At 68.1% G+C, this 54,747-nt stretch carries 39 protein-coding genes; 15 read left to right on the forward strand and 24 right to left on the reverse strand.

Annotated elements, in window-relative coordinates; genetic code table 11:
• Positions 1-40: 40 nt before the first annotated feature.
• Positions 41-694, reverse strand: coding sequence for a hypothetical protein (locus tag GO986_RS18380; protein ID WP_232337887.1), 654 nt, complete (start codon positions 692-694; stop codon positions 41-43).
• Positions 695-724: 30 nt separating this feature from the next.
• Between GO986_RS18380 and GO986_RS18385 the strand changes: the two genes are divergently transcribed.
• On the forward strand, positions 725-1,843 hold the full coding sequence (locus GO986_RS18385) for an alpha/beta hydrolase family protein (protein ID WP_157460766.1): 1,119 nt from the start codon (positions 725-727) through the stop codon (positions 1,841-1,843).
• Between the two features lie 560 nt (positions 1,844-2,403).
• Here GO986_RS18385 and GO986_RS23095 read toward each other — a convergent pair.
• On the reverse strand, positions 2,404-3,558 hold the full coding sequence (locus GO986_RS23095) for a S1 family serine peptidase (protein WP_157460767.1): 1,155 nt from the start codon (positions 3,556-3,558) through the stop codon (positions 2,404-2,406).
• Positions 3,559-4,291: 733 nt separating this feature from the next.
• Here GO986_RS23095 and GO986_RS18395 point away from each other — a divergent pair.
• Positions 4,292-5,665 carry an MATE family efflux transporter gene (locus GO986_RS18395; protein WP_369409462.1) on the forward strand — a complete coding sequence of 458 codons (1,374 nt, stop codon included), beginning with the start codon at positions 4,292-4,294 and terminating at the stop codon, positions 5,663-5,665.
• Between the two features lie 201 nt (positions 5,666-5,866).
• Here the strand turns inward: GO986_RS18395 and GO986_RS18400 are convergent, their stop codons facing one another.
• The 8 genes from GO986_RS18400 to GO986_RS18435 all read right to left on the reverse strand — a co-directional run bounded on the left by GO986_RS18400 (position 5,867) and on the right by GO986_RS18435 (position 14,749).
• Complete coding sequence (locus tag GO986_RS18400) at positions 5,867-7,378, reverse strand: FGGY-family carbohydrate kinase (RefSeq protein ID WP_157460769.1); 1,512 nt, start codon at positions 7,376-7,378, stop codon at positions 5,867-5,869.
• Entirely contained in the window at positions 7,365-8,450 is a 1,086-nt protein-coding gene (locus GO986_RS18405; RefSeq protein WP_157460772.1) for an NAD(P)-dependent alcohol dehydrogenase, read from the reverse strand. The genes GO986_RS18400 and GO986_RS18405 overlap by 14 nt, the downstream gene beginning before the upstream one ends.
• Complete coding sequence (locus tag GO986_RS18410) at positions 8,437-9,201, reverse strand: glucose 1-dehydrogenase (RefSeq protein ID WP_157460774.1); 765 nt, start codon at positions 9,199-9,201, stop codon at positions 8,437-8,439. The genes GO986_RS18405 and GO986_RS18410 overlap by 14 nt, the downstream gene beginning before the upstream one ends.
• The gene (locus GO986_RS18415) at positions 9,198-10,700 is read right to left on the reverse strand and encodes a mannitol dehydrogenase family protein (protein ID WP_157460775.1); all 1,503 of its coding nucleotides are present in this window, start codon (positions 10,698-10,700) and stop codon (positions 9,198-9,200) included. The genes GO986_RS18410 and GO986_RS18415 overlap by 4 nt, the downstream gene beginning before the upstream one ends.
• A gap of 131 nt (positions 10,701-10,831) precedes the next feature.
• A complete protein-coding gene (locus GO986_RS18420; RefSeq protein WP_157460777.1) occupies positions 10,832-11,476 on the reverse strand; it encodes a nucleoside/nucleotide kinase family protein in 645 nt (214 codons plus the stop codon).
• 12 nt (positions 11,477-11,488) lie between these two features.
• Positions 11,489-12,340 carry a carbohydrate ABC transporter permease gene (locus GO986_RS18425; RefSeq protein ID WP_157460778.1) on the reverse strand — a complete coding sequence of 284 codons (852 nt, stop codon included), beginning with the start codon at positions 12,338-12,340 and terminating at the stop codon, positions 11,489-11,491.
• A 1-nt stretch (position 12,341) separates the two neighbouring features.
• On the reverse strand, positions 12,342-13,268 hold the full coding sequence (locus GO986_RS18430; RefSeq protein ID WP_157460780.1) for a carbohydrate ABC transporter permease: 927 nt from the start codon (positions 13,266-13,268) through the stop codon (positions 12,342-12,344).
• 146 nt (positions 13,269-13,414) lie between these two features.
• Complete coding sequence (locus tag GO986_RS18435) at positions 13,415-14,749, reverse strand: ABC transporter substrate-binding protein (RefSeq protein WP_157460782.1); 1,335 nt, start codon at positions 14,747-14,749, stop codon at positions 13,415-13,417.
• Between the two features lie 260 nt (positions 14,750-15,009).
• Here GO986_RS18435 and GO986_RS18440 point away from each other — a divergent pair, with 260 nt between their 5' ends.
• Complete coding sequence (locus tag GO986_RS18440; RefSeq protein WP_369409463.1) at positions 15,010-16,029, forward strand: LacI family DNA-binding transcriptional regulator; 1,020 nt, start codon at positions 15,010-15,012, stop codon at positions 16,027-16,029.
• Positions 16,030-16,238: 209 nt separating this feature from the next.
• On the opposite strand, the gene GO986_RS18445 is transcribed toward GO986_RS18440, so the two are convergent.
• Entirely contained in the window at positions 16,239-18,398 is a 2,160-nt protein-coding gene (locus GO986_RS18445; protein WP_232337888.1) for a heavy metal translocating P-type ATPase, read from the reverse strand.
• Positions 18,399-18,473: 75 nt separating this feature from the next.
• Between GO986_RS18445 and GO986_RS18450 the strand changes: the two genes are divergently transcribed.
• Positions 18,474-18,848 (forward strand): ArsR/SmtB family transcription factor, encoded by a 375-nt coding sequence (locus GO986_RS18450; protein WP_157460786.1) that lies wholly within the window; start codon positions 18,474-18,476, stop codon positions 18,846-18,848.
• A gap of 732 nt (positions 18,849-19,580) precedes the next feature.
• Here GO986_RS18450 and GO986_RS18455 read toward each other — a convergent pair.
• Positions 19,581-20,336: an SDR family oxidoreductase gene (locus GO986_RS18455; protein ID WP_157460788.1), complete on the reverse strand. Its 756-nt coding sequence runs from the start codon at positions 20,334-20,336 to the stop codon at positions 19,581-19,583.
• A 417-nt stretch (positions 20,337-20,753) separates the two neighbouring features.
• Between GO986_RS18455 and GO986_RS18460 the strand changes: the two genes are divergently transcribed.
• Entirely contained in the window at positions 20,754-21,293 is a 540-nt protein-coding gene (locus GO986_RS18460; RefSeq protein ID WP_157460790.1) for a hypothetical protein, read from the forward strand.
• Between the two features lie 114 nt (positions 21,294-21,407).
• Here GO986_RS18460 and GO986_RS18465 read toward each other — a convergent pair whose 3' ends face one another.
• Positions 21,408-22,373 carry an alpha/beta hydrolase family protein gene (locus GO986_RS18465; RefSeq protein WP_157460792.1) on the reverse strand — a complete coding sequence of 322 codons (966 nt, stop codon included), beginning with the start codon at positions 22,371-22,373 and terminating at the stop codon, positions 21,408-21,410.
• A gap of 201 nt (positions 22,374-22,574) precedes the next feature.
• Here GO986_RS18465 and GO986_RS18470 point away from each other — a divergent pair, with 201 nt between their 5' ends.
• The 7 genes from GO986_RS18470 (at position 22,575) to guaD (ending at position 30,772) form a co-directional block, all read left to right on the forward strand.
• The gene (locus GO986_RS18470; protein ID WP_369409464.1) at positions 22,575-23,150 is read left to right on the forward strand and encodes a TetR/AcrR family transcriptional regulator; all 576 of its coding nucleotides are present in this window, start codon (positions 22,575-22,577) and stop codon (positions 23,148-23,150) included.
• A gap of 94 nt (positions 23,151-23,244) precedes the next feature.
• The gene (locus tag GO986_RS18475) at positions 23,245-24,462 is read left to right on the forward strand and encodes a glucose-1-phosphate adenylyltransferase family protein (RefSeq protein WP_157460794.1); all 1,218 of its coding nucleotides are present in this window, start codon (positions 23,245-23,247) and stop codon (positions 24,460-24,462) included.
• A 208-nt stretch (positions 24,463-24,670) separates the two neighbouring features.
• Positions 24,671-26,086 carry a xanthine dehydrogenase small subunit gene (locus GO986_RS18480; protein WP_157460796.1) on the forward strand — a complete coding sequence of 472 codons (1,416 nt, stop codon included), beginning with the start codon at positions 24,671-24,673 and terminating at the stop codon, positions 26,084-26,086.
• Positions 26,076-28,421 carry a xanthine dehydrogenase molybdopterin binding subunit gene (xdhB, locus tag GO986_RS18485; protein WP_157460797.1) on the forward strand — a complete coding sequence of 782 codons (2,346 nt, stop codon included), beginning with the start codon at positions 26,076-26,078 and terminating at the stop codon, positions 28,419-28,421. The genes GO986_RS18480 and xdhB overlap by 11 nt, the downstream gene beginning before the upstream one ends.
• Positions 28,418-28,606 (forward strand): hypothetical protein, encoded by a 189-nt coding sequence (locus GO986_RS18490; RefSeq protein WP_157460799.1) that lies wholly within the window; start codon positions 28,418-28,420, stop codon positions 28,604-28,606. Before xdhB ends, GO986_RS18490 begins: the two co-directional genes overlap by 4 nt.
• A 31-nt stretch (positions 28,607-28,637) precedes the next feature.
• Positions 28,638-29,471 (forward strand): xanthine dehydrogenase accessory protein XdhC, encoded by an 834-nt coding sequence (xdhC, locus tag GO986_RS18495; protein WP_157460801.1) that lies wholly within the window; start codon positions 28,638-28,640, stop codon positions 29,469-29,471.
• Entirely contained in the window at positions 29,468-30,772 is a 1,305-nt protein-coding gene (gene guaD / locus GO986_RS18500; RefSeq protein ID WP_157460803.1) for a guanine deaminase, read from the forward strand. Before xdhC ends, guaD begins: the two co-directional genes overlap by 4 nt.
• Positions 30,773-30,829: 57 nt before the next feature.
• Here the strand turns inward: guaD and GO986_RS18505 are convergent, their stop codons facing one another.
• The 4 genes from GO986_RS18505 to GO986_RS23290 all read right to left on the reverse strand — a co-directional run bounded on the left by GO986_RS18505 (position 30,830) and on the right by GO986_RS23290 (position 40,828).
• On the reverse strand, positions 30,830-33,634 hold the full coding sequence (locus GO986_RS18505; protein ID WP_157460805.1) for a Tad domain-containing protein: 2,805 nt from the start codon (positions 33,632-33,634) through the stop codon (positions 30,830-30,832).
• Positions 33,634-37,503, reverse strand: coding sequence for an SdrD B-like domain-containing protein (locus tag GO986_RS18510; RefSeq protein ID WP_198170811.1), 3,870 nt, complete (start codon positions 37,501-37,503; stop codon positions 33,634-33,636). Before GO986_RS18510 ends, GO986_RS18505 begins: the two co-directional genes overlap by 1 nt.
• A gap of 151 nt (positions 37,504-37,654) precedes the next feature.
• A complete protein-coding gene (locus tag GO986_RS18515) occupies positions 37,655-40,327 on the reverse strand; it encodes a DUF11 domain-containing protein (protein WP_157460808.1) in 2,673 nt (890 codons plus the stop codon).
• A gap of 369 nt (positions 40,328-40,696) precedes the next feature.
• Positions 40,697-40,828: a hypothetical protein gene (locus GO986_RS23290; RefSeq protein ID WP_255449421.1), complete on the reverse strand. Its 132-nt coding sequence runs from the start codon at positions 40,826-40,828 to the stop codon at positions 40,697-40,699.
• Positions 40,829-40,972: 144 nt separating this feature from the next.
• On the opposite strand from GO986_RS23290, the gene GO986_RS18520 reads away from it, so the two are divergent.
• Positions 40,973-42,889 (forward strand): AfsR/SARP family transcriptional regulator, encoded by a 1,917-nt coding sequence (locus GO986_RS18520; protein ID WP_232337889.1) that lies wholly within the window; start codon positions 40,973-40,975, stop codon positions 42,887-42,889.
• A 476-nt stretch (positions 42,890-43,365) separates the two neighbouring features.
• Here GO986_RS18520 and GO986_RS18525 read toward each other — a convergent pair whose 3' ends face one another.
• From GO986_RS18525 to GO986_RS18555, 7 genes are all read right to left on the reverse strand, one after another.
• Positions 43,366-44,433, reverse strand: coding sequence for a 3-deoxy-7-phosphoheptulonate synthase (locus GO986_RS18525; protein WP_232337890.1), 1,068 nt, complete (start codon positions 44,431-44,433; stop codon positions 43,366-43,368).
• Positions 44,423-45,184 carry a 2,3-dihydro-2,3-dihydroxybenzoate dehydrogenase gene (gene dhbA, locus GO986_RS18530; RefSeq protein ID WP_157460811.1) on the reverse strand — a complete coding sequence of 254 codons (762 nt, stop codon included), beginning with the start codon at positions 45,182-45,184 and terminating at the stop codon, positions 44,423-44,425. The genes GO986_RS18525 and dhbA overlap by 11 nt, the downstream gene beginning before the upstream one ends.
• A complete protein-coding gene (locus tag GO986_RS18535) occupies positions 45,181-46,476 on the reverse strand; it encodes a condensation domain-containing protein (protein WP_157460813.1) in 1,296 nt (431 codons plus the stop codon). The genes dhbA and GO986_RS18535 overlap by 4 nt, the downstream gene beginning before the upstream one ends.
• The gene (locus GO986_RS18540; protein WP_157460815.1) at positions 46,473-47,363 is read right to left on the reverse strand and encodes an isochorismatase family protein; all 891 of its coding nucleotides are present in this window, start codon (positions 47,361-47,363) and stop codon (positions 46,473-46,475) included. The genes GO986_RS18535 and GO986_RS18540 overlap by 4 nt, the downstream gene beginning before the upstream one ends.
• 191 nt (positions 47,364-47,554) lie before the next feature.
• Entirely contained in the window at positions 47,555-49,174 is a 1,620-nt protein-coding gene (locus tag GO986_RS18545; RefSeq protein WP_369409465.1) for a (2,3-dihydroxybenzoyl)adenylate synthase, read from the reverse strand.
• Positions 49,171-50,337 carry an isochorismate synthase gene (locus GO986_RS18550; protein WP_157460816.1) on the reverse strand — a complete coding sequence of 389 codons (1,167 nt, stop codon included), beginning with the start codon at positions 50,335-50,337 and terminating at the stop codon, positions 49,171-49,173. The genes GO986_RS18545 and GO986_RS18550 overlap by 4 nt, the downstream gene beginning before the upstream one ends.
• A complete protein-coding gene (locus GO986_RS18555; RefSeq protein ID WP_157460818.1) occupies positions 50,334-51,005 on the reverse strand; it encodes a 4'-phosphopantetheinyl transferase family protein in 672 nt (223 codons plus the stop codon). The genes GO986_RS18550 and GO986_RS18555 overlap by 4 nt, the downstream gene beginning before the upstream one ends.
• A 285-nt stretch (positions 51,006-51,290) precedes the next feature.
• Here GO986_RS18555 and GO986_RS18560 point away from each other — a divergent pair, with 285 nt between their 5' ends.
• Together GO986_RS18560 and GO986_RS18565 are read left to right on the forward strand one after the other, a co-directional pair.
• Positions 51,291-52,298, forward strand: a complete 1,008-nt coding sequence (locus tag GO986_RS18560) for an imelysin family protein (RefSeq protein WP_157460820.1) — start codon at positions 51,291-51,293, stop codon at positions 52,296-52,298.
• Positions 52,295-54,565, forward strand: coding sequence for a 4-helix bundle domain-containing protein (locus tag GO986_RS18565; protein ID WP_369409466.1), 2,271 nt, complete (start codon positions 52,295-52,297; stop codon positions 54,563-54,565). Before GO986_RS18560 ends, GO986_RS18565 begins: the two co-directional genes overlap by 4 nt.
• The last annotated feature ends 182 nt before the right edge of the window (positions 54,566-54,747 follow it).

Genomic DNA, 54,747 nt, shown 5'->3' on the forward strand with positions numbered 1-54,747 from the left:
TTGGCCTGCAAAGCGGGGATGGCGTTTTGACCAGGGGGAATCATTGCACCCGCTCTGGTGACAGAAACACCCCTAACTGATAGGTCTCCCCTTGTTCTGGCCGGTTGAAGTAGGGGCGAACCAGGGCTAACAGTTGCTGCTGAAGCGTCTGGGCCTCCGCCGATGTCAGCGACACCCGGTTCCAGCCCGCCAGGATGCGGGGCGAGTCATCAGCCTGTGGCTGAAAGATCCTGCCGTCCTGGGAAACAAACTCGTAATACCAGTCGCCCGCAGGCGTGGCGCAGGTCAGGGTGCCCCACTGCGTCCAGGCGCGCGTATTCATGGCCCGCTGCAAATTCTGTTCAAACTCGTGCAACTGAGCGGCGCGGTTGAGCCGTCCCATCTCCTCAAAAGGCCGCACGCTGAACGGCACGTAGAAAGCCGGGGGCGCCTGGTAGAACCGCAGGGCTCGTCCCGCCCGCTCCTCACAGTGACTTTCCCACACCAGGCCCAGACGGACGTACCGCTGAACCAGTTTGTAGGTGGCCGTCACGCCCAGCCCCAGCGCGGTGGCCGCCTGCGTCACGGTGCAGGCACGCCCCATAAAGGGGCCCAGGCGGCGCAGCTCTGCCCGGGTGGTGATCACAGCCGCCTGCGCCTCGTCCCACACAGTGACCGTACCTTCCGGCAAGCTACTTCCCTGCAGGGCTGTCATGGCAAGTAGCCTACGGCCTAGCGTAGAGGCATGAAGCCCACCCTGGCCTTGACCCTGGCACTCGCTCTCTGCACGGCGTGGGCAGAGGCTTCAGGCGCTGTCCGTTCGCAACCCCTCACACTCAATTTCGGGGGGACGCTCAGCGGCGCCGAACTGCTCCATCCTGATGACGGCAAGGCCGCGCCTCTGGTCCTGCTGATTCAAGGCACAGGCCCTGAAGACCGCAACGGGAGTTTTCTGACGCCGGGCGGAATGGTGCAGGGGTCAATGGGCGACCTGGCGCAGGCCCTGGCACGTCAGGGGTTTGCGGTCATGCGCTACGACAAGCGTCACGCCGCGCAGGCCCTTAACCCGGCCACCTTTCAGGCTGCCCAGGAGGCCTACGCCAGCCTCCGAATGACCGATCTCCTGGCCGACGCCCGAACAGCCTTGCAAGTGGCCCTGAAGCAGCCGGGGATTAACGGGCGGCAGGTGTTCGTGTACGGCTGGAGCGAAGGCAGCGTGGTGGCGGCTGCCCTCGCCCAGGAAATTGGCGCCCAGGGCCTGATTGTTCAGGGCCCAGTGGTTGACAGCTTTGCGGCCACGTTTGCCAACCAGTTCAGCACGGTCGGTCTGGCGTACCTCACCCCCTATGCGACACAGGGCCTCATTGATCTGGGTGGGGTACTGAAGGCCCTGATGGGACCTGGCAGCGCCCTGGCCAGGACACAGGCCGCCCTCCTGCTGGACCGGACAAGCACCCCGGCGCAGCCCAAGCTGGCGACTCTGCTGGACTCGAATCAAGATGGCCAGTTGGACCTGAAGCGGGAGGTCGAACCGCAACTTCTGGGCTTCTATGAGGCTTTTATGGCAGCGTTTCCGATGTATGCCCCTGAGACGACCTTGCCGACCTTGGGCACTTTGGCCCCCAAACTCCGGATGCCTTTTCTGATTGTGCAAGGTGAACACGACGGCAATGTGAGTGCCCACTTTGCACGGCAGCTGAACGAGGCCCTTCGGGCAGCCCAGGGTCAGCCGACGCTCAAACTGTACCCAGGCCTGGGCCACAGTCTGGGCCCAGCCTCCGGAATCACCCAGGACAATTTTGCTCCGATGGCCCTGGAAGCCATGAACGACATCGCCACCTGGCTCAAAGCGCAGCTGCGCTAAGCACTCATGGGGGAGAGGGGGGCGAGTTTGGTTCGCGCGTGTCAAGTTTGGAGAGCCAGTTCAGCACCTGCATGTTTGAGGTTCGCGTCCATATTTCGCGCTATGCAAACGAACAGGACAGATGCACAAAGCTAGAGACTGTTGAGCGCAGAGAGGGGCAGAACCTCTGTTGGCCTGTAACAAGGGCTGACGGAAGCATCGGAGACGCGCTGGAGGCAACTCATGACAACGGTGCGTCGCGTCAATGTGAGCTAGCGGCCCAGCCTGTTGATCTGACCAGCTCCAGGCCTGGACGTGATACGCACACGCCTACGCGCTTCTCCCGCTGTCAAAGACCTCTAAAACGGGAGAGGGTGCAAAGTCACGTCCTGCGGACAGGCCCAAGAGGAGGCAAGGCGCCACACCTGAAGATGGGTGCAGCGCCTCGTCTGATTTGGTTCAGGCCTGAGTGGCTGGTCAGGCCAGCTGAACCTGAGCAGGTGGCGTGCGCTTCAGCGCGGCAAGGTCTAAGTGAGACAAGCCCAGGCGCACAGAAACGCAGAAGCGTCAGCGAGCGAAGATTACTTGGTTTCCGTGAGGGTGTAGCTGCCAGAGCCGCTGTAGCCGTACACCTGCCAGCGGTACGTGCCACTGGCCGCCGTGTAGTTCAGGTTCTCTGTGCTGGTGCTGCCTTCACTGGCCGCCACATCTGTCCAGCTGCTGCCCGACAGCTTTTGCAGGTACAGGTCGAAATCCGTTCCCGAGGGACCCGTCAGCGCCCCTGTGATCGCCCCGCCGCCAAAGGTGAAGCCAGCGGTGCCTGGCTGGTAACTGGATGCGCCCTGGCCCACGCTGCCGGTGTAGGTCTTGCTGTTTGGCGGCGGCGTGGTGCTGTCGCCCTGAGGCTGCACGCCGGTATTGGTCGTAATCCAGGGCTGATACTCGCTTACGCGCGCAAACGCTGTGGCCTTGTTGCAGACACTGGGCGTGCCCCAGCTCACGACGCCAAAGACGAAGTACTTCCCGTTCCGGACGCTGGCGAAGGGGCCACCGCTGTCTCCGTGGCAGCCGGTTTGACCCTGCGAGTTTTTGTCGCCACAAATCATGCCGTTCGGAATCGTCTGCCCCAGCTGACTGCCGCAGCTGCCATTGCTGATAACTGGCAGGTTGGCTTCGCGCAGGACTGTCGAGGCGCTGCCTGAGTTGCCACCCACAGTCATGCCCCAGCCGCTGATCGTCTGAATCGTGCCCACTGCAGCGGCGGACGCCGCAAAGGCCGGGGTTGGAAGGGCCGCAGGACTGACTGTGCTGCCGAGGGTAAAGGGCGAGGCGACGCGCAGGACCGCCACGTCATAGCCACGGGTCACGTCCGTATAGCTGGGGTGCACGCGGCCACTGGCAACAGTCTTCAGTTGTCCACCCGAGGTCGCTGAAAGGCTGCCGGCCCGCACACTGATGCTGGTTACAGAGGTTCCAGACACGCAGTGCGCAGCGGTCAGGACCCATTGGTCGCTGATGAGCGTGCCGCCACAGAATTGCCGGCCACCGGATAGAAGCGCCACTTGATAGGGCCGGGCGCCCGTGGCACTCGGCGTTCCACCGATGACTTGCGGTGTGAGCGCAGCGGTTTTCTGACCGCGAACAGGCTCATCAGTCACGGCAACTGGTGTGACCTGATTACAGGCACCGAGCAGCAAAACAGCGGACAAAGCACCAAAAGCAAAACGTAGACGCATCCCAGACCCCCTTGAGGTGGACGAAAAAAACAGAATTGTGTGAGTCGTGACCGATTGAACACGATTCGGTGAGGCGTTGATAGCCCGTTGAATAATTTCGTCCTTGAATAGGGGACACTGGCACTTGCCACCACGCTAATGCCTGCCGCTTTAGAGAAGGCAAAAGATTGTGCCAGAAGTATAATTTCAACGATTCACAGGGAGAAAATTTACATAGCTTAGGTATTCGCCGACGCGTTTTCTGTTGGTTGTTGGCCATGTGCTCAGCTAGACCGGCATTCCCCACGTTTTCTTAGGCAGGAGAGCTCAGGGAGCCTGGCTCAAGCACGGCTCAAAGCAGCTCACCCCTGCATGGGTGGACTGGACCAAGTGCAGGTGGGCTCTGGGTTGTAGAGCGTTTTTCCTTCTGATTCCGAGACGATGCGGGCCGACTTGAGACCACTGAGGAGAAAGTTTTTCCTCGCCAGCATCCGCTTCATGTGTCGTCGCTTTGAACCCACTTGAGCTTGCCACCTATGCTCTTAGGGGAAAGCGGTGGCACAGCCGCATGGCGTACCCGTTGATGCTCATCAGGAAACAGTGACGATAGGGCCTGGCCACGTTCAAGGATGGTCAGACTTCAAGGCAATTTCCTCTGTGTGCTGCAAGTGCTATCGCTCTAGAGCGACTTGCTTGGAGCTGCTCCCGGAGAAGTCCTGGATGCTCTGCTGAGGGCGCCCGCTACACTGGCGCGGTGCTGACTCCTCCGCTGCCCCAAGCCGCCCTGTCATGGCGGGCCGAAACCGCCACGCTGCTGCGGCTGGCAGCGCCGGTGATCGTCTCGCAGTTCAGCGTGAATGCCCTGGGCCTGATTGGCACAGCGGTGATTGGCCGGCTGGGGGCTAGAGAACTCGCGGCAGCGGCCTACGGAAACGCCGCGTATTACCTTGGGTTCATTGTGCTGCTGGGCGTCATGCTGTCGGTGGCGCCGCGTGTGGCGGCGGCGCACGGCGCAGGTGACCCGGCCGGCGTGGCACGTGCGGCCCGGGCAGGGTTGTGGCTGGCCGGGGGGCTGGCCGCAGCCTTTGTGCCGATGGCCCTTCTGGCGGCAGAACTGCTGGTCCGCACGGCGCCAGCTGGGCTGGACAGCTCGCTGGCCGCCACTTACCTGCGCCTGTACGCGCTGGGCATGCCCGCCACTCTGGCGTTTGCCGCGCTGCGTGGCGCTCTGGAAGGCACCGGCCAGCCACGGCCTGTGACCGCCGTGGCCCTGGTCAGCGTGGCGCTGGCGGCGGTGCTGGGCCCAGCCCTGGCGTTTGGCTGGGGGCCGCTGCCTGCGCTGGGCGTGCCAGGCGCTGCTCTGGGGACAGTGGCGGCCCACTGGCTCAATGCGGCAGGCCTGGTCTGGGTGGCCCGGCGCCGCTTGCCCCAGCTGCCGGTGCCGCCCCAGGAGGTCCGCGCCGAACTGGGCCGCCTGGCCCGGCTGGGCTGGCCGATTGGCCTGACCCTGGGGGCCGAGGGTGCGCTGTTTACCATCTCCTCGCTGCTCATGGCACGGTTTGGGCCGCAGGTGCTGGCGGCGCACAACGTTGCTTTGCAGGTCATTACCGCCGTCTTCATGGTACCGCTGGGGCTGGCCACCGCCGCCAGCATTCGCGTGGGCCACCACTTTGGGGCCGGGCATCCCCAGGCCGCGCGGCGGGCCGGGCTGTTGGGCGCCGGCCTGGCCGTGACGGTCATGCTGGTTGTCAGTGCGCTGTATATCCTGACGCCAGGGGTCGTCATTGGTGTGTTTATCAATGTGGCTGACCCCAACAACGCCGGTCTGGTCGCCACCGCCGCCAGCTTTCTGCTGATCGCCGCTCTGTTTCAGGCGTTCGATGGCCTGCAAGTCACGGCGAACGCGGCGCTGCGCGGGCTACAAGACACTCGCTGGCCGCTGCTGATCTCGCTGTTGGCGTACTGGCCGGTGGGCCTGGGCGGCGGGTCGCTGTTGGCGTTTGGCCTTGGGCTGGGCCCGCGCGGCCTGTGGTTTGGCCTGACAGCGGGGCTGTTCCTAGCCGGTGGGCTGCTGCTGTGGCGTTTCCTGCGGCGCACGGGACCAGGGCGGGCAAAGGCGCCTGTTTAAGGGCGTGCAGAGGCTGTTTTGTCCCCCTGCGCCCATTCACCAAGCTGAAGTGCCTCATCCAGACTCCGGGTCAATCGTCTTTGTCGATGATTGCATCCGAGCGGACTTAAAAAGTTGCGCCACAGGGCGAAGTGGAGCAAGACGGGTTTCGAGTGTGGCGGGCTTTCTCCCAGTTTGTGAGTGAAACAGCTGGGAGCCGGATCAGCCTTTCTGCCCCAGCCCGTGCACCACGCTTTTGGTCTGCGTGTACAGCTCGCGGTAAAGGGCGTACAGGCGGTCGTATTCAGGCTTCACCGCCGGATTGGGCACCACCGGGTCGCCAGGTTTCACCCAGCGGTCAAGGTCATCTCGCGTCAACACCCCCGCAGCCAGGCCCGCCAGGAAGGCGTCGCCGTAGCTGGCGCCCACCGTGACCTGCGGCACCTCCTGCGGTTGACCCGTAATGTCGGAGACGAGTTGCAGCCAGGTCCGGCCCCTGGTGCCTCCACCCACCGCCACCAGGCGGCGTACATCGGCGCCCAGGTCGCGTAGGGCTTCCAGATTGTGCCGGATGCCGTAGCCCACGCCCTCCAGCGCCGCGCGGAACAGGTGGGCGCGGGTGTGCGAGAGGGTGAGGCCCGCCAGGACGCCGCGCGCCTGCGGGTCGTTGATCGGCGTGCGCTCGCCACTGAAATACGGCAGCAGCAGCAGGCCGTCGGCGCCCGGCGGCAGAGCCGCGGCCTGGGCAAACAGCTCGGCGTAGGCCTCGTCTATGGGCAGTTCGCGGGCTGTTTCGTCGGCCAGCCAGCGGGTGAGGCTCCCGGTGGTGCTCATGCCCGCCGCCAGATTGACCTGCCCCGCAAAGGCGCCGCCCACCGACCACACGCGCGGGTCGGGGGTGGGAGCTGTCTGGGTCAGAATAAAAAAGGTACTCGACCCGTACATAACCATCAGGTCACCGGGCTGAACCGCGCCCACGCTCAGGCCCTCGGCCAGCGCGTCCACCGTGCCCACAGCGACCGGGGTGCTAGGGCGCAGGCCCGTTTCGGCAGCGGCCTCGGCGGTGACGTGTCCGGCCCGTTCGTCACTCCAGGCGAGGCGCGGCAGTCGGTCCAGATTCCGGTCGCCCAGCACGGCTTCCGCGTAGGTGTCTGTCCAGGCCTGCGTGCGCGGGTCGTACAGCGGCATGGCGTGGGCGCCCGTGTGATGGTCCAGCACGTGCTGCCCAGTCAGGCGGTACACCAGATACGCACTGGCGGTCGTCAGCGTGCGCGTCTGGGCCCAGACCTCCGGCTCCTGCTCGCGCAGCCAGCGAATCTTGGGCCCGGTGGCCTGACTGGTCAGGGCCATGTGGCTGTGGGCCAGGATAGCGTCCGGTCCCAGTTCGGCGTTCAGGGCGTCAATTTGCGCCTGGGCACGGGTGTCTACGCCGTACAGGATGCCGGGCCGCAGAGGCCGCCCCGCCACGTCCAGCGGCAGCACCGTCGGGCCAATAGCGCTGCAGGCCACGCCAGCGACCCGTTCCGTGACGCCCACCGTCAACTCGCGCAGAATGCTGGCCGTATCGGCCCACCACACCCCGTCGGCGTCCTGTTCGACGTGGCCGTGCTGCGGCACTTGGATGCCGTGGGGCCGCGTGGCCTGGCGCAGGACCTCGCCCTCCAGCGTCACCAAGACGCCCTTACTGGAATAGGTGCCGACATCCACCCCGATCAGGAGGTCAGGCGACGACATCAATCATCACTTTCATGCTGGCGCGCTTCTCCTGATCGGCAAACGCGAAAGCTTCGGGGGTCTGCTTAAAGGCGTAGCGGTGGGTGACCAGCGCGTCCAGCTGGACGGCGCCGCTGGCGGCCAGCGCCACGGCTGCCGGGTAGCAGCCGGCGTAGCGGAAGACACCGCGCAGCGTCACCTCGCGGCTGGCGGCCGACACGATATCCAGGCTCACCTCCGGGTCAGGGGGCAGGCCCACCAGCACGGCCACGCCGCCCGGTTTGGGGGCCGCCAGGGTGAGGCGGGTGGTGGGCAGGCTCCCAGCGGTCTCGAACGCGGCGTCCACCCCACCGTGCGACAGGGGCAGGTGGTCGCGCGCTGCGCCCAGCTCACGGATAAGGGTCAGGGCGTCCTCGCGCCGCGCATTGACGGTGTGGGTGGCTCCCACCTGCCGGGCCAGGTCCAGCCGAAAGTCTTCCAGGTCTACCGCGATGATGGTCGTCGCGCCGGCCGCCCTGGCCGCCATGACGGTTGTGCAGCCGATGGGCCCGGCACCCAGCACCGCCACCGAGGAACCAGGCCGGACCTCGCCCTTGCGCGCCGCCCACAGGCCCACGGCCAGGGGTTCCAGCAGCGCGGCGGCGTCCAGCGACACTGTCTCTGGCACGGGATACACGTAGTCGTCGGGCCACACGACGTATTCGCTGAGTGCCCCGTCCACCGGGGGGGTCGCCATAAAGGTCATCTCGGGGCAGAGATTGTAGGCGCCGCTCTGACAGTAGGTGCAGCGGCGGCAGGGCACGCCGGGTTCCAGCGCCACGCGGTCGCCGGGGCGGACGCGGGTAACGCCTGCGCCCACAGCCTCCACCACCCCGCTGACCTCGTGGCCCAGGACCAGCGGGCCGTCCACCACGAACGGCCCGATGCGCCCATGCGCGTAATAGTGCACGTCGCTGCCGCACACCCCAATGCGGCGGACCCGCACCCGCACCTCACGCGGACCGGGAGCCGGCACCGAGCGGGTGGTCCAGCCCAGCGTGCGGGGACCGCTTAGGACTGCTGTGCGCGAGGCAAGAACCTCACCAGCAGACATAGCCGCCGTCCACCACCAGTGTGTGCCCCGTGACAAAACTGGCTGCGTCCGAGGCCAGGTACAGGGCCGCCGGGGCAATCTCGTGGGGCTCGGCCAGGCGGCCCATCGGGGTTTCTTTCAGCCAGGTCTCGCGCCACTCAGGCGTGTCCAGGCCGCGTTTGGTCAGGGGCGTGGCGGTGTACCCCGGCGCAATGGCATTGACGCGCACGCCGCGCCCCGCCCACTCGCCGGCCAGCGAGCGGGTGAGGTGAATGACCCCCGCCTTGCTGGCGTTGTAGGCCGCCTGCGGCTGGGGGTGGTTGCTGATGAGGCCCGACATGCTGGCTGTCGAAACAATGCTGCCCCGGCCGCGCGCCAGCATCCCCTGCCCAAAGGCCCGGCAGCACCAGAACACGCCGTCCAGATTGACGCGCATCACGGCCAACCAGTCCTCATCTGGGGTGGCCTCGGCGGGCGTGTTGCGCACGATGCCGGCGTTGTTGACCAGAATCTCTGTCTCGGGCAGCCCAGCGGCCAGCGCAGTGACGGCGGTGGGGTCGCTGACATCCAACTTCTCAAAGGTGCCGCCCAGTTGCCGGGCGGCGTCCAAGCCAGTGTCTGGATTCAGGTCGGCCAGAGTGACCAGCGCGCCCGCTTCTGCTAGGGCCCGCGCGATTTCAAAGCCGATGCCCTGGGCACCGCCGGTGACGACGGCGCGGCGGCCGTCCAGCTTAAACAGGTCGAGAAAAGAAGAAGGGGGAGGCAGGGTCATAGCGGTCCTTGAGCGAGTGAGAGAGGCTTCATGGCGTCGTTGACGGCCTGCGCGGCCCCCTGGGGACCAAGGCGCCGCAGGCTGGCCTGGGCCGAGAGGTATTCGGTGCGCAGGCGCCTGTGCTGGCCCAGATCGCCAAACACGGCGGGCACGTCCAGGAAGGCAGCAGGCGTGTGGTCTTCGCGCTGCGCGGCGGTCAGCAGCAGTGGGGCGTGGACGTCGGTGATGGCCTGGTCTTGGGCCTCGGCGTCCCGCAGGTAGGCGCTCCAGGCCGCCAGCACCAGCGCCGCATGCCGAATCTCGCCGCCGCGTGACAGCTGCTCGCGCACCACCGGCAGCAGAAACTTAGGAATCCGCTCGGAGGCGTCCACCACCAGCCGCGCTAGCGTGTCCTGAATGGCGCGGCTGCCAAAACGGGCCATGAGCTCCTGACGGTAGGCCCCCAGGTCAATGCCCGGCACCGGGCGCAGGGTGGGCGTGGCCTCGGCGGTCATGTAGCCCAGCACAAAGGTGCCCAGAGCCGGGTCCTCGCAAACCTCGTGAACATAGCGCCAGCCCGCTAGGAGTCCCAGACAGCCCATCGCCTGGTGCGAGGCGTTCAGGAGGCGCAGTTTCATCAGCTCGTAGGGTTCGACATCGGTCACCAGCTGCACGCCCACCTGCTCCAGCGCAGGGCGGCCCAGCGTGAAGTGGTCTTCCAGCACCCACTGGGTAAAACTCTCGGCCAGGACCGGCCACGCATCGTCCAGGCCTGTGGCGGCCGTGACGTCCTGCTGGTTCTGGTCGGTGGTCACCGGCGTAATCCGGTCCACCATCGAATTGGGAAAGGCCACGTGGGTCGCCAGCCACTCGCCCAGCTCAGGGTCTTTCAGGCGGGCGAACGAGGTTAGGGCCAGGCGGGTCACGTCGCCGTTGCCCTGCATGTTGTCGCACGACACGACCGTGAAAGGCGCCAGGCCGCGTGCTCGCCGCCGCCGCAGCCCTTCGGTGATGAAGCCGAACACGGTTCTGGGCACGGCACCAGGGGTCAGGTCGTGCTGAAGGTCCGGGCCAGACGGGTCAAACCGGCCAGTTCCGTTGTCAATGGCGTAGCCGCCCTCGGTCACGGTCAGGGACACGATGCGGGTGGCGGGGTCCGCCAGTTGCTCTAGCACCGCTTCGGGGTCGTCGGGGGCGAACAGAAACTTGCAGATGGCGCCGATGACGCGCGCCTCGGTGTGGCCGTCCGGTGAGGTCGTCAGTAGGGTATAGAGGTGGTCCTGGGCGGTCAGCACGTCGCGCATCCGGGCGTCGGAGGGCAGCACGCCGACCCCGCAAATCCCCCAGTCGTGGTGTTCCCCCAGGTTCAGCAGCCGGTCCAGATACATGGCCTCGTGCGAGCGGTGAAAGCCGCCGACACCGAAATGCACGATGCCGCAGGTCAGGCTGAGGGGGTCGTAGGTTGGTGTCTGGACAGAGGGTGCGGCAGCGGCAAGTGCGGCGAGATTGAGCTTGACCATAGAGAACTCCGGACAGGGCGGTCCTGGGTGGGGAGGGAAAGCGTGAGCAGATGGGTCGAAAAGGGTGCAAGAAGACAGCCTGAGCCGCTGGGCCAGCCAGCTCAGCCCGGCAGAGAACGGGTGTGAAACGCTCAGGCCTGCCAGGTCACGACCAGGTCGGCGTGGGGCCGGGTGGCAGCAATCAAGGCGGCGTTGGGGCCGTCCACCTCGGCGGCCCACTGGCGGGCCTGGGCCGGCGTCTTGCCGTGGGCTTCATGGCGGGCCACCAGGCGGTCCAGGCGCACCGCTTCGGGCACCTCGACAAACCAGGCGGCGTCCAGCAGCGCCCGCACCTCGGACCAGCGCCCGGCCTCCAGCAGCAGATAATTGCCCTCGGTCAGCAGGAGTGGGGTACCAGCAGCAATAGGGACGGCGCTGCCCAGAGATTCCTCCAGCTCACGGCTGAAGACCGGGGCGTAGATCGTCTGCTGCGGCTCGGTGCGCAGGCGGCGCAGCAGGGCCAGGTAACCGTCTGTATCGAAGGTGTCGGGCGCGCCTTTGCGGTGACGGCGGCCCAGCCGCTCTAGCTCGGCGTTCGCCAGGTGAAAGCCGTCCATGCCCACCAGGGCGGCGTCCTCGCCCAGGGCCCCGGCCAGCGCCGTGCAGAAGGTCGACTTACCCGCGCCGGGCGCCCCGGTGATGCCCAGCACCCGCCGCTCGCCGGGCACGATCAGGCGGCGGGCCAGGGCCACGAGGTCGGCCAGAGAAGCCGTGAGAGCAACGGGGGACAGGGTCATAGGCCACGCTCTTTACTTCACGGCCCCGAAGCTCAGGCCGCGTACCAGCTGGCGCTGGGCAATCCAGCCGAAAATCAGCACCGGCAGCACGGTCAGGGTGGCGGCGGCGCTCAGCTGCGCCCAGAACAGGCCCTGGCTGGTCTTAAATTCCCCGATAAAGACGCTCAGCGGCGCCGCCTGAGAACTCGTCAGGTTCAGGGCAAAAAAGACCTCGTTCCAGGCGAAGATCAGGCACAGCAGCGCCGTGGCGAAGATGCCGGGCATAGACAGCGGCAGGGCGATGGTAAAGAACTCGTGGACAACAGAGGCCCCGTCCACCTTGGCCGCCTCGTAGATGGCCGCCGGAATCTCGGTCATGTAGCTGTGCATCATCCACACCACCAGCGGCAGGTTCATGGTCGTGTACATCAGAATCAGGCCCGGCAGTGTGTCCAGCAGGTGCAGGTTGCGGTAGATCAGAAACAGCGGCACAATCACGCCCACAGCGGGCATGAACTTGGTGCTCAGCATCCACGTCAGCACACCCTGAGCGCGCCGGGTGGGGTAGACCGCCAGAGCAAAGGCCGCCGGCAGACCCAGCACGAAGGCCAGCAGCGTGGACCCCAGGGCGGCGGCCAGGCTGTTTCTCAGGGCCGGAAAGTAGCCGCCCAGCGCCCGCTCAAAGTTTTCCAGGGTTGGCGTAAAGAAAAAGATGGGGGGCGTGGCAAACGCCTGCGCCTCGGTCTTGAACGCCGCCAGCACCATCCAGACCAGCGGAAACAGAAACGCCAGCGCAATCAGGTAGGTCAGCAGGGTCAGCAGGGCGCCCCGGATGCGGTGCCGATTGGCAGGTCTGGGGGCCGAAACAGGAGTGAGGGTGGTCATGTCAGCCTCCCAGACTGGACTTGCTGCGGCTCATGAAGCGCAGCAGATAGATGGCCAGGATGTTGGTCAGCACGACCGTCAGCACCCCGGCGGCGCTGGCCAGGCCGATGTTGTACTCGGCAAAGGCCTTCTGGTAAATGAAGTACGGCAGGTTGGTGGTGGCCAGGCCCGGCCCGCCCGAAGTGGAGCCGTAGATCTCGCCGTAGACCTGTAGCAGCGCAATGGTTTCCATCAGCACCACCACCTGTATGGCCTGCGACCAGTGCGGCAACACGATGTGCTGAAACTCCTGCCAGGGCGTGGCGCCGTCCAGCTTGGCGGCTTCCAGCTGGTCGTCGGGCAGGCTTTGCAGGCCGGTCAGCAGAATCAGCATGGCAAAGGGCATCCACTCCCAGGTGATCATGGCCATCACGCTGGCCATCGGGTGCTGCGCCAGAAAATCAATGGGTTGCAGGCCCAGTTGCAGCAGCGCCCACGAGAAAAAGCCCGACACCGGGTTAAGCAGCATGTTCTTCCAGATGACGGCCGTAACAATCGGCATCACCAGAAACGAACTGATCATGACGGTGCGCAGGAAGGCCCGGCCCGGAAAGGCGCGGTTGAGCAGCAGGGCCATCCCGCCGCCAATCAGCAGGGTCAGCAGCAGGGTGCCCAGCGCCAGCACTAGGGTATTCAGGACGATGCGGAAGTTTTCCGGGTTGGTCAGCAGGTTGACGTAGTTGCCCACGCCGATAAAGGGGCGGTTGCCGGGGTCCACGAGGTTGTACCGGAAAAAGCTGTAATACACCGTCATGAAAAACGGCACCTGCGTGGTCAGGATCAGGTACAGCAGGGCCGGCCACATCAGGGCGGCCGGGGTCAGGCGCAGGCCGCGCCGGGGCGCCGGGTGCGCGGTGCTGACGGTGGTGAGCGGAGCGGCGGTGGTCATGGGCGTCACCTCCAAGTGGGACAAAAAGAGGAGTAGGGGGCGGCGCGGCAGGGCAGCGCGGCTGGGGGAAGGCGAAGAAGGCGCGGCGGGTGTGGGGGCGCCGGGCCTTCTTCATGGGGCGTGCTACTCGGGGGCCGCTGGCGCCGTTACTTCTGGTAGCCGCCCTCGCGCGCCGTTTTCTGCGCGGCGTCCTGCGCCAGTTTCAGGGCCTGGTCAATGGTGTACTGACCGCTCAGGGCGCCGGCCAGGTACTGTCCGACCTGGGTGCCCAGCGCCTGGAACTCGGGAATGGCGACGTACTGCACGCCGGTGTAGGGCACCGGGTCTTTGGTGGCGCGGTTCACGTCCGCGCTGTTGATGCTGCTCAGCACCAGGCTGCTGAAAGCGCCGGCCGCCTTCTTGTAGTTGGCGTTGCTGTAGGTACTGGTGCGGGTACCGGGGGGCACGCTGGCCCAGGTGCCCTTGGTCTTGGCCACGAGGGCGATGTACTCGGGGCTGGTGGCCCAGGTCAGGAATTTGAAGGCGGCGTCTTCCTGCTTGGTGCTCTTGGGAATCGCCAGGTTCCAGCTCCAGTACCAGTTATTCCCGCGTGCGGTGGTGCCCACCGGCGCTGAGGCAAAGCCCACCGACTTGGTGATTTTGCTGCTGGTGGGGTCGCTCAGGAAGCCGGCGGCCACGGTGGCGTCCACCCACATACCGCACTTGCCCTGGCTCATCAGGGTCAGGTTTTCGGTAAAGCCGTTGCTGGTGGCGCCGGGGGGGCCGTAACGCTTGACCAGGTTGACATAGAACGTCATGGCGTTTTTCCAGGCGGGGCTGTTGACCTGGGCCTGCCAGTTGGGGTCGTACCAGCGGCCGCCAAACGTGTTGACCATCGTGGTGAACAGCGCCATGTTCTCGCCCCAGCCCGGCAGCCCACGCAGGCAGATGCCGTACACGCCCTTGGCAGGGTTATGAATCTTGCTGGCGAAGGTCTGCATCTGCGTCCAGGTGGGCTTGGTGGGCATGGTCAGCCCGGCCGCCTTGAACAGGTCCTTGTTGTAGAACGTCATGCTGGACTCGGCGTAAAACGGCACCGCATACAGGTTGCCGCCCACCGTCAAGGCGCTGCGCACCCCAGGCAAAATGTCATTCAGCTTGTAGGCGCTGGCAATCGTGGGGTTCTTGGTAAACAGCGGGGTCAGGGGTTCCAGCCAGCCGTTTTTCGCCCAGATGGGCACTTCGTAGGCGCCGACGGTCGCCAGGTCAAATGAACCGGCGCCGCTGGCCACGTCCAGCGTGATTTTCTGGCGCAGTTCGTTTTCGGGCAGGACCACCCAGCGCACCGTGATGTCCGGGTATTTCTTGTTGAACTCGGGTGTCAGCTTCTGCATGGTCACCATGTCAGGGTTGTTCACCGTGGCAATGGTGATGGTGGACGCCGCCTGGGCGGTGGAGAGCAGCGCGGCGGTCAGGGCCAGAAGGGGCAGCACTCGGGTCATGGAGCCTCCGGGGTGGGGGGCGGGCCGCGTACAGGACGCAGGCCAGCAAGAGGGGACGGGGCGGCGCGGGCGCCCACAGCACACGGGCGTGCCAGGGCAGTTCAGGTGGCCGCTCCACCTGAGCTTGAGTTGAATGGTCTCGTGGCCATTAGTGAAACATACTTTGATGCGCTTGTCTATAGCCGCCGTGTAGGCCGGAGTTTGTGAAAATGGACACGAGACCATTTGGGTTGTGCTGCCCCCTGGCCTACACTGGTGGCGTGTCCACCATTCAGGACGTCGCGCGGCTGGCCGGCGTTTCTCCCACCACCGCCAAACGCGCCCTTAAAGAGCCGGACAAACTGACCCCCGACACGCTCGCGCGGGTGCAGCGGGCTATTGAGCAGCTGCACTACGAACCTGACCAGCGGGCCGGCGCCCTGCGCGGCGGTCAGAGCCGCACCGTGGGCCTGATCGTGGCGTCTATCCTGGAGCCGTTTTTCGGACAGTTTGCCCGCACCGCCGGGCATGTGCTGGGCGAGGCGGGTTACAGCCTTATTATCAGCGAGAACGAGTACAGCGCGGCCCGCGAACTGACCGAGTTGCGCCGCCTGTACGGGCAGCGGGTCGCCGGCATTTTGCTGCGCCCTGGCTACGGCAGCGGCAGCCATGAGTACCTGGGGCGCCTGCGTTCGCGGGGCGTCGCCATTACCCAGTACGACTACCGCCCGCCCCACCACGACGCCCCCAGCGTCATGCTGGACAATGTGGGCGCTATGCGCCTGGCCGTGGACCACCTGCACGCGCTGGGCCACCGCCGCATTGCTGCGCTGGGCACCTACCATCCCGCCACCCACCCGGAAGAACGCAGCCGGGCCTTTCCCGAAATCATGAACGCCCTGGGGTTGGCCGTGCCGCCCGAATATCAGCGCGTTACCCTGCTGACCGAAGACAGCGCTTACGCCCTGACCCACGATCTGCTGGCCCTGCCCCAGCCGCCGACGGCCCTGATTGCCCTGACCGGCACCCAGGCGTCCGGGGCCTTCCGGGCGATCAAGGAACGGGGGTTGCGCTTGCCGCACGATCTCAGCCTGCTGACCTTCGACAATTACCCCTGGACCGCGCTGGTGGACCCGCCGATCACAGTGCTGGAGCAGCCGGTAGAGGCGATGGCTGAACACGCGGCCCGCCTGATGACCGCGCAACTGCTGGGCCAGCCGCTGACCACACCGCATGTGGTGTTGCCTGCCCGGTTGATTGAGCGCAGCAGTACCGGCCCGCCGAGGGAGGAGTCAAGATAGGCCGTATCATAAGGATTCCAGTTGAATCGTTTGCAAAAACGATGAAATCCGAGCAGAGCGAGAGGGAGAAAAACGGCTTCCGGACATGGAGTTGGCAAACCGGCATCTTCTCGATTTGTCAACGAAACAAACGGAATCCGTATCAGCTATAGCAACTGGCTCGCTGCCATTGCGCTGCCATTGCGCTGCCATTGCGCTGCCTTGCCGACTTACTGAGAAGCCTTGCGTGGGGCCCACCGCAGCAGCCGCAGGGCATTCGCCGTCACCAGCGCCGTGGCTCCGGTATCAGCCAGCACCGCCATCCATAGATTGGTGATGCCCAGCAGCGTCGTGACCAGAAAGGCCGCCTTCAGGCCCAGGGCAATCGCCACATTGACGCGGATATTGCCCAGTACGGCGCGCGACAGCTCGATCAGGTCGGCCGCGCCCGACACGCGCCCGCGCAGCAGCGCCGCGTCGGCAGTGTCGAGCGCGACGTCGGTGCCACCGCCCATCGCCACGCCTACGTCGGCCTGGGCCAGCGCGGGAGCGTCGTTAATGCCGTCACCCACGAAGGCCACGCCGCCCTGCTCGCGCAGCGTCTGCACCGCCCGCAGTTTGTCCTCGGGCAGCAGCCCCGCTTGCACCGCCAGCCCCAGCCCAAAGGCGATGGCCTGCCCGGTGCGGGCGTTGTCGCCCGTCAGCATCAGGGGCTGCACCCCCAGCGCCCGCAGCCGCGAGACCGCCGCCTGGGCATCTGGGCGAGGCTCGTCGCGCAGCGCGAGCAGGGCCAGGGGTGCCGTCCCGTCGAGCAGCAGCACCACGGTTTGCCCCTGGCCCTCCAGCGCTTCAATTTCGCGGGTAAGGTCGGCCGCCAGTGGAGCCAGTTCAGCGGCGTGGCGCGGCGACGCCACACTCAGGGTTCGGCCCTCCACGACAGCGCCCACCGCCCGGCCCGGCAGAGCACGGGCGTCCTGCGCCGCTGGCACCTGCAGCCCACGCCGCGCCGCTTCGGCCACGATGGCCCGGCCCAGCGGGTGGGCACTGCCGGCCTCGACGGCGGCGGCCAGGCGCAGGGTCTCGTCGTCCGTGCCGGTCAAGGTGCGCAGACCTGTCACCTGAGGAGTGCCCACCGTCAGGGTTCCCGTTTTGTCGAAGGCTACCGTCTTCACGGTGCCTAGCTTTTCCAGCGCGGCGCCGCCCTTAACCAGCAGGCCCCGGCGCGCGCCGGCACTCAGACCGCTGGTAATCGCCGCTGGGACGCTCAGGACCAGCGCGCAGGGACAGCCGATCAGCAGCAGGCTCAGGCCCCGGTACAGCCACTCGGACCAGGCCGCGCCCAGCAGGGGCGGCACCACCGCTACCAGTGCCGAAACCAGCACCACGCCCGGTGTGTAGACCCGGCTGAACCGCTCGATCAGGCGGGCGGTGGGCGCGCGGCTGGCCTCGGCTTCTTCCACCAGATGCAGGATGCGGGCCAGCGTGTTGTCGTGGGCCTCGCGCTCGGCGCGGACGGTCAGGACCCCGTCGCCGTTGATGCTGCCTGCGTACACGGCGGCGCCGGCTTCCTTGAGCACAGGGATGCTCTCACCAGTCACCTGGCTTTCATCGGCGCTGCTGAGGCCGCTGACCACCGTGCCGTCCACTGGCATGCGGGCGCCCGGCACCACCTGTACGGTCTGGCTGACGCGCACCGTTTCGGCGGGCACCTCCCGCACCCCCTCCGAAGTCACCAGTTGAGCGGTACGGGGCGTCAGGGCTGTCAGAGCGCGGATGCCTTCGCGCGCCCGGCCCGCCGCCACGCCCTCCAGCAACTCACCGATGGCAAAAAAGAACACGACCACGGCGCCCTCGGCCGCCTCGCCAATCGCCACGGCGCCCAGAGCCGCCAGGGTCACCAGCAAATTAATGCTGAAGAGGTCGCCCAGGCGCGCACTGGCCCATGCCGCGCGCGCCAGCGGCCAGGTGCCCAGCAGCGTGGCGGCGATGAACCCGGCTGTCCCCCAGGCGGGCGCCGCAAAGCTCAGCGCCCAGGCGGCGGTCAGCAGCGCGCCGCTGGCCAGCACCAGCCGGCCCTGCGCGGTGGCGAACCAGGGCCGGGGCACAGGCGCTGGGGAACGTGGGGCTGCCTGCTCAGGTCCCGCGCTGTGCAGCAGCGTCGGCTGATAGCCCAGTGAGCGCAGGTGACCCTCTAGTGCTGCGCGGCTGGTCTGCGTCTCGTTCAGGTGCAGGTCCAACGTCTGCCGCGCAAAGCTGGTTCTGACCTCGGCGGCACCGGGCAGGGTGGCCATCAGCCGCTCTACCTTTTGCACACAGTTGGCGCAGTCCATGCCCTCGACCATGTAGGACAGAGAGGTATCGGCAGCGGGCACTGAGGGCAAAGGGGCCATAGGATCAGCATACTCCAAAAGCTGAGCACCTGCTCAGATGTTCATTTGAATGTGGGATCAGGGTACACTCTTGGGATGACATCTGCACCGCCTGCCGAGGATCGCTGCGAGGTGAGCTGCATCCATCCCGAAGCGGTGGCGCAGGCGCGCGCCAGCCTGCCCGACGAGGGCTGTGTGGAAGGGGCGAGCGCCTTCCTGAAGCTGATGGCCGACCCCACCCGCCTGAAAATCCTGAGCGCCCTGCACGCTGCCGAACTGTGCGTGTGCGACCTGGCCGCCGTGGTGGGACTCAGCGAGAGTGCCGTCAGCCACCAGCTGCGGCTGCTGCGTGCTGGGCGGGTCGTGGCCTCGCGCCGGGCGGGCCGGGTGGTGTATTACCGCTTGCTAGACAGCCACGTCACCACTACCATTGCCAACGCCCTGGACCACGCCCGCGAAGACCGGGACTGAGGCGTGGGTTGTGGCAGGTGGTTGGCGTAGGGGTCACGGTGCTCAGTGGTGAGGAGCATTGAATGTGACCATCAGCTCTGCTATGTGGCTGCGTCACCGCTTTCCCCTGGGTCTATGGGGTGTTAAAGAACGGCTGCTGGAGTGCCGGGTCTGCGTGATTCACAAATTTATCCACACCTAGTGAATCACCTTGAATGACCAGTTAGCCCAGGGCTTCCGTCGTCGGGAACCCCGGTGGCGTCTAACGTGCCCAGATGCTGGCAGGCAGGACCAGACGCTGGCTCTGGCGGGCCGTCGACGAACACAGCGCCATGTTGGATGTGTTTCACAGGAACACCGAGAAACCGGGTCTGCCCAGTTGTTCTTCCACTGACTACTGGGCGAACATGCCATGCCGGAGGCTATCCATACCTACCAGCCGTGGAGCGATGGTGCAGCGAAACGAGAAGGCCCCTTACTGCGCCTTGAGGAGCACTTTCCGATGGTCTCTACTGCTCGTTACAACAATTTGGTCAAGCAGTCCCACGGAACGCCGTCAGATCGGTTCAAATGGCCATACCGAGCACAGACATTCTTCGCGCAGCCAAAACCTTACCACCACGTCCGAACGACCATCCCCGCTCCTCTTAGACGAAGCAACCACACGGCCGCACTGCTCCTTTGGTCCTGCCCAAGCTGAGTTGCCAGAACGTATTCAAGACCGGCGAGATGCACTACTCCATCAACCGCAACTCAGCGTCCACCTGCGACATCAAGGCAGAGCCCTGTCACGTAGGAAGAGGTGCCTGACAGTAGCCACAAGATCGCCTGTGCGATCTCCTCCGCCGTGCCTGCTCGCCCCAGCGGCACACCAGGACCGAGGCGGGACGCGCGTTCTGGGTCGCCCCCCGACGCATGGATCTCGGTCTCAATAATGCCGGGCCGCACGGCATTTACGCGAATCCCTTCAGCTGCTACCTCCTTTGCAAGTCCGACGGTCAGGGTGTCGATTGCCCCCTTGCTCATGGCGTAATCCACATATTCACCCGGCGAACCCAGTACGGCTGCACGGCTGGAGACGTTGACGATTGAGCCGCCCAACCCGCCGTGCCGGGTTGACATGCGCTGAATGGCTTCACGGGCACAGAGGAAAGAGCCCATGACGTTGGTCTCGAATACACGCCGCACCCGCTCCATGTCCATCTCCTCAACGCGAGCCTGCCTTTCCAGAATGCCTGCATTATTGACGAGCGCAGTCAGTGGACCGAAAGCTGCCTGCAGGGTGCCGAACATCTGCTGGACTTCCAACTCGACGCGGACATCACCTTGAAGCGCGATGGCCTGCCCGCCCCGTGCTGTAATTCGAGATACAACAGCTACCGCCGCTGAGCTGTCGCGCTGGTAATTCACCCCTACGGCGTAGCCTCCCTGCGCCGCCAACAGACAGGTCGCTGCCCCAATCCCTCGGCTGCCACCTGTCACCATGATCACGCCACCTGTTTGGTCCATAGGGAGAGCTTGGCTTATCGAAAAACCAAAAAGCGACCCCTATGTCGTGAAATCAGTCGGTCGTGTAGTCAATTGTGTCCGTTGCGGCACAGCTGATCAGGCCCAGCGCACCTCTTCCCCACAGCTTGCTCTGTGAAATGCTGTCACAGGCCAAGGCATGTCCATGGAAACAGGGGAGAGCGGGGCCTCAAGACAGTATCCGAAAGGGTGTCATTCTGCGCTCAGGAGAAAAACTAACCTCAGGCCCTGTTCAGAGGTCTACTGGGACTTGGGCAGAAGCGCAGCCCTGAGGAAGGCGAGCGTTAACAGTTTTTTCTCTGTCACGGTGGGAATACGACGCGCTAGAGGTTATTCACACTGCCAAACTTTGGGATGTCTGGAAGCCAATAACTTGCCAGAGCCCCGCTACACTGGGTCATGCTGCCCCTGGTGCTCGCCCTGCTCCTCGCAAATCCAGTGCTGGTCAGCCGCACGCCCACTTTGCTGGACGGCCTCAAGGTCATCTCGGTGAGCATAGACGAAGAGAACCAGGAAGCGAGGCTGGCTCTAGAAGACGACTGGACGCTGGTGCTGGGGGGACCAGACGGTCAGGTGACTTCGGCCTCTATGTATTACGGTACCCGTTCGGAGGGGTATCAAGGCGAGTTACCAGCTCTGGGCAGTCAGCTGGGCCGCGTGGCCCGCAGCTTGGGCAGCGGCTGCTTTGGCCTGCCAGCGGCCCAGCGTCAGGTGGCGGGCGCGCGGGTCTGGGAAACAGTGCGGAAAGCTGGGCAAGGTGCCGACGAGTGGTGGGCTTACGGTGACCTGCGCGTGCAGGCACACGTCATTGCCGAACCTGGCTACTCCCGCACCCTGGGCGATTCTGGGGTGGTGGAGGTGCCGCCAGAGGTCAGCGTGAGCGTGAATCTGTCTCGCGAGCCGTCGGCTACTTGGACACCTAACTGTCGCTGGCGCTGAGGGTGAATGCAGATGCTGTCCAGCAGTGGAAATCTGGAGGGTTGAGGATATGGCTTAGCCCCTCTGGAGCGAACGAATTAGGTGACTGCAAGGGGCAGAGGCGCCTGGACGTCCTTACCCTCTTGGGTGGCCAGGCGGCTTGCTCTCGATGCGGCCCAGGCCGTCGGGGGTGGCGTTCAGGGCGGCCCGCGCCTGGGCCCAGCTGGAGTCGGCGGGGTCCAGAGCGCTGCGCAGATAAGCCCAGGTCAAGCGCTGAAGCAGGGCCACCCGCTCGGGGTGCTCGTCGGTGGTTTCGGTGACGCCATACCCGGAAATGCCGCCCAGAGAATGCTCGGCGCCAAACAGGGTAAGCAGGTCGGTGCTGCCGGGGCTCAGGAAGTAGGGTTCGGCAAACCAGTCCGGGCCGCGGGTACTGAGCAGCGACTGGTCGCGGTCGCCGGCCACCACCAGGTTGGGCACGGTCAGCTGGACAAAGTCGGGATTCATGAAGGGAAAGTGCTGGGCGGCAAATGGGGTCAGACTGGCGCCGCCCTCGCCGGGTGTGGCCAGTAGAATGCCCGCCTGAACGCGCGGATCGGCCAGGCTCTCGCCCGGCTGGCCGTCCGGTCCACGCACCCGCGCGCCCAGCAGCAGGCTGACCGATTGGCCGCCCCAGGAATGCCCCACGGCCACTGTGCGGCTCTGGTTCAGTCGTCCCCGCAGGCCCGGCACAGCGGCTTCAACTCGGCTCAACTGGTCGAGCACCACGCGTAAATCATGTGCCCGGATGCACCAGATCTCCGGGGAACGGGGGTCATCCGGCGTGACATTCAGAGTTCGGGAATCCAGAAAGGTCGGCTGAATGACCACAAAGCCGTGGGCCGCCCAGAACTCGGTCAGCGGCGCGTAGGCGTCCATGGATTTGCCGAAGCCGTGAGCGAAGAGCAGGACGGGGAGGTCGTCACCCGTGGTCGGCGCGGTGACCCGTACCTGAAGGGCGTCGCCGCGACCTGGGGCGTCCAAGATAAGAGGGCGGACCGAGACGACCGGCGCAGGCGAGCCCAGCAGCGATTCGGGAAAGGGGAGGGGACTTGGTGACATAAGACAGCTCCTTGGAGACAGAAGGCGGGGAACGGCCAGAGACGACTGCCTCTGACCAGCAAATGGGAGCGAATCGAAGAATCGGAACGCCGTTCCGGAAAGATATGGAACAATGTTCCGTATGTCAACAGAGTGGAGCCGAGGACTGATCAGGCCAGAGCAGGGGCGGCGTGAGCTAGCCTGAGACGCTAGGAGCGCGCTGTGACCCAGGACCAAACGACAGAGCTGAAACGGGTGGACGCCCGGCGCAACGAGCAGACGCTGCTGGACGCGGCCGCCGAGTTGTTCGTGACCTCGGGCGTCAACGTGCCGGTGCGGGACATCGCCGCCCGGGCGGGCGTGGGCACTGGCACGGTCTACCGCCACTTTCCCACGCGGGCCGAACTGGTAATCGCGGTGTACCGGCACCAGGTCGAGGCGTGTGTGCAGGCTGGGCCAGACCTGCTGGCGAGCCAGCCCAGCCCGCTGGCCGCCCTGGAGCGCTGGCTGCTGCTCTTTGCCGATTTCCTGATGACCAAGCACGGCCTGGCGACGGTGCTTCAGTCCAGCGACCCAGGGTTTGCGCCCCTGCACCAGTATTTTCTGGACCGCTTGTTGCCCGTTTGCGCCAGCCTGTTGCAAGCGGCCGAGGCGGCCGGGGAAGTCCAGCCCGAACTAGAACCCTACGAACTGATGCGCGGCATTGGCAACCTCTGTATCGGCGCCGAAACCGACCCGAACTACCGCCCCCACCGCCTGATCGAGGTCCTGGTCATGGGGCTGCGGCGCCCGGTTTAAAGCGGCCGCCTGGGGCCAGAGACAGCCCGAGATAAATGGCCTCTCACATCCTGCACACCCTGCGCCGCGCCCAGCCACCAACACTGACCGCCATATGGCGTCCTCCCGCAGTCTGAGTAGTGGTCCCAGTGCACGCGGCACCCGCGTCCAGGGCCAGAAGGTGCTGGCCATCATTCTGGCCGGCGGCAAGGGCGAGCGCCTGGGCATGCTGACGCAGGGTCGGGCCAAGCCCGCCCTGACCTTTGCCGGCACCTACCGCCTGATTGATTTTGCTCTGAGCAACTGTGTTCACAGTGGGCTGAGTGACGTGTGGGTGGTCGAGGAATACGAACTGCACACCCTCAACGATCACCTGAGCAACGGGCGTCCCTGGGACCTGGACCGCACCCACGGTGGCCTTCAGGTGCTGCCGCCCTTCAGTGACGCCGGCGAGGACGGCCGGTTTGCCCACGGCAACGCCGACGCCCTGTACCTGCACCGCCGCCTGATTCGGCAGTACGCGCCCGACGTGCTGCTGGTGTTATCGGCGGATCACGTCTACACGCTGGATTACCGCCCGGTGATTCAGAGCCATCTGGAGCGGGGGGCCGGGGTCACGCTGGTCACCACCTCGCTGCCCGAGGGCGAGGACGCTTCGCGCTTCGGTGTGGTCACAGTGGACGGGGCTGGGCGCGTGACCGGTTTTGCCTACAAACCGGAGCAGCCGAACGGTCAGACCGTGACCACCGAAATCTTCGTGTATGACGGCCCCAAACTATTGGCGCTGCTTGAAGAGCTGCACGAGAAGGCTGGCGACCATCTGGGCGACTTTGGCCACGAACTCTTGCCCGCGTTCGTGGAGCGCGGCGAGGCTTACGCGGCCGATCTGGGCGGGTACTGGCTGGATGTAGGGCTACCTGAAGCGTACTGGCAGGCCCATCAGGACGTTTTGCAAGGGCAGTCGGTGACGCTGGATAACCCCGAGTGGCCCATTCTGAGTTCCAGTATTCCCCGGATGCCCGCCCGCATTGACGACGGCGCGCGGGTCTCAGGCAGCCTGGTGTCGTATGGCTGCCGGATTGGGGGGACGGTGAAGCGCTCGGTGCTGGCCCCTGGCGTCACGGTAGAGGCCGGCGCCGTCGTGGAGGACAGCGTGCTGCTGCGCGACGTAACGGTGCGCGCCGGGGTCAAGGTTCGGCACGCCATCATTGATGAGGAAGCGCAGATTGACGCCCACGTGGGCGGCGGCCAGAAGCTGACGGTAGTGGGCGCACGGGCGCATGTCCAGAAGGTCGTCAAGGGCGGCGAGGAGGTCGGGCCAGGGCCAGAGTAATTGGGCAGGGTCGCCTTGACCTGCCCAGACGGCCCCCTGGTCCCCGGCGCGACTTTCCCCTATCCTGGGCCAAAGAACAACCAGGCCGTCGTTCTGCATGGATAACCGGCGGCCCGCCCCGAACCTCTTCTCGGCGTGAACCATGCACACGGCTCCTCCTGCGGGCCGGTGTGCTGGGACAGCGTTTTTCACGCGCGAAAGGAGGAACATGACCATCCGACTGACCATTAATGGCGCGGCGACCCAGTTGCCCGCTGGCCCGCACACCACGCTGCTGTCGGCTCTGCGGTCGCGCGGCCTGACGGGCTGTAAAGAAGGCTGCGCCGAGGGTGAATGCGGCGCCTGTGCGGTGCTGGTGTCACGCGCAGAGCAGGACGGCACCCGCTGGGAGAGTGTGAATGCCTGCCTGGTCCTGCTGCCCGCGCTGGACGGCGGAGAGGTCGTCACCGCCGAAGGCCTGGGGACGCCCGGCAACTTGCACCCGGCCCAGTACGAACTGGCGGTGCACGGCGGCTCACAGTGCGGGTACTGCACGCCCGGCTTCGTGTGCAGCATGGCGGCCGAGTATTACCGGCCGGACCGCACCCCCGGCGACCACGGCGCCGCCAACGGCTTCGATCTGCACGCCCTGAGCGGGAATCTGTGCCGCTGCACGGGGTACCGCCCGATTGCCGACGCGGCGTATGCACTGGGGCCGCCCGCCCAGGACGATCCGCTGGGGCAGCGGCGCCTTCAGCCCGCGCCAGCGCCGCAGGCCACTGCCTTGCAGGCGCCCGAGGGGGCGTTCTTCCGCCCGGCCAACCTGCCCGGCGCCCTGGCCCTGCTGGCGGCCCATCCTGGGGCCACCATTCTGGCCGGCGGCACCGACCTGGGCGTGGAGGTCAACCTGCGCCACGCCCGTCCTCCGGTGACGGTGGCCGTGGACGCCCTGCCCGAGTTGCGGGTGTTCGAGGTTGGGTCCGACTCTCTCCTGCTGGGCGCGGGATTGACCCTCAGTGACCTGGAGCGTCGGCTGGGCGACCGGGTGCCCCTGCTGGCGCAGTGGTTTCCGCAGTTTGCCTCGCGCCTGATTCGCAATTCGGCCACGCTGGGCGGCAACCTGGGCACCGCCTCGCCTATTGGGGACAGCCCGCCCGCGCTGCTGGCGCTGGAGGCGAGTGTGCAGCTCGTCGGGCCGGAAGGCGAGCGGGAGATGCCGCTGGCCGACTTTTTCACCGGCTACCGCCAGACCCGGCGTCAGCCCGGCGAACTGATTACGGCGGTGCGGATTCCGCTGCCCCTGTCGCCGCTGGTCGCCTTTCACAAGGTGGCCAAGCGCCGCTTTGACGATATTTCCAGTGTGGCGGTGGGCTACGCCCTGAAGGTCGAGGCCGGCAGAGTCACGCGTGCCCGCATCGGCCTGGGCGGCGTGGCGGCCACCCCGCTGCGGGCCTATGAAACGGAAGCGGCCCTGGAAGGCCAGCCCTGGACGGAGGAGACAGTGCGCCGGGCTGCCCGAATCTTGGGCAGTGCGGGCACGCCGCTCAGCGACCACCGCGCCAGCGCTGCTTACCGCGCGGCGATGCTGGAGCAGAGCCTCCTGAAGTTCTTCTTTGAAAGTCAGGAGGCCGCCCATGACCGCTGAGCAGTTCCCATCTGGCCCAGTCGGCACCCCCATGCCCCACGAAAGCGCGGCGGGGCACGTGACCGGCCACGCGCTGTACACCGATGACCTGGGAGTCCGCTGGCAAAATCTGCTGCACGCCTGGCCGGTGCAGGCGCCGCACGCGCACGCCCGCGTGCTGAGCCTGGACCCGGCGCCGGCCCTGGCGGTGCCCGGCGTGGTGCGCGTTCTGACGGCCGCTGACGTACCGGGTGTGAACGACGCAGGGGTCAAGGGGGACGAACCGCTGTTTCCAGACACCGTCATGTACCACGGCCACGCCGTGTGCTGGGTGCTGGCCGAGTCCGAGGAAGCCGCTCGCCTGGGCGCCGCCGCCGTGGCTGTGACCTACGAACCGCTGCCGGCGATCATCACGCTGGCCGAGGCCATCGCCGCTGAAGCCTTTCAGGGCGCCCAGTCCACCCTACGCCGGGGCGACGTGACAGTGGGTTTTGCCCAGGCCGCGCACGTCTTTGAGGGCGAGTTCGAGATGGGCGGGCAGGAACACTTCTACCTCGAAACGAATGCGGCGCTGGCGCACATTGACGAGTCAGGGCAGGTCTTCATTCAGGCCAGCACCCAGCATCCCAGTGAAACGCAGGACATCACCGCACATGTCCTGGGGCTGCCCGCGCACGCGGTGACCGTGCAGTGCCTGCGCATGGGCGGCGGCTTTGGCGGCAAGGAAATGCAGCCCCACGGGTACGCGGCCATTGCGGCGCTGGGGGCCACGCTGACGGGCCGCCCCGTTCGCCTGCGCCTGAACCGCACCCAGGACCTCACGCTGACGGGCAAGCGTCACCCCTTCCACGCGCGCTGGACTGCCGGGTTTGACGCGGATGGGCGTTTTACCGCCCTGCAAGTTACCCTGACCAGTGACGGCGGCTGGAGCCTCGACCTCTCGGAACCCGTGATGGCGAGGGCGCTGTGCCACCTGGACAACGCTTACTCCATCCCGCATGTGGAGGCGCACGGGCGAATTGCCCAGACGAACAAAACGTCCCAGACGGCTTTCCGGGGCTTTGGTGGTCCCCAGGGCATGTTGGTCACGGAAGACCTGCTGGGCCGGGTGGCGCCGCTGCTGGGCCTAGACCCGCAAGAGCTGCGGGCGCGCAACTTTTACCAGCCGGGCGAGAGCACCCCTTACGGCCAGCCGGTGCGCCACGCCGAGCGCCTGCCGGACCTGTGGGCGCAGCTGCTGCACAGGAGCGACTTCCACGCCCGCCGCGCTGAGGTCGCCGCCTTCAATGCCGCCCACCCGCACACCAAGCGCGGTCTGGCCGTCACGCCGGTTAAGTTTGGCATTTCGTTCAACTTCACCGCCTACAACCAGGCGGGGGCGCTGGTCCACGTCTACAAGGACGGCAGCGTGCTGGTGAACCACGGCGGCACCGAGATGGGTCAGGGCCTGCACACCAAAATGCTGCAGGTGGCGGCCACGGCGCTGGGGGTGCCGCTGTCCAGCGTGCGGCTGGCCCCCACCCGCACCGACAAGGTGCCTAACACCAGCGCCACCGCCGCCAGTTCCGGGGCGGACCTGAACGGCGGGGCCGTCAAGGACGCCTGCGACCAGATTCGCGCGCGGCTGGTCGAGGTGGCGGCGGGGACGCTGGGCGTTCACCCGGACGACGTGCGCTTTGAGGCGGGGCAGGTGTTTCCGCTGGGCCACCCAGAGCGGGGCCTGACCTTTGCGCAGCTGGTGCACGACGCCTACCACCGCCGCACCCCGCTGTGGGCCGCCGGGTTTTACCGCACGCCGGGCCTGCACTGGGACCGCGCCGCCATGCAGGGCGAGCCGTTCAAATACTTCTCTTACGGCGCGTCGGTCTCGGAGGTCGAGGTGGACGGCTTTACCGGCGCCTACCGGGTGCGCCGCGCCGACCTGCTGCATGACGTGGGCGACAGCCTCTCGCCCCTGATTGATCTGGGGCAGGTTGAGGGCGGCTACCTGCAAGGTGTGGGTTGGCTGACCCTGGAAGACCTGCGCTGGGACGAGTCACAGGGCCCTGGCCGGGGCCGCCTGCTGACCAATTCGGCCAGTACCTACAAGCTGCCCAGCTTCAGTGAATTGCCCGAAGTGTTCCATGTGACCCTGCTGGAGCGCGCCACCGAGGCCGGCGTGGTGTACGGCTCGAAGGCAGTGGGCGAGCCGCCGCTGATGCTGGCCATTTCAGTGCGGGAAGCGCTGCGGGGGGCCTGCGCCGCGTTCGGTTCCCCGCAGCACCCCACCCTGCTCGCCAGCCCCGCCACCCCCGAAGCCGTGTACTGGGCGCTGAACCGCGCCCGCCAGACCACCCTGGAGGAAGCTCAACCATGACCCACCCAACCGCCCTCACCCCCGCCGACCTGGCCCTGCTGCACACCGATCTGCCCGCCGGTGGGGAAGCGCTGCTGAGCACCGATGAGCTGGACCCTGACGAACTGACCCTGCTGGAGTGGGACGCCGAGGCCCCGCTGGTGCCCCTGCAGCTGGTCCCCCTGGAGTGGACGGCGCGGGGGTGAGCACGTCGGCCGCGCCCCAGGGGCTTCTCCCATGAACTGGCGAGAAGCCCTGAACGCGCTGCACGAGCGCGGCGAAGCCGGCGTGCTGGTGACGGTGGCCGCCGCGCGGGGCCACACGCCGCGCGAGGCCGGGGCCAAGATGCTGGTGGGCGCAGCCCAGACCTGGGACACCGTGGGAGGCGGCAATCTGGAAGCCACCGCCGTCGCGCGGGCGCGGGCCCTGTTGACGGTGGGCGCAGCGGTCCCCGAACTGCTGACCCTGCGCCTGACCGACCGCGCCCCCAACGAACACGGCCGGCAGTGCTGCGGCGGCGAGGTGACCCTGCTCCTTGAACCCTTCAGAACGGCGCGGCCTGCGGTGGCGGTGTTTGGCCTGGGCCATGTGGGACTGGAACTCGCCCGCGTGCTGGCCCGCTTGCCCGTCGCGCTGCACCTGATTGACTCCCGCGCCGCGCAGCTGGCCCCCGAACGCCTGACACCGCTGACTGACGCCTGCGCGGCCCTTCACTTTCACCACGCTCCCATTCCCGAAACCGTCCTGGAGACGCTGCCGCCGGGCGCCCACCTGCTGATCCTCACCCATGACCACGCCGAGGACGCCGCCCTGCTGGACGCGGCGCTGCGCCGCCCGGCCTGGGGGTCGGTGGGCCTGATCGGCTCGGCGGCCAAATGGGCGCGCTTTCAGGCGCAGCTGACCGAACTGGGGCACCCTCCAGAAGCCCTCGCCCAGGTCACCACCCCGATTGGCGACCCCGCCCTGAGAACCGGCCCTCACCGCAAACACCCCGCCGTCATCGCCCTGAGCGTGGCGGCCGCTCTGACGCCCCTGCTCTTTTCGGCTCCGACTCTTGAAAGGATGTTATGACCACCTCTGTTCTGTACCGCGCCACCTTCCTGCACACGCCTACCAGCCCTTTTGCTGTCCCCGACGCCCTGCACGCCCAGGAGGACGGCGGGCTGCTGGTGGACAGCGGCGGTGTGATTCAGGAGGCGGGCGATTTTGCGGCCGTGCGCGCGGCCCAGCCCGACGTGCCAGTGACCGACCTGCGCGGTGGGCTGCTGCTGCCCGGCTTCGTGGACACCCACGTCCACTACCCGCAGGTGCGCGTGATCGGCGGCCTGGGGCTGCCGCTGCTGGCCTGGCTGGACCACGAGGCCCTGCCTGAGGAGGCCCGCCTGGCCGACGACGTCTACGCGCGCAGCGTGGCCCAGGACTTTCTGCGCGGCCTGGTGGGCGCCGGCACGACCACAGCGCTGGTGTTTGGCTCGCACTTCGCGTCCGCTGTCCACATCTTTTTCGAGGAAGCCGCCCGTGTGGGCCTGCGGGCCGTGGCGGGCCAGGTCGTCAGCGACCGGCTGCTGCGCGACGAACTGCACACCACCCCCGAGCGCGCTTACGCCGAGGGCAAGGCCCTGATTGAGCGCTGGCATGGAGTGGGCCGCGCGCTGTATGCCGTTACGCCCCGCTTTTCCCTGTCGGCCTCAGAGGGCATCCTGGCCGCCTGCGCCGCCCTGATGACCGAGTTTCCGGAGGTGCGGTTCACCAGCCACATCAATGAAAATGTGCGTGAGGTGGAGGTGGTGCGGAGTCTGTTTCCAGAGGCGCGCGACTACCTCGACACCTACGAGCGCGCCGGGCTGGTCAGTGACCGGGCGGTGCTGGCCCACAACGTCCACCCTTCGGACCGGGAACTGGGCGTCATGGCGGCCAGCGGCTGCACGGCAGCGCACTGCCCCTGTAGCAATTCGGCGCTGGGCAGCGGCTTTTTTCCGTTGCAACGCCATCTGACGGCGGGCGTCCGGGTCTCGCTGGGCAGCGATGTAGGCGGCGGCACCGGCTTTTCGCTGCTCAAAGAAGGCCTCCAGGCCCACTTCATGCAAAACCTGATGGGCGAGGCGGGCGTGGCGCTGTCGCCCGCCCATCTGCTGTACCTCGCCACGCTGGCCGGGGCGCAGGCCCTGGGGCTGGAGGGGCAGGTAGGCTCTTTTGAGCCGGGCAAGGCATTTGACGCGGTGCACCTGGCCCCCCCGCCCGGCACGCCGCTGGACGCAGCCCTGCGCCACGCCCCCAGCCCCGAACGTGCTCTGGCGGCGGCTTTTGCGACCGGCACCGCTGGCGATGTGGCTGGGGTTTGGATTGGCGGAGAACGAGTGACGCTGGGGTAGAGGAAGTTAAGGGAAGCGGGCGGCCTGATGATGGACCGCCCGCTTCCCTTCTTCTCCTTACGGTACGGTCACGTCCAGGCACGCGGCCACGCTGGCCTGCGGTGCCAGGCCGGCAATGCGGTAGGTCACGGTGCGGCCAGCCACCTCACCCGCGTCGGCGTCGGCAGCGTCCGTCAATGCGGTTCCGCCCAGGGTCAGGCTGCCCGGTGCATACAGGGCTGCGCCTGCCAGGGTGTCACTGAGGGTCAAGGTGCTGAGGGGGTCGGGGCTGCCGTTGGTCACGGTCAGGCAGTAGCGCAGGCGGTCGCCGGGCTGGGCATCGGTGCTCAGGCCAGCGGGCGTGCCGCGGGTCAGATTTTCCACCGTTTTGCCCACAGTGGCCCCTGGAAGAACCGTGGTGGTGTCGGTGGCGCCCGCCGCGTCGGTGACAGGGCGGTCCTGCCAGGTCAGGCTCAGGCCGAGCGGGGTGGTCAGGACCGTGCCCGGCGCGGTGCCTGCGGACACAGCCACCGTTACCTCCAGCGCGCAGGCGCTCAGGCGGCCGTCCGGGTCGCGCGGCCAGCTGTCGCCGACCACCAGGGCCGAGGTCCCGGCGGCCCGCTCCGCCGCGTCCAGGGTGCCGTCGCAGTTACGGTCAGCGGCCAGCGCCGTGCCGCCCGCCCCCAGGTTGAAGGTCAGGGTGCCCACCGTGCCGGGGCGAAAGGTGTGAGCATAGGTCAGGGTTGCAGGCGCCTCGGTTCGCCCGGCGCCGTTCGGAGTCAGGGTCGGGCGGCCAGTCAGGCCCAGGCTCACCGTTCGCACTTGCCCCACCGGGTCTGGTAGCGGTGCGGGGCGCAGGCCGGTGCCCTGGGGATCGGTGGCCAGCGTGACGGCGCCGTCCACCCGCACGCCGGTGACGGCGTCCAGGCCAGGCTGGGGCGCAGGTGGGGTCAAGCTCAGGTCCGTCCAGCTGCCTGGCACATACAGAGTGAAGGCGCCGCCGGCCGCAGTGACAGTGCTGCGGGTGCCGCCGCTGCCCGTCACGCTGACCGTCAGGCCAGCCAGCCCAGCCTCACTGCCCTGCGCTAAGGCGTCATGGGGGAGAGCGCCGCCCCGGCCATCGTCCCGGAAGAGGGTGCCGCTCAGACGATCCCCGGCAAACAGGCCAAAGTCGAGGTCGGGGAGACTGGTCGCCGTGGCCGCCACTGTCAGGGGAGCCTGACCGCCCAGCGGGTTCACGAACACGAAGCCCGCCGGGGCTGCTGGGGTGATGCCTGCAGCAGAGGTGGTGACCAGCGCCACCACACTGCCCTCGGGCACGGCCAGGGTATAGGTGCCGGGGCCAGCCGGCACCGGGGCGCTGGCCACCACGGCGCCGCCCAGAACGGCGTTCACGCGCACGGTGGGTCCAGGCCAGCTCTCGCCGGCGTCCGCCACGCCGTCGGGTTGCAGGTCGCTGTACACCCGGCCCGTCAGGGTGCACACGGTGTTCACGCCGGTCACGGTGACCACGGCCTGCCCAATGCCGGTGCCCAGCAGGTCCAGCACGCGGTCACCCAGCGCGGTCAGCACCGCCAGCAGCGTTGGGCGCAGCACCAGTTTGAGGGTGCTCGTCGCGGGCGCCAGCAGGTTGCCGATGGTGGCGTCCACCGTGCCCTGCAGGGCGGGCGGCACGGTTTGTCCCGCACTGACCCTCACGCCCACGCTCAGGGTGTCCACCAGACTCGTGACCAAGCTGGTGACGCCCACAAAGCCGCTTTGCACGGTGCGGGTCTGCGGGTAGGGACCGCTGAAGGTCACGGCTTGCGCCCCTGGGGTGCCGTCGGCCAGGCCGCGCGCATTCACGTCGAGATTCAGCAAGCCCAGCCCCGCCACCGACACCTGCGTGGTCGCCACCCGCGCTGGGGTCAGGCTGGTAAACGGATTGGGCACGCTGCGGTTAAAAAAGGTGCTGTCCGGAATGGTGCCCAGCGCCAGGCGGGCCACCCCCGGCGTCACGTTCAGGGTCACGGCATCCGAGACCGCGTCCACCAGGCCAATCGCGCCACTAGCCCGCGCGACTTCCAGATACAGGTTCAGGTTGGTCAGGGTCAGGTCCAGGCCGGTGTCCACCCCCGAGGGATTGAGGAGATTCACGGTCAGGCCGTTGAAATTCACGTCCAGCTTCACGCGGATGCTGGCGGCGTGAAAGGTCGCGCCCTGCGGTCCGCAGCGGTAGACCGGCGGCTCAATGACTTGAACGAAGGCTTGAATGGTAGGCGTTACGGTGCCCACACCCAGCCCCAGCCCGCTGAGGTTGACACTGACGCCGCTGAGGGTGATGGGGGTGCTGCCTGTCGTGACCGCGTTGCGGGTGTTGAACAGCTGCGTGCCGCCCAGCACGAGGCTAAGCAGATTCAGCCGCGAGTCCACGAAGGCGCCCGGCGGAAAATCCAGTTGCAGCAGTTCGCCCAGTCGCAGAGTCCCGGTCAGGCCCGGCACCCCCAGGGCCAGCGCGCGCAGGGCACTGGCCGCCGCCGTAGCCCCGTCCGTCTCGGCGGCTTGCGCGGCCACTTCCAGCAGGGTCGCCACGCTGATGTCGGCGTTCAGGGCGTCCTGCACGGTCCCCGCGCCCACCTGGGCCTGCAGCAGATTTAAAAAGGCGCTTAGGCGAACGTCGGTCTGGGCCACCGCCGTCCAGTCGGCGGCCGTCAGGGTCACGGACCCGCCGCCCAGCAGCCCTTGCAGCAGGGGACTAAGCACCGCACTGCGTCCCGAATCCACGCTCAGCAGGCGGGGCCCTGCCACCACGCAGGCGCCGCCTGCGCACGGCCCAGCCTGCGCGCGGCCTATCGTCACGAGCAGCACCAAGAGGGTGATGAAGGAAAGAAGACGGGCTCGCATTACTGGCCTCCGAACAGGTCAAAACGGATGAACGCGCCGGGCCGGGCGCCGGGGGTCAGGCCCTGAGCGGCGCCCGCGCCCCAGGTATAGCCGGCGACCACGCGCAGACCGTCACGCAACAGGTAGCGTACGTCGGCCCCGTACGCGCCCGAGACCCCGGCGCTCGGCTGCCCGATCAGGTAGGCACTGGCGCCCAGACCCAGGTGACTGGTCAGCGGCAGGCCCAGGCTCAGGCCGCCCTGCACCGTGGGGGTCCCGCCCAGCGGCACCCGGTAGGCCAGGCTGGGGCTCAGTTCCAGAGAGCGGAACTCGGGCAGGGTTAGATAAGCCGCCGCCTCGCCTTCCAAGACCGGCGCCGCGTTGCCGTTGATCGGCTGGCTGAGGCGGTGGTACTGCATCAGGGCCAGGCGAGAGGTCCGCCAGGCGTGGCTGACAGTAAATTCGGCGCGCAGGTCGGGGCGCAGCTGCACCCGCGCGTCGGCGCCCAGGGTGTGGTCGCCCAGGCTCCCGGTCACGCCGCCGCGCAGTGTCACGCGGCCCCCCTGCGCCGAGGTGCCGTCCAGCGAGGCGGTGGCCACCAGCGTGTCGGTCACGTACCGCACGCCGAAGGTGCCCCCAACAGTCATGGCGCCACTGCCCAGGTCGCGCGTGACCGAGCCGCTGAGGTCGGCGCTCAGGCGGTCACTCAGCACGATGGGGGTGTGCAGGCCCAGCCGCGCGCGGGAGGCCTGACCAGCGGCGGTGGGCAGCTGATAGGTCACGTCCAGATTGGTGGGGCCTAGGGTCTGCTCGATGCCCAGTTCGCCGCTGGGGGCGCCACCTGCCGCCCAGTCCTGCACCACGCGGGCCCGCAGGGTCGTGGCTGGTCCCAGCGCCGCGCTGACATTCAGGCGGGTCTGAGGGCTGCCGGTGCTCAGCAGAGGAGAGGCGTGGCTGACCTCCGCACTGATGCCCGAGCGGGCGTAGCGGGCCAGCACCACGCCGCTCAGGCCAGGGTGCGGGGCCGCCTCGGTGGGCCAGGTGACTTCCAACCCAGCGCCCAGGGCCAGGGTGGGCGTGACGGCCCGCTCGGCGCTCAGGGTGGTGCGCCCCGCGCCGCCCAGCAGCCGGTGGGCCAGGCGCACGCCGAAGGGCCCAGCCTGATACGCGGCCTCGGCGCTGCCCGCCAGGGGTTCGGGGCGACTGGGATCGTGGCTCAGGGAAACGCTGGCGCTGACCGGGCCCGCGCGGTACTGACCGTCCAGGGTCGCGCGGCCCTGCGGGTACAGGAGGTCGCGGGCATAGGCGGCGCTCAGTGTCAGGGCGTCACTGCGGTAAGCCGCGCGCACACCAAAGATGGGGGTGCCGGCCTGCACTGCCGCCGCCGCGTCCAGTTGCCACGGGCCCTGGGCATACCCGACACCCACGCCGTAGGCCAGGGCCTGAGCGGCAGCTGCGCCGGCTGGCTGATATGTCACCACCAACGTCTGGAGGGCGAACTCCGGGCCGTACCCATTCAGGCCCTGGGCCAGGGTGAGGGTGCCCGTTTCGGGGTCCAGCACGTAGTCAAGGCCGGGGCGCAGCGTGACGTCCTGACCGCCACGTTCCACGCGCACCACTTCGCTGCCAGGCTGCGCCGCGCCGCTCAGGCGGTACTGCCGCCCTCCGTCGGGCACAAAGGTCTCGCGGGTCTGGTTCAGGGGCATGCGGGCCGCAAAGGCGCGCACCCGCCAGGCGCCGCTGCGGTATTCGCCGCGCAGGGCGCTGGTGCGGGGCAGGCCAGCCAGCGGGTCCAGCGTCAGAGGCGCGTGGTAATACCCCAGGCTCAGGTCAGCGCGTTCGTAGCGGAGGGCAAAGCCCAGATCGCTGCTCAGGGCTGCGCTCGCCTCGGTGCCCGACCCGGTGACGGAAAAGCGGCGCGGCGTCGCTGCTGGGTCGTTTGGAGCCGGCAAACCAGCTGTGTCCAGCACAGCCTGGATCTCGCCGCCCAGCAGCGGCTGCTCGGCGTACCCGCGCGCCTGGAACGTAGGTCTTAGGCCCGTGCCTGCGCTGTAGGCCAGGCCGGCACTCACCTGGAAGGCGGTCACCTGGCGCTGCGCCGCCGGAACATACAGGGCAGCCTGACCGCGCAGGTCGCCGTACAGGGCGTCTAAGCGGATTTCAGTGGCCGCCGTCAGGGGGGCCAGCCGCACCAGGGCCTGGCCGCCGCGCAGCGCGACCTGATAGCCGCTGGTGCGCGGGTCGGCGTCGAGGTCCAGAAATTCCAGGCTGCTGCTCAGGGTGACGGTGCCGCTGCCGCTGGGCTGGCCCGCCGCGTCCACGGCGCGCAGGTCTACCTGCACAGGCGACTGTCCATCGGCCTGGGTGCCAGGGACCAGGTTCAGGGTCAGGCGCTGGGCGGCGCCGGCCACCTGCACCTGTACCCGCTCGGTGCGGTCGCCACTCTGGGCTTCCAGCACGTTCGTACCGGGGCGCAGCGGCACGCCCACGTACACCAGGCGCTGCTGGCCGCCGGCCTCGCCCGCTTCACCCACCAGGGTCTCGGGCACTGGCTGGCCGTTCACGCGCAGGGTCAGGGGCTCGCCGACTGGGAACTGCACGGCGATGTTGACCCGGTCACGGCCGGACAATACCTGTCCGTTCAGTGGCTGCCGAATCAGGCCCGTGGCCTCGTCCGGCGCGGCTGGTTGGGCGGCGGTAATGCCTGCCGTGCTGGTGGGCGTCAGCGCAAAGTCGGCGCGTGACAGGCTCTGCACATCTACTAAGCGGCGCGCAGTCTCGCCGCCCGGCTGCTCCACGCGCACTTGCCAGGGGCCCGGCGTCAGCTGCCGGAAAGTGTACTCGCCCTGGCGGTCGGTCAAGGTCTGGAGTCCGTTACTCAGCAGCACCCGCGCGCCCACCACTGCGGGCTCGCCGTCCTCGCGGCGGCCGTTGCCGTTCACGTCGGTGTAAACCGTGCCGACCAGGGTGGCCTGACGGTCAAAGGGGCCAGCCAGAATGGCCACCTGGGCAGGCACCACGCCGCTTTCCTGCGCGGCGCCGTCAATGGTGGCGGTGGCCTGGGCCAGCAGGGTCAGGCGGGGGGTGGCCAGGGCCGCCGGGGTGGCGCGCACGGCATAAGTCAGGGTCGTGGTTTCGCTCGCAGCAGCCGGCCGGGCGGGCAGGGTCAGGCGGCGGCCATCCGCCGAGACGGTGGCCTCGACAGGCGTGTCCCCCTGGCGTGCACTGCCCGGCACATAGTCCAGGCCAACAGGCAGCGTCACGGTAAAGCTGGGGGTCAGCGGTCCAGCGGTCGGGTTGGGCAGGCTCAGGGTGCCGGTCGCCCTGTCCCCGACCGCCAGCCCGGTGGGGCGGGCCGTGTGCGTCAGCAGCAGGGCCGCTGCGGGCGTGACCAGCACCTGCCGGCTGGCCGAAACGGCGCGGCCACTCCCGCAGGTGGCGGTCAGGGCCACCGTCAGCTCGGCGCGCAGAGGCCGGGAAATCAGGACCGCCACCACCACGTCGCGCGACTGACCCGGCGCCAGGCTCAGGGCGTCCACCGGCTGGGCGTTGGGGGCGGCGCTGTCTTGCACGCGCACCTGCACGTCCTCCGGGGCCGCGCCCTGCACGTGGGCTTCAAGTGCGACTCGGGCTTCCGCGTCCCCCAGCTGAGCAACGCGGTAGGGCAAAGTCAGCAGGCCGGGCGCGGAGAGCGGCGTACCCTCTGTGCCGCCCAGCACCGTAACCTGCGGCACGCAGGGCGCCCGCAGGGTCAGGTCCACTGTGTTGGACGGAATACTGAGTGGCCCTGCGCGCAACTGCGCGGTGTTCGTGACCTGGGCCGGGGCAGGCGTGGTCTGGGCCTGCGCCCCGGCAGCGGTGAGGGCCAGAAAGCATAGGCTGACGGCCAACGAGAAGGCAGGGTGGGCCCACCTCCCAGTTGTCCCCACCCTGCCCAGACCCCCTAGAGAGCAGGAGCCCAAAGAAGCGGAGAGTGTCACAACAGAACCCAAAGCGGCGCTCAGACGGCGGTTGAGCAGGCTTAGCACAGGGCCACCGGCCTCAGTTGACCTGCACGGTGAAGGTGACTTCAAAGCTCGTGCCGGGGGCCAGGATGTCGGCGGTGTCCACGACATTGTCACCGTTGGTGTCCAGGCCGGCCTGAAAATCGCCGGTGGGCAGGGCGCCCGGAGGCGTGGCCGTCCAGCTGCCGCCGCCGTCCACGCTGTACAGCAGCGCGGCGTTGTTGCCGCCCAGCGCGCGGAAGGTGGTGTTGGCCGGCACGGTGTCAATCAGCACGGCGCCGTTTAGGGGGCTGCTGCCGCTGTTCTGAACCGTCAGCGTGTACTGCAGGACGTCACCGGGGCTGACCTGGCCGCCCGTAATAGCGCTGGTGACCGTGCAGCTCACGTCGGCGCACAGGCGCACGCTCTTGACCACGCTGGCCAGCACATTCTGCACCGTGGTGGTGTCAGTGACTTGCAGGGTAGCCGCCGGCTGCGGCGCGGCCTGCGCCTCCAGGGTCACGCTGATGGCAGCTGCCTCGGCCGGGGTCCCGGCGGTGCTTGCGGGCACGTTGACCCGCACGAAGAGGGGCGTGCTCGCACCGGGGGCCAGCGTGCCGCTGAGCGTAGAGGCGAAGGGTCCGCCGCTGCTGGTCGCGTAGCTGTACACGAACCCCTGGGCCGAGGTGAAAGGCAGCACGGTGAAGTCGGCGGCGCCGTTGCTGGTGTTGGTCAGGGTGTGGCTGTAGGTCACGCTGCCGCCCGGAATGGTACTCTGCGCGCCGTCTGGTCCAAAGGTGCCGCTGACGACCGCGTTGACACGCAGGGTGTCGGTCACGCTGGTGGTGCGGCTGGGTGTGACGGTGGAGGTGGCGGTAAAGGTCACGGGGGTTTCACCTGCCGCCGTGCCCGCCGCCACAGGCTGCTGCGCCACCAGGCACAGGGTCGCGCCGGGGGCCACGCTGGGCGTCAGGGTAATGGCCGCGCCGTCCGGAGTGCCGTCACAGTTCGTGTCGGCGTAAAGCTGCGTGCCGGTCAGGGTGCTGCTCAGGGTGTAGGTTTCGGCCACGGGGCCGTTGTTCTGGAGTTCCAGTGGGAAACTGGCGGTTGTGCCGGGATTCGTGGCCACCGTCACGCCTGCCTGACTGGGTGCCGTGGCCGGGTTCAGGTCGCCGTTGCCCAGCAGGGGCGCACCCGCCGCACTGACCTGCGCGACCGTGCTGGTGGTGGTGTCGGCACTGCCACCAGCGGGGGTGGCCGACACGGTCAGAACCACATTCGTCGTGCCTGCCGCGCCGTAAGGCAGGGCGCAGTCCACCGCGAAGTCCAGGCTCTGGCCAGCGCTCAGGGTCACGGGATTGGTCAGGGTGCCCAGCGTGTCACTGCTGCTGATGCTCTGCACGGTGCAGGTCCAGCCGCTCGGGGCGCCCGCCACGGCCAGGGTGAAGTCATTACTGGCGTTGCCGGTATTCAGTACGGTTTGCCGGAAGGTCACGTTGCCCCCGGCGGTCACCGGCGTCGTGGTGGTCTGGGTGTCCCCGCTGCGGTCAATCGCAGTGCCGCGCAGGGTATAGCTCCCGCTGGCGCCGCCCTGCGGAAAGGCGGCTGGCCCCACCGCCGCGCCCACCACCGTGCCCACGGTGGTGGTGGTGTCGGGGGTCACGGGCGTTTCGCCGGGGTCGGTGCCGTCACCGTCGCCGTTGCCGTCCAGGGTGGCGGCCGCGCTGTTGCGCACCACCGTGCCGGCCAGGGTGCCCGCCGGGATGCTGGCGGTAAAGCTCAGGGTCAGGGTGCTGCCAGCGGGCAAAAAGGCCCCAGTCCCCTCGACCAGCAGCGCTACAGCATTCACGCCGCTGGCCGGCACCGCAGCGGTCCAGGTGGCGCCGCCATCGGTGGAGTACAGCGCGGTGGCCGCGCCGCTGCTGGCGCTGGCGGCGGTGACGGCGCCGAATTCCAGGGTGGTCAGCACGTCACGCACCAGCACGCCGCTGCGGGGCACGCCGTCCACGGTGAGCACGCCGCTGACCGCGCCGACCGGGTTGCCCGCCGGCACGCTCCCGCTCACCGTATAGGTCAGGGGCGCACCGGGCAGGGCGCTGCCCGTGGGAGAAACGGTCTTGGTGATGTCCAGCTGTCCGGCGGCGCTCACCGTGACCTGGGCATAGTTCTCAGTGTCGGTCACGGCGGGGTTGCCCTGAGAAGCGGCCGTAAGGGTCAGGCGCGCGGCGGCGCCGGTCGGGGCGCCGGCGGGCACCGTCGCCTCCACGTACACGCACAGCCGCTCGTCGGCCGCCAGAGTCTGCGCGGCTCCCAGAGGAACGGCGCTGTCCACTGTGCCGTCGCAGTTGGCGTCGGGCAGCAGGCGGGTGGTCACGTCAAAGCCGTCGGTGGCCGACTGCGTGACCCCCAGGGTCAAGGTGTCCGGGCCGTTTCCGGCGTTGACCAGTTCGTAGCCAATCAGCCGCGAAGCGCCGGCCTGGGCCGAAAACTGCCGGGACAGCGGGATGGCGTTTTCGGCGGCGTCTGGCGTCAGGCTCAGGGCATACACCTGCCGCACCGTGACGGTCACAGGGTTGGAGGTCTGGGTGCGGGGCGCATTCAGCGCGTCGCGGTAGTTCAGGGTGGCGGTGTTGCTGATTGAGGTGTTGACGGGTGTGCCCACGGCCAGGGCCGAGGACAGGAGGCTCAGACCAACCACGGTGCAAAGAAGACGGACAGACAAGCGGGACATGGACACGAATGAACACCTCTGGGGAGAAAAGGAAGGGTGGAAGGGAGGGCGTGTGGGCTTTACTCATTTATGGTCCAGGTCCTCACACAGGCTTCTTGGCAACCGGAAGATGAAGGTCATCAATCGAGGCGTACAAGCATCTGGAAATAGAGAATTCCTGAAAAAAGCTTTTCAGGACGCGATTCTTTGATTTCTTCTTTTAATGAACTTTGCGTGTCTGTGGAACTCGCCAGGGATAGACTTTAATTTTCTTAAATACCGCTCATGGATCGGCGGCCCAGGTTCACTGGAGAGGGTTTGGCCTGCAGCGGCGTTTTCTTGAGGCCGGGGTGCCAGGGTGGCCCGGCCTCAAGAAAACGCCAGGTCCAGTTAGCGGCTGGGCGGCTGGGCGGCAGCGGTGGGCGACCAGCCGCCACCGCCGACCGTGCCGCCCTCGGCAGCAGCGGGGGCGGCGAACAACAGCAGGGTCAGCAGGAGCAGCAGGTGACGGAATCGAGGCATGGGCGCGCCCTCCTTGAGCGTGCCGGGAGCCTAGAAAGGCGGCGCTGAGCCGCTGCTGAGGCTGTTCTGGCTGTTGCTGAGAGTGGGGTTATGTCTTGCTGTATCTCCCTCAGGACCGACCTGAGGCCCCGGTATCCTGGCGCCATGCCCCATCCAATTTTTCAGGCGGTGCTGGCTGGTCAGTATCAGGACGGCCTGAAGGTGCACGCGGCGCTGCCAGAGCCCACCGCCACCGATGACCGCTGGGGCGGCTACTGCCTGTTTGCGCTGGGCCAGCTGTGGCCTGCGCGCGACCTGCTGCTGCGCGCCCGTGCCAGGGGCTGCGAGGCCGCTAGCCTGGAATTGGCGCTGGTGCTGCGCTATCTGGGCGAACCCGAGGCGGCCCGGCAACTGCTGCTGAGCCTCCCGCTGGACCGCTTGAGTCCCGTGGACCGGAGCTACGCCCACCGGGAACACGCCTCACTGCACCTGATGGATGGCCGTCCCCTCCTGGCTCTGGCCGAACTGGAAGCCGCCTGGAGCGACCTGCTGACCGCCGGCCCCGACGGAGAGACCTTGCGCCAGTCCACCGCGCAGCTGCTGGGCTACGTGTCGGCGCTGCTGGGGCGTGAGGCTGCGGCGCTGCACTACCTCAACCTGGCCCTGGGCACGGCCCAGGGGGGCAAACGGGTTCACGCGCTGCACACCCGCGCGCAGGTGGCGCTGTACGCCGCACGGTTTGAAGCGGCTGGGCAAGACCTGGCCGAAGCGGCGGCGCTGCTCCAGAGCGAACCGGTGTCGGCGGCGTACCACGCCTACCTTCAGGGGTTGCTGGCCCGTGCCCAGGGGCACTGGGAAGCGGCCTTAGGGGCCTTTGCACAGGCCTTTAACCGCGCCCGCGCCAGGGGTGAAAGCAGTACCGAAGCGCTGGCGGCGCTGGGCCAGGCATCGGTGCTGACCCTTCAGGGCCAGTGGGCCGAGGCGCACACGGCCCTGCTGCGTGCCGACGCCCTGAGCAGCAATGCCTGGCAGAGTGCACTGGTGGGCCTGCGGCGCGGCGCGTGGCAGGTGGCCCAGGGGCAGCCAGAGGGCGCCGTCACCCTCCTGGGCGCGCGTGAACGGTTTGAGGCGCTGGGGCTGCGGCGCGAAACGGCGTGGTGTGACCTGCATCTGTGCGCGGCCCACCTGGCCGACCCGCCGCAGGCGAGGCAGGCCCTGACACGAGTCCTCGACACCCGCGCGGCACTGGGCAGCGGCGCGCCCCTGCTGCCCGAACTGCGTCTGTTGCCGCAGGTCACGGACTTTTTGCTGGCTCACCCCAGTGACCCGGCCGCCCAGACCCTGCTGCGGGACCGGCGCCTGGCGCACCCCAGAGAGCCTCTGCGCCTGACCCTGCAGACCCTGGGCCGAGGCGCCCTGCTGCTGGACGGCCAGGAAGTGCGAGTGGGTCTGCGGCGCACCCCCGAAGTGCTGGCTTACCTGCTGCTGCGTGGCCCAGCCACCCGCGACCAGGTGCTGGCGACCCTGTGGCCCGATGACGACCCGCGCCGCGCCGCCAACTATTTTCATCAGTTGCGGCATGAACTGACGCAGCATGTGCCCTGGCTGTCCATTGACCTGAACCGTGCCAGCGGTCTGTACGCGGTGACGTGCCGGGGACCGGAATTCAGCATGGACGCCGCCCAGCTTCAGCACCGGCTCAGGACATTAAGTGAAGATGAAGTGGTCGGTGCCATCTTTGCTTACACGGGGCCTTTCCTGCCGGAAGCCACAGCGGCGTGGGCCGACGAGGAGCGTGAGGCTTTGGAATGGTCGGTCATCCGGGCAGGGCTACAGCTGATGCAGCAGTGGAGTCAGAAAGGGGAATACAGCAAATGTGCAGGCCTGAGCCGCCGCCTGCTGGACATTGCGCCCTGCGACGAGGCGCTGGTGGAGTATCTGGTGGTGGCCACCTTGCACCTTGAGGGCCGCCTGGCCGCGCAGCGCGCCCTGCTGGAGGCCAGCACCCGCGCCCAGAAGGAACTCAGCGAGGCGCCGATGTGGACCAGCCGACTGGAGCGGCAGCTCCTGAGCGTTCATTAATGCCCTTGAAAGAGGTAGGAGGAAAGTCAGGGTGACAAAGATGTCAGAGCTGGGGTGCGTGTGGGCAGAGTGCCTTGAAGCTCAGGGCTCTTAATTTGAGAAGGTGCTGTCCTGATGGCGCTCAGGCGATAAAGCGGCTTCGGCTACCTCCTTGAGCAGGACTTGCAATAAAGGTAATGTCCACAAATGGAGCCGCCCACATCCAATGTCTTGTGGTTGTGCGGAGGCCCCAATTCCTCCCAGATCATTGCCTCTGGGTGAGATGAGGCTACGTGGAATAGCGGGCCTCATAGGCAAAGCGTATCGGTGTCCTTGAGGGTGAGCCCACTGATCCCTACCAGCAAAGCCAGAGGCCTGTTGCCACAGCAAAACCCCAGAGGTCCTGAACCCTTCTTTCAGGAGCTCTGGAGCGAACGTATAAATCTGCGGAAGAGATTGGGCCTCCGCCTGTCGTTATGGGCAACAGCCGTGTGCGGTCAGGCCACCGGTTCCCGCCAGTCAAACTCAGGGGCGCAGCGAAGTGCCCGCACCGTGGCAGCGGCCTCGGCCAGCACGTCCTGCGTGTCCTCCCAGCTCAGGCAGGCGTCGGTCACACTGACCCCGAACAGCGGGGCCTGACCGGAGGCTGGAAAGGGCTGACGCCCGCCGTGCAGCTGGCTTTCCAGCATCAGACCTCGCACGGGGCCGCCGGGAGCCAGGTGCGCCAGCACGCTCCGGGCCACCGCGCCCTGCCGGGTGTGGTCAGAGCCACTGTTGGCATGCGAGCAGTCCACCACCAGCGCCGGGTTCAGGCGGGCGGCGCTCAGCTGCGCGGCGGCCCGCCGCACCGACGCGAGGTCGGCGTTGGGGCCGTCCCAGCCGCCCCGCAGCACCACATGGCCGTCCGGGTTGCCGGGGGTCAGGTGCAGGCCAGGGGCACCGTCCGGGCCGACCGTCCACCAGGCATGTTCGGCCTGGGCCGTCACCACCGCGTCGGCCGCCACCTTCACCGAGCCGCTCGTGCCGTTCTTAAAGCCCACCGGGCATGGCAGCCCGCTCGCCACCACACGGTGAATCTGGCTTTCGACTGTGCGCGCGCCGATACAGGCCCAGGCCAGCTGGTCGGCCAGATACGGGGGCGTGTTGGGGTCCAGCACTTCGGTGGCCACTGGCACGCCCAGTTCATTAACCGCGCGCATCAGGGTGCGGGTGCGCCGAAGCCCTGCATTCAGGTCAAGGTGGCCGTCCAACTCGGGGTCCAGCAAGAAGCCGCGCCAGCCCAGCGTCGTGCGCGGTTTTTCCACGTAAACCCGCATGACCAGTTCCAGTTCGCCCCCCCAGCGCCGCCGCGTCTCGGCCAGACGCTGGGCGTACAGCAGGGCCTCGGCTTCGCTGTGAATGCTGCAGGGCCCCACCAGCATCAGGAGGCGGTCGTCCTGCCCGCGCAGGATGGCCTGAATGCGTCCGCGCGCCGCCTCCACTGTTCGGGCGGCCTGCGGGGTTTGCGGCACCAGGTCGTGCAGCGCCTGGGGCGTGACGACCGGCGTGAATCGGTTAGTGGCCAAGGGTCGCCCCCCCATCCACCGTCAGGTGGCCCATGGTGACGTGCCGCGCGCCCTCTGACAGCAGGAACAGCACGGTCTGCGCGATGTCTTCGGGCTGGGCCAGGCGCCCCAGCGGAATACCGGGCCGGAACGAGGCCGGGTCGCCCGCAATCACCCGCGCGGGTCCGGTGTCGTCGGTCCACAGTTGCCGCTGCATGGCGGTGTCGGTAGAGCCCGGCGAGACCACGTTGCAGCGCACCCCGTAGGGCGCTAGTTCCAGGCCCAGGCAGCGCATCAGGTGGGTGGTGGCGGCCTTGGAGGCTGCGTAGGCGCCCATACCCGTGCGGGCAAGGTGCGCGGCGTTGGACCCGACCGTCACGATGGCCCCGCGCCGCCGCGCCTGCATCCGCGCGCCCACTGCCCGCGCCAGCAGGAAGGGCCCGGTGGTATTCACGGCCAGCGTCTGGGTCCAGTCTTCGGTGCTCAGGGCGGTCAGCGGCCCCAGGCGCAGGATGCCCGCCACGTTGACCAGGTAGTCAATCGGCCCCAGGTCCTCCTCGGTGGCGGCCACCACCCGCTCCACGGCGGCCGGATCGGTCACGTCCAGCACGGCCGGGTGTAAGCCTGCCCCCGGTGCGACCGGCTGGAGGTCAGTGGCCATCACGGTGACCCCCTGGGCCGCCAGCGCCTGCGCCACCGCCGCGCCGATGCCCTGGGCCGCGCCCGTGACCAGGGCCACGCGGCCCGGCAGGTCAAATTGTGTGGCGGTCATGCGCCCACCAGCTCGGGCGGCCACAACTCGCCCACCGGGGTCTCGGGATGCTGCACGCCCCGTTCCAGCGCGCCCACGAACTCCCGCCCCAGCCGGGCAACCTCCTCGGGGGTGTACAGGGCCGGGTGGCCGTCCAGATGCAGGTGAAGGTGGTCGCCCCAGCCGGTAAAGCCTAGCGCCAGGTCCTCCACTGGTCCCGAAGCCAGATTCCGTACCTCGACCTTCAGGTCCGGCCCAAAATCCAGCGGCGCCTGAAAGGGAATCACGTTCACCTCGGGGCCAAACAGGCGGTGGCCGTTCAGGTCGGCCCACAGGTGCTCGTAGCGGTAGCGGCCGTGGGGCCGCAGGGCGCTCAGGGCGGCGTGGGCCTGCCGGGTCAGCGCGGCCAGGCTCAGGTGTGGGCTCAGGTCCAGGCGCAGCGGCGCCAGATTCATGACCATGCACGGCACCCGCGCCGACACGCTGCCCAGGCGGCCCATGACGGGCAGGGCCAGCACGGGGCGCGTTTCGCCGGTGTGCCGGTGCCAGAACGCGGCGCTCAAGGCGAACAGCAGGGTCGGCCAGGCCGTCCCCAGCGCGCGGGCCTGGGTGCCCAGGGCACGCACCAGGGCGGGCGGCAGGGTCTGTTCCGTGCGGTGGCCCCGGCGCAGCCCCAGCTCCAGCAGCGGCGCGGGTTCGTGTGGAATGTCGGCGTACAGGGCCTGCAGGGCCGCGCCATCGGCGTCCCTGGCAGCAGACGCCTGGTAGGCGGCGTCCTCGGCCACCACGGGGGCCAGCGGGTCAAAGGCGGGCGGCAGGGCCGCGCCGTTCGCGCGGTACTGGGCGGCCACCCGCTGCAGGCACAGCGACAGCCCGTAGCCGTCCAGGGCGATGTGGTGCGTTACCAGCACCCAGCGCGCGTGGTCCGGCGCCAGCCGGAGAAGGGCGTGGCGATACAGCTCGCCGGCCCCCAGGTCAAAAGGGGTGTCCAGCAGCTGCTCGGCTTCCTGCCGGGCCCTCTCTTCGGCGTCCGGGTGGTCCCGCAGATCAAGTACAGGCAGGGCACGGGGAGGCACCTCGCCGAGCACCTGGCATACCTCCTGTCCCTGCATTTCAAAGCGGGCGTGCAGGGCTGGCACCTCGGCCAGCGTGCGGCGCACGGCCGCCTCAAACCGGGCCAGGTCCAGCAGCCCGTGAAATTCCAGCGCCTCGGCGGTGTTGGAGAGCACGCTGCCGGGGTCGGCCTGCTGCTCCTCCCACTGGCCCCGCTGTGCCTGGGTCAGGCCCAGAACCTCTACGGCGGGCGCGCTCATACCAGCTCGGGCGCGCACAGGCGCTCTGTGATGGCGCGCAGGGTGGGCTCGGCGGCCACGTCGGCGTAGGCAATCTGCCCGCCCGCCGCCTGCCAGCCCTCCACCAGCATCATCAGGCGGATGGAATCCAGGCCCAGCAGCAGCAGGTCGTCGTCCTCGTGTAGTTCGTCCGGCGTGACTTCCAGCTGCGCGGCCACAGCGGCGCGCACGGCGGCCGGGGTCCAGTGATCGGTCTGGGCGGCGGGCTGGACAGCCGCCGTCAGGGCACCCAGCACCTGCGCCGTGCTGGTGACCTGGGCGCAGCGGGCCGCGCTGTAGGCCAGCGCCTGGCGGTGTTCGGCCTCACTGAAGTCGGCCAGGGCGTCCCCCACCAGAAACGGCTGAATGTCGAGCATAAAGGCCTCGGCGGCCGTCATCAGGCAGCCGATGTTGGCGTAGATGCCGCAGATCAGCAGCTGGTCGCGGCCCCAGTCGGCCATCAGGTCTTGCAGTGGGGTGCGCTTGAAAGCGCTGTAGCGCCACTTCGCTAGCACCGTGTCGCCCGGTTGCGGCGCCACCGCCGGGTCCACCTGGGTCTGGGCGGGGTCATCTTTCAGGCCTGTCCCCCAGAAATCGGTCAGGAGAGCGCGGTCGGCGGGGTTCTGGTCACCGGGCTGCGCGGTGTATACCACTGGAATGCCCAGCGCCCGGCAGCGGTCCAGCAGCGCCTGCACATGCACCAGCAGGGCCGGCACCGGCGGCTGGGTCACGTCGTAGAAGTTCAGGAAGTACGACTGGAGGTCGTGAACGAGCAGCACGCTGCGCCCGGCCTGGGTGGTCCAGCTTACGGGGCTGGTGGGGAAGGTGGCGGGGTCGGGCATGGGGTAGGCAGCAAGGCGGGGAATCATGGGGCTCCTTGAGAACTAGGGAGAGGAGGAAAAGGCGAACCGGAGGCCAGCACTGTCAGCTCAGACCGGCGCCAATTGAATCGTTTACGACAACGGTGAAATCCGGCCGGAGGGCCTCGCAGAGCTGCGCAGCACAGAAGGAGAACAGGCGGGCTGACAGGCGTGGCGAACGAATACAGACGGCATCCGTCTCAGACCGGCCGGGCCTGGGCCAGTGCGCGCAGGGCGGGTTTGTCAATCTTGCCAAAGGCCGTGCGGGGCAACTCGGGCAGGAATTCGATGCGGTCAGGAATCTTGTAGGCGGCCAGGCCGAGGCTATGCAGGTGCCGTTTGAGGGTCAGGGTCAGCCCCGGCGTCACCGGGCCGTCCGGCTGCACAAAGGCGCAGCTGCGCTCCCCCAGCAGCGGGTCGGGCACGCCCACCAGCGCGGCGTTCTGCACCTGCGGGTGACCCAGCAGGGCGTATTCGATCTCCTCGGCGGCAATCTTCTCGCCGCCCCGGTTCACCTGATCCTTGTGGCGGCCGCTGACGGTCAGGGCGCCGTCGGGCCAGCGGGTCACGATGTCGCCCGTGCGGTAAAACCCGTCCGGGGTAAAGGCCCGCGCGTTGTGGTCGGGCGCGCGGAAGTACCCGCGAATGGTGTAGGGCCCGCGCGTCAGCAGGTGCCCCGGCGTGCCGTCGGGCAGGTCCCTGTCCTGGTCGTCCACCACGCGCACCTCGTCGTGGGGACTGATGGGGCGGCCCTGCGTGGTATAGGCCGCATCAGGGTCAGCGCCGGGGCGCACGTAATTGACCAGCCCCTCGGCCATGCCGAAGACCTGCTGCACCTCGGCCCCCAGCACCTCCGGCACCTGGCGGGCCACGTCGGGACTCAGGGGCGCGCCGCCCACCTGCACCCGCGCCAGTGAGCCCAGGGCCGAGCGGTCCCGCCGCGCCGCTTGCAGCCACACCAGCAGCAGGGCCGGCACCAGGGCCGTCATGGTGACGCCGCGCCGCCGAATCAGGTCAAAGGCCACGTCTGGCGTGGGCTGCGGCGCGATCACCACCTGGCCGCCCGCGTGCAGCACCCCCAGCGTGCCCGGCGAGGACAGCGGGAAGTTGTGCGCCAGCGGCAGCGCGGCCAGGTAAACCGTCTCGGGGGACAGGCCGCAGATCTCGGCGCTGGCCCGCACGCTGTACAGATAATCGTCGTGGGTGCGCCCAATCAGTTTGGGGGTGCCGGTGCTGCCGCCCGACAGCTGAAAAAGGGCCAGGTCCGACGCCGACACCGCCAGCGCAGAGAATGGTGCCAGGTCGTCTGGCGGCGTCAGAGGTACAAATTCCTCCGGCTCGCCCAGCACGAAGACTCGCCGCAAACTGGGAGCCTGGGCCTGCACGGCGCGCGCCAGCGGGCGGTAGTCAAAGCCCGCGTGGCGGTCTGCAACGATGTACGCGGCGGCCTCGGCGTGGGTGCAGAAATACCCAATCTCGCTCTGGCGGTGGGCCGGGAGCGCCAGAATGGGCTGCGCCCCCAGCCGGGTCAGGCCAAACAGCACGTCAAAGAACTTGGGCGTATTGGGCAGCTGCACCACCACGTGGTCGCCCTGCCCCAGCCCCTGCGCGGCAAAATGGGCCGCCTGCCGGTCGGCGCGGGCGTCCAGGTCGCGGTAGGACACCTCCTGTTCCCCGTAGACCAGGGCGGTGCGGCGGCCGTACTGCGCCGCCAGCCCCCGAAGCCAGGCGCCAAACGGCTCGCCCTGCCAGTAGCCCAGGTCGCGGTACAGCTGGGCAACCTCGGCGGGCCAGGGGGTGAAGTCCGGGGCCGCCGTCACAGCGCCCCCAGTTCTTCGCCCGGCTGCACGCCCAGGGCGCCCAGCATGGTGCGGAATTTGGCCGCGGTCTCAGCCCGCTCGCTCGCCGGGTCTGAGGCCGCCACCACGCCCGCCCCGGCAAACAGCCGCACCTGCTGCGGCGTCACCTCGGCGCAGCGGATGGTCACGGCCCACTCGCCGTCGCCCTGGGCGTCGCACCAGCCCACTGCGCCAGCAAAGAGCCCCCGGTTCCCCGGCTCGTGGGTGCCGATAAAGTCGTGGGCGGCCCCCTGCGGCACCCCGCACACGGCCGGGGTAGGGTGCAGCCGCTCGACCACGTCCAGCACCGTGCAAGCCGGGTCCTCCAGCTCTGCCACGATGGGTGTGGCCAGGTGCCAGAGGGTGCCCGCCGAGATGACCTGCGGCGCTGATGGCACCTCCAGGCGGCGGCACAGCGGCGCCAGGGTGTCGCGGATGGCGTCCACCATCAGCGCGTGCTCGGCCAGGTCCTTGCCCGACGCCTGCAAGTCGGCGGCCTGGGCCGCGTCGGCGTCCGGGTCGGCCAGGCGCGGGCGTGTGCCGGCCATCGGCCGCAGCCGCAGCGTGGGGCCGCGTTTGCTCACCAGCAGTTCGGGGCTGGCCCCCAGCAGATGCCGGTCAGGCGCGAGTTCCAGCGCAAAGGTGTAGCCCGCCGGATTCTGCCCGGCCAGCTGCGCGACCAGCGGTGCCAGCGCCAGCGGCCCGGCCAGGTCCAGGTGCAGCACCCGGCCCAGCACCACCTTGTCCAGCAGGCCCGTCTGCAGGGCGGCGACCGCCCGCGCCACCAGCGCCTCGTAGTCAGCGCCGCTGGGCACCGAGGTCAGGCCGCGCACGGCGGCCAGGGGGGACGGGGTCAGGGGGGCCGGGGGCCGGGGCAGGCCCCAGCGCGGCTGAGGCGCCACCCGTAAGGTCGCGGCCTCCAGCGGGTCAAAGGGAATGGCGCCCACCAGGGCCGCCCCGCGCGCGCCGCTTTGCCCGGCGGCCCGCAGCAGAAAGCGGCCCTGGTCGCCCAGAGGCAGCCCTGCCGGACATGCCAGGTTCCAGAGGTCCTGGGCTTCTAACGAGGTGGTGGGTGAATACCAGACAAACGGAGCCAGCGACCCGGCAGGGCGGTGAGGGGCGGGCAGGGGAAAGGGCAGACTCATGGCAACTCCTGAGACACAGGGTCCTGAAAAAGAGGGTGAAGAGGCTGGCAGGTCAGGGCCGCCAGGTGCCCGGTCGTCTGCGCCCAGACCGCCCGCAGGCGCTGGCCGCGCACCCAGCCGGGGGCCAGGGTGCGGGTCAGGGTCAGCTCGGCCCGGTCTGGGGTCAGGACGGTAACGGCGAAGGCCGCCGGGTCAAACGGCACCTGTGCGGTGGGAAACGCGGCCTTGAAGGCACTTTCCCGCAGCACATGGCGCAGCAGGGCCGGCCCGGACAGCAGCGGCGAGCGCTCTTCCAGGTCCAGCCCCAGGGCCAGCGTGCTGGGGCCAGTTACCGCCAGCGCCAGCGCGCCGCTGTGGGCCAGCGATCCGCTGAAGCCAGGGGGCCAGCTGGGGGCGCCGCCCGGTCCCCTGCCCAGCGACAGAGAGCCGGTCCAGCCAGCGCGCCGCAAGGCCTCGGCGGCGCAGGTGCGGCCAGCGGCCTGTTCCTGGCGCCGGCGGGCGTGGGCGTGGGGAGGCAGGGGCGGTAAGGGCGGCGTCTGGGCGGGCACAGCGACCAATCCGGTGCCCGGAAGGTCACCACTCTGAACAGTCCAGACCTCCTGCCCGGCCACCTCCATGCCGGCCAGCTGCAGCGGCGCGTCGGTGAAGTGGGAGAGGCGGCCCAGCAACAGGTGAAGGGAAGACGTGACGTCTGGCAGGGAGAGGACGCAGGGACTATGAGCCATAGGGCACCGGGGGCCAGGGTTCCGGAAGGACAGGAACGGCCTGTTGGAATCTGACAAACCCGACTGGAATAGTCAAGTTTAGATTTAGCCTGAGCAGTTTGATATCGAATCTTTTCGCGGGCAGGAGAGCCGCTAAAAGTAGGCCCAGCTGGGCGCTGAGTAACCCGAGACCAGACCCCTCAGTGTCTTAATGTTGACTTAATCGCTCGGTTTAACTAAGTTTACCCTATGAAACTGGCATTAAGCCTCGCCCTTGCTCTGGGCACCACAGCGGCGGCGGCCGACCTCAGCGGCGTCAAAACCTACCTCAGCGGCAAGATTGGAACGCAGCTGGCCGGCACCCAGGCCCTCAGCCAGGCCGCCGACCGCTACTACGCGCTGGCCAAGGCCGCCAACTTCAATTACAAGACGCTGGCCGGAAATGCTCAGGCCCACGCCGCCCTGCAAGCCGCCCGCGCCGCCTGGCAGAAAGCCAGCCCCGCCTACGAGGACATTGAAGGCATCGTGGCGGGCGTGGACGTTCTGGGCGAGTTCGACGTGATTCTGGACGCCGGCACTAGTGAGGGCGAGGACGCCGTGCCCTTTGACCTCAAACTGCCCAGCGGCAAGGTGCTGCAAAAGCCCGGCAACCTCTTCGGGGTCAATGAGGGCGCGCTGTGGGGCACCGTGCCTACCTTCAGCAGCGGCGTGAAGGCCGACGTGAACGGGAACGGCAAAGCCGACTTTGGCGACCTGCTGCCCGACGCGAACGTCCTGAAAGCCGCAGCCAACCTCCTGAACAGCGAAAGTGGGCGCCTGCAAAAGGCCGCGGTGGCCTGGACCCCCACCCGTGAGGACGTGTTTGGCGCGCTGGTCGGCAACGTGCCCACCGTCGGGCCGGTGTTTTTTGAAGACTGGAAATCCAGCCCCTTTGTGCTGGGCGCCCGCAGTCAGCGCCAGGACTTCGTGGTCATTTCGCGCCTGAGTGACCTGCGCGGCAACGTGTCGTCGTGGCAGGCCATGTACCGTGGCCTGAGCCCCGACGTGAAGGCCAAGAGCGCCGCGCTGGACGGCCAGATTCTGACGGGCCTGAATGACCTCGCCGCCCTGGTGGACAAGCTGGTGGCCCGCGAAAAAACCCGTCGCTACACCCCCGAGCAGGCCGAGCAGCTTCAGCGTGAAGCCCAGAACCGCGCCACGGTCATCACGGGCCGCATCACGCAGGCGGCGGCGCTGGTTGGGGTCAAACTTCAGTGAACCGCACCTGGCTGCTGCCGGCCTTCCTGCTGGGCCTGGCCGGCGCCACTGACCTGGCGACCCCCGCCGAAACGGTGCGCGCCCGGCTGGCCGAGGCGGGGCTGGAAGTGGGCTTTGACCGCGCCGCCGCCGCCGGGCTGGTGCGCGAGGCGCGGGGCGCCTTTGCGGTGCTGCGCCCGGCCCTGACGCCCGGCGCCGCCCCTGTCGAGGCGGCCCTGACCCGCGCCGAGCGCGCCGCTCTGGCTGGGGACGAACCGGCTCTGGCGCAGGCCAGCGCGCAGGCGTGGACGGCCCTGCTGGCCGGCGCTCACCGTCAGCTGGAAGCCAGCGTGCAGGCCGGCAGTGCCGACGAGGCCCGCGACTGGCTGGCCGTGCGCGAATTCCGGGTGGCCAGCAGCCTGACCCGGCTGGGCGCCGACGCCACCGAGGCGGTGGAGGCCCTGGGGCGCGGTCAGCTTTCGCCGGCCGACGCCTTAAAGGCTGTGCGGGCCGATGTGCTGGACGGCTACCAGTCGCGCCTGAACGACGCCCTGCGGGAACTGGGGCGGTCCCAGGCCCTCGGCTTCCGCACCCTGGCGGCCGAGCAAAAAAGCCTGGCCAGCGGCTATTTCGCCCTGCTGGCCCCGGCCCATACCGAGCAGCGCGGCGCAGCGCAGACCGGGCGGCTCCAGGCCGCCCTGAACGGGTTGCCCGCCACGCTGCCGCAGGTGCAGGCCCTGCTGGAAGGGTTCCGCGCCGCGCCTCTGAGCGAACGCGAACGCAACGCCCGTTCGGCCCAGTTGCTGCGCTTCTTGTCGCTGGTGCCGGTGGAATACGGGCGCGGCGTCAAGGTTGACGCTGGCCGGGCCCTGGTGACACAGGAGGTCGAGGTCAACGAGGCCCGCACCTTCCTGGCCGGCGCGGTGACCGCCTTTGCCGACCTGGCGCCGCTGCTGCCTGACCAGGCGCAGAGCCGTGACCTGGGCGCGGGGCTGACCGCCCTCTCGGCGGCCCTCTCGGCGCCGCAGATGGCCAAGGTGGTGCTGGCGCCTGGTGACCTGGAGAAGCAGGTGGGCGCCCTGACGACCCAGGCCCGGGCCGCCTTACCCGCCGAGTGGCAGAAGACGAACGCAGGGGCCGACCTGGATGTGGTGCGTACCCAGCTGGACGCGGTGGTCGCGGCGGCCCAGGCCGGCGACTGGACGGCCGCCGAAACCGCCCGCCTGGACGCCTACTCGCTGCTGGAGAGCGGCACCGAGGCCCGTATCGCCGTCTTTAACCCCGACCTGAAGGTCGAGCTGGAAAGCCTGCTCTGGAACGGCACCAGGCCCAGAGGGCTGGCAGCCCTGATCCGGGACCGGGCCGCTGAGGGCGACTTCCGGGCCACGCGCGCCGAGTTGCAGCGCACGCTGGCCCAGGTCGCCCGGATTCTGGGGACCGAGGTGGCGCCCGCCTCTATCGCCACGAACGCGGGCATCATCGTCTTCCGCGAGGGCCTGGAAGCGGTGCTGATTCTGGCGGCTCTGATGGGCAGCCTGCGCAAAGGGCATCTGGTGCGGCTGCGCCGGCCCATGTGGCTGGGCGCAGCGGGGGCCGGGGTGGCCACGGTCGCCACCTGGCTGGTGATGCAGCGCACCCTGTCGCTGCTGGGGCGCTACGGCGAGAAGCTGGAAGCGGTGGTCAGTCTGGTGGCCATCGCCGTGCTGCTGCTCATCATGAACTGGTTTTTCCATCAGGTGTACTGGACGGACCGTATGGCCAGTTTTCAGAAGCACAAACATGAACTGACGCACGGCGGTCCCGCGCTGCGCGCCCAGTGGTGGGGCCTGGCGGTGCTGGGCTTTACCTCTATCTACCGCGAGGGCTTTGAGACCGTGCTGTTCCTGCAGTCGCTGGTGCTGCAGGCCGGGCCGGGGGCGGTGCTGTCAGGCACAGCGCTGGGGCTGGGGGCGGTGCTGGGCGTCGGCGCCCTGGTCTTTAAGTGGCAGGCGCGGCTGCCCATGAAAAAGCTGCTGGTGTGGACTGGCATGCTGATTTGCGCGGTGCTGGGCGTGATGGTCGGCAACACGGTGCACACGCTGCAACTGGTGGGCTGGCTGCCCGTTCATCCGCTGCCGGTCGCCTTTCCTGGCTGGGCGGGGCTGTGGCTAGGCCTGCACGCCACCTGGGAAGGTGTGCTGCTGCAGGTGCTGTCGGTGGCCGCCGTGATCGGGTCTTTCTTTGCCGCTGAAACCATCAAGGAGCGCGAACTGGCCCGCAAGCGCAAGGGGGCGGCTTTGTCGCCCTAAACCGCCCCCCTGCTCTCCTTTAGGCGGAGCCGCCTTCAGATAGACGCCGGTTCAACCGTTGACAAAAACGATTGAATCCGAGCAGAGAGGGGAGGAGCCAAACGGGTTCCGGGCATGGAGTTGGCACAGTGGCGATCTTCCGCTGTATCAACGAACCAGACGGAACCCGTATCAGATGTCTG

It is taken from the genome of Deinococcus arboris (genome assembly GCF_009755355.1).
Lineage (GTDB): Bacteria > Deinococcota > Deinococci > Deinococcales > Deinococcaceae > Deinococcus > Deinococcus betulae.

Bases quoted from the DNA above. Each gene is read 5' to 3' on its own strand.
- GO986_RS18535 (WP_157460813.1), bottom strand. From the start codon at position 46,476: ATGAGCGCGCCCGCCGTAGAGGTTCTGGGCCTGACCCAGGCACAGCGG.
- GO986_RS18380 (WP_232337887.1), bottom strand. From the start codon at position 694: ATGACAGCCCTGCAGGGAAGTAGCTTGCCGGAAGGTACGGTCACTGTG.
- GO986_RS18420 (WP_157460777.1), bottom strand. From the start codon at position 11,476: ATGACCCTGTCCCCCGTTGCTCTCACGGCTTCTCTGGCCGACCTCGTG.
- GO986_RS23290 (WP_255449421.1), bottom strand. From the start codon at position 40,828: ATGCCTCGATTCCGTCACCTGCTGCTCCTGCTGACCCTGCTGTTGTTC.
- GO986_RS18475 (WP_157460794.1), top strand. From the start codon at position 23,245: ATGGCGTCCTCCCGCAGTCTGAGTAGTGGTCCCAGTGCACGCGGCACC.
- GO986_RS18560 (WP_157460820.1), top strand. From the start codon at position 51,291: ATGAAACTGGCATTAAGCCTCGCCCTTGCTCTGGGCACCACAGCGGCG.
- GO986_RS18410 (WP_157460774.1), bottom strand. From the start codon at position 9,201: ATGACCCTGCCTCCCCCTTCTTCTTTTCTCGACCTGTTTAAGCTGGAC.
- GO986_RS18455 (WP_157460788.1), bottom strand. From the start codon at position 20,336: ATGGACCAAACAGGTGGCGTGATCATGGTGACAGGTGGCAGCCGAGGG.
- GO986_RS18400 (WP_157460769.1), bottom strand. From the start codon at position 7,378: ATGTCGTCGCCTGACCTCCTGATCGGGGTGGATGTCGGCACCTATTCC.
- GO986_RS18450 (WP_157460786.1), top strand. From the start codon at position 18,474: ATGACATCTGCACCGCCTGCCGAGGATCGCTGCGAGGTGAGCTGCATC.
- GO986_RS18550 (WP_157460816.1), bottom strand. From the start codon at position 50,337: ATGAGTCTGCCCTTTCCCCTGCCCGCCCCTCACCGCCCTGCCGGGTCG.
- GO986_RS18415 (WP_157460775.1), bottom strand. From the start codon at position 10,700: ATGGTCAAGCTCAATCTCGCCGCACTTGCCGCTGCCGCACCCTCTGTC.
- dhbA (WP_157460811.1), bottom strand. From the start codon at position 45,184: ATGACCGCCACACAATTTGACCTGCCGGGCCGCGTGGCCCTGGTCACG.
- GO986_RS18460 (WP_157460790.1), top strand. From the start codon at position 20,754: ATGCTGCCCCTGGTGCTCGCCCTGCTCCTCGCAAATCCAGTGCTGGTC.
- GO986_RS18480 (WP_157460796.1), top strand. From the start codon at position 24,671: ATGACCATCCGACTGACCATTAATGGCGCGGCGACCCAGTTGCCCGCT.
- GO986_RS18505 (WP_157460805.1), bottom strand. From the start codon at position 33,634: ATGCGAGCCCGTCTTCTTTCCTTCATCACCCTCTTGGTGCTGCTCGTG.
- GO986_RS18520 (WP_232337889.1), top strand. From the start codon at position 40,973: ATGCCCCATCCAATTTTTCAGGCGGTGCTGGCTGGTCAGTATCAGGAC.
- guaD (WP_157460803.1), top strand. From the start codon at position 29,468: ATGACCACCTCTGTTCTGTACCGCGCCACCTTCCTGCACACGCCTACC.
- xdhC (WP_157460801.1), top strand. From the start codon at position 28,638: ATGAACTGGCGAGAAGCCCTGAACGCGCTGCACGAGCGCGGCGAAGCC.
- GO986_RS18515 (WP_157460808.1), bottom strand. From the start codon at position 40,327: ATGTCCCGCTTGTCTGTCCGTCTTCTTTGCACCGTGGTTGGTCTGAGC.
- GO986_RS23095 (WP_157460767.1), bottom strand. From the start codon at position 3,558: ATGCGTCTACGTTTTGCTTTTGGTGCTTTGTCCGCTGTTTTGCTGCTC.
- GO986_RS18435 (WP_157460782.1), bottom strand. From the start codon at position 14,749: ATGACCCGAGTGCTGCCCCTTCTGGCCCTGACCGCCGCGCTGCTCTCC.
- GO986_RS18490 (WP_157460799.1), top strand. From the start codon at position 28,418: ATGACCCACCCAACCGCCCTCACCCCCGCCGACCTGGCCCTGCTGCAC.
- GO986_RS18445 (WP_232337888.1), bottom strand. From the start codon at position 18,398: ATGGCCCCTTTGCCCTCAGTGCCCGCTGCCGATACCTCTCTGTCCTAC.
- xdhB (WP_157460797.1), top strand. From the start codon at position 26,076: ATGACCGCTGAGCAGTTCCCATCTGGCCCAGTCGGCACCCCCATGCCC.
- GO986_RS18465 (WP_157460792.1), bottom strand. From the start codon at position 22,373: ATGTCACCAAGTCCCCTCCCCTTTCCCGAATCGCTGCTGGGCTCGCCT.
- GO986_RS18385 (WP_157460766.1), top strand. From the start codon at position 725: ATGAAGCCCACCCTGGCCTTGACCCTGGCACTCGCTCTCTGCACGGCG.
- GO986_RS18405 (WP_157460772.1), bottom strand. From the start codon at position 8,450: ATGTCTGCTGGTGAGGTTCTTGCCTCGCGCACAGCAGTCCTAAGCGGT.
- GO986_RS18540 (WP_157460815.1), bottom strand. From the start codon at position 47,363: ATGATTCCCCGCCTTGCTGCCTACCCCATGCCCGACCCCGCCACCTTC.
- GO986_RS18425 (WP_157460778.1), bottom strand. From the start codon at position 12,340: ATGACCACCCTCACTCCTGTTTCGGCCCCCAGACCTGCCAATCGGCAC.
- GO986_RS18430 (WP_157460780.1), bottom strand. From the start codon at position 13,268: ATGACCACCGCCGCTCCGCTCACCACCGTCAGCACCGCGCACCCGGCG.